The following is a 57,671-nucleotide window of genomic DNA, read 5'->3' on the forward strand; positions in this document are numbered from 1 at the left end:
ACAAGCGCAGTTCTTGTGGTCCATCTTCCGTGACGCATTCCACTACATCGCGATTCACGGTGCAACGATTGCGGACAATGCACGCGATATCGACTTCGCCATGCGTTGGGGCTTTGGCTGGAATGTCGGTCCATTCGAAACATGGCAGGCTTCCGGTTGGCAGCAAGTAGCAACTTGGGTCAAAGAAGATATTGATGCAGGTAAAGCACTGTGCGCAACACCATTGCCAGCGTGGGTATTTGAAGGCCCAGTCGCAGACAAAGGCGGCGTGCATACATCAGAAGGCTCATGGTCTATCAGCCGCAGCACCTTCGTTCCACGTTCGAACTTGGCAGTCTATGACCGTCAAGCGTTCCGCGCTCCTGTCTTGGGCGCTGGTGCCGAAACAGGCGCAACCGCTGGCGTGACTTTCTTCGAAGATGATTCCGTCCGTATCTGGCATCAGAACGATGATGTCTTGATCTTGTCCTTCAAAACCAAGATGCATGTGATTGGCCCAGGTGTAGTCGCTGGTATGGAAAAAGCGATTGCTGAAGCTGAGAAGAACTTCAAAGGCTTGGTGATTTGGCATGCCGACGCAGCTGAAGGCGGTGCTTTCTCTGCTGGTGCAGATTTGCAAGCGATGCTGCCATTGTTTATGTCTGGCGGCGTGAAAGCGATTGAGCCAGCAGTATCACAATTACAAAACGCACACCAAGCATTGAAATACGCAAATATCCCAGTGGTGGCTGCGGTGGCTGGCTTGGCACTCGGTGGTGGTTGCGAGTTGATGATGCACGCTGCAAAACGTGTCGCTGCACTCGAATCGTACATCGGTTTGGTTGAAGTTGGCGTGGGCTTGGTTCCAGGGGGCGGCGGCTTGAAAGAAGCTGCTGTGCGCGCAGCGAAAGATGCAAAAGGCACCGATCTCTTACAATTCTTGAAGAACTACTTCACCAACGCAGCGACAGCGAACGTGTCGAAGTCTGCTTTGGAAGCGCAAAAAATGGGCTACCTCGGTCAAGACGACGTTATCGTCTTCAATGCTTTCGAATTGCTGCACGTCGCAAAAGTCGAAGCCCGTGCCATGTTCGATGCCGGCTATCGTCCGCCAATGCGTAAGCTGGTGCCTGTGACAGGCCGTCACGGCATTGCAACAATCGGCGCGCAATTGATCAATATGCGTGATGGTGGTTTCATCTCTGCACATGACTTCAAACTCGGCAAGATGATTGCTGAAGTGGTGTGCGGTGGCGACATCGACAACGGCAGCATGGTCAGCGAACAATGGTTGCTCGACATGGAGCGAAAAGCGTTTATGGAATTATTGAATCATCCAAAAACGCAAGAGCGCATCATGGGCATGATGCAAACCGGCAAACCAGTACGTAACTAATTCATCGAGGACTCGACAATGACTACTCAATTACAAGACGCTTACATCGTCGCGGCAACTCGTTCCCCTATTGGTAAATCGGGCCGTGGTATGTTCCGCAACACACGCCCAGATGACTTGCTGGTCGGTGTATTGAAATCCGCTTTGGCCCAAGTGCCAAATCTTGATCCTAAACTGATTGAAGACGCGATTGTTGGCTGCTCCTTCCCAGAAGGCGCACAAGGCTTGAACTTGGCACGTATGAGCGTGCTGTTGGCTGGCTTGCCAAACACCATCGGCGGCGTGACCATCAACCGTTACTGCGCTTCTGGTATCACGGCAGTGGCTATGGCGGCTGATCGCATTCGCGTTGGCCAAGCTGACGTCATGATCGCAGCGGGTGTGGAATCCATGTCCATGGTGCCAATGATGGGTAACAATCCATCGATGAACATGGCAATTCTCAAAGACGAAAATGCCGGTATCGCTTACGGTATGGGTTTGACTGCAGAGAAAGTCGCAGCGCAATGGAAAATTAGCCGTGAAGCGCAAGATGCCTTCGCTTTGCAATCCCATCAACGTGCATTGGCTGCGCAAGCGGCTGGTTACTTCGATGCTGAAACTACACCATTCGAAATTATCGACCGCGTGCCAAACTTGGCAACAGGCGAAATCGAACTCAAAACTCGCACCGTCAATCGTGACGAAGGTGCACGTCCAGATACATCACTCGAAGGTTTGGCAAAACTGAAAGCAGTGTTCGCAGCTAAAGGTTCTGTGACTGCAGGTAACAGCTCACAAACTTCTGACGGTGCAGGTGCTTTGATTCTGGTTAGCGAAAAAATCTTGAAGCAATTCAACCTGACACCATTGGCACGCTTTGCGTCCTTCGCAGTACGCGGCGTTCCTCCAGAAATCATGGGTATTGGTCCGAAAGAAGCGATCCCTGCAGCATGTAAAGCTGCGGGTATCACACAAGACCAAATCGACTGGTTCGAATTAAACGAAGCGTTTGCGGCGCAATCTTTGGCAGTGGTACAAGACCTCGGTCTCGATCCAGCGAAAGTGAATCCTATGGGCGGCGCGATTGCTTTGGGTCACCCACTGGGCGCGACAGGTGCGATTCGTTCTGCAACGACTATCCATGCTTTGCATCGTAATAATTTGAAGTACGGTATGGTGACGATGTGTGTGGGTACAGGTATGGGCGCAGCAGGCATTTTTGAACGCATGTAAATCCAATTCTGGGGCGTATGGCGTTGTCGGGGCTGTAAATCCGATGCTCGCAATACTTGTGTATTGCTGTGCTTTGCGCCTAGCCCTGCATCCCCATAATTGAATTTAGCCGACTGTTCGGAAAAAAAATCAGAAACACAAAAACCGCACATCCAAAACTGTGCGGTTTTTTTACGGAGTCTGTATGAGCACGATTGAAACGACGACGCTGATTGCGAAAGATGGTACTGAGCTGGTGGGACGCAGGTATTCCCCTGCCGGTGCTGCGCGTGCGGTGGTGTTGATTCCTGCGGCGATGGGGGTGAAGCAGCAGTTTTATGCGCCTTTTGCAGAATTCTTGTGCGAGAATGGATTTGCTGTGTTGAGCTTCGACTATCGTGGCATGGGTGAGTCTTTGAATGCGCGCTTTGGCAAGTCTTTACGTGGCTTTGAAGCGGATATTAGCGATTGGGCGGAACTCGACTATAACTCGGCTTTGCATGCGGCGAAGGCTTGGCATCCTGAACTTCCTTTATTAGTGATCGGCCATTCGCTCGGCGGTCAACTCGCGGGTCTGCTGCCCGATAATCATTTAATCGATGGTCTGTTGACGATTGGTTCTGGCACTGGCTACTGGCGCCACAATGCGCCGCCGACCAAACGGATGGTGTGGTTGCTGTGGTATGTCCTGGTGCCGCTCTACACCAGCATCTGTGGCTATTTTCCGGGCAAGAAATTGCGCAAAGTGGGCAATCTCCCCAAAGGTGTAATTTATCAATGGTCGCGCTGGTGCAAAGATCCGCGCTATTTCGTCGATGAAGATGGCAAGGCCATGCGCACCTATCACCAACAATTCACTGCGCCGATCCTGAGCCTAAGTTTTACTGATGATGAAATGATGGGGCGTAAAAACATCGATGGCTTGCACGATTATTTCAGTCGCGCGCCGGTCGAACGGCGCTACATACAACCACAAGACGTACAGGCAAAACGCGTTGGACATTTCGGCTTTTTTAGAGCGGAGTTTCGACACAGCTTGTGGCAACAAGCTTTACAATGGTTGATCCAACAAAACAAACAGCATCCCTCCGCACAACCTAACTAAATCAAGAGACATCATGGAAATTCTGACCAGCATCAATGACGGCATTTTGACGATCAACTTCAATCGCCCAGAAAAGAAAAACGCGATCACGTTTGGTATGTATGAAGCGATGGCGAATGCGATCAATGCAGCGAATGACGACAAAAACGTCAGCGTGATTTTGATTACGGGCAAGCCAGAAATTTTCACAGCGGGCAATGACCTGGAAGACTTCATGAAACACGCTAGTAGCTTAGCGTCAGCAGAGATGCCGCCCGTGTATCAATTCATGCACGCCTTAAACGATGCGCAGAAACCGGTGATCGCCGCGGTCTCAGGTGGCGCGGTCGGTATTGGTACCACCTTACTAATGCATTGTGAGTTGGTGTACGCGGCCGACAATGCGAAATTCTCTATGCCGTTCACACAATTGGGCTTATGCCCAGAATTCGCATCTAGCATGGTTTTACCGCAAATCGCTGGTTACCAGCGTGCAGCGGAAATGCTGTTATTGGGTGAAGCGTTCAACGCACAACAAGCGTATGAAATGGGCTTGGTGAATAAAGTATTACCGCTCGAAGAATTATTGCCGTATGCAGAAAAGCAAGCTGCGAAAATCGCCGCCTTGCCAGCCAAATCCATACGCTTGACCAAGAGCTTGATGAAGGCAAATCAACCCCAAGCGATTCGCGACAAAATGAATGAAGAGAACGCGCATTTCGGAGCAATGTTATCGCAACCAGAAGCGCGCGAAGCGATGATGGCTTTTTTCCAAAAACGTAAGCCGGATTTCAAGCAGTTCAATTAATTTGCTACCCATCGTTGTAAATCGATCTTCGTAGCTAGCGGCTACAGTAAAGTAAAAAGAGAAGTCTATTTTTAGACTCCTCTTTTTTGTATTTTGTCCAATGTCGTGCTATCCATATCTTGCCAAGGTACGGCCGCAAACCATTCCACCAAAAAATCCAACAAAGCTCTCACCGCAGGCGATAAATGTTTGCGCGAAGGATAGAGCGCATAGATCGACATTTCAGGTAAATCCCATTCAGGCAAAATTTGTTGCAAACGTCCGTCACGCAAATAAGGATTGGCTAAATAGGTCGGTTGCAGAGCGATGCCACCGCCCGCCAAACAGGCCTGTAACAAGGCGGTTGCCTCATTCGCACTAAAGTAACTACCGACGCTCACTTGTTCTTGCAATTCTCCGCGACGTAATGTCCAAATACTCTTGCCAAAATTGGCATAACTTACGCATCGGTGTACGCTTAAATCAGCGGGAATTTGCGGTTCAGCATGCTTCGCCAGATATGCCGGTGAGGCAACTAAGACTGAACTACACGGTGCCAAAACACGCCCAATAAGTGTGGGATCGGGCGCTCCGCTGATGCGGATTGCCAGATCAACACGTGCTTCGACCAGATTTAAAGCGCCCTCACTCGCGTTTAAATCAATTTTTAATTGCGGATGCATGCGCAAAAACTCGACAATCGCTTTCGCTAGTTGCGCATAACAAAGCGAGATACTACAGGTGACACGAAGTTGTCCACGTAGTTCGCCATCATGATCGCTGGTTTCTTCCTCGACATTTTCCATCAACGCTAACATTTGCTGGCAGCGACGCAAGCAATTCTCGCCCGCATCGGTCAAAGTCACGCTGCGCGTGGTTCGCTGCAATAATCGCGCAGCCAACCATCGTTCCATTTCGCCCACATAGCGCGTCACCATCGCGCGCGACATCTCTAACTTTTCTGCCGTAGCACTAAAGCTGCCGCTGGTGGCGACTTCGACAAAGACTTGCATTGCAGTCAATCTATCCATGATTTGCTCGAATTAAGAAATAGTTATGGTCAATTTATGCGGTTTATCTGCGCGATATTAGCAACTATAGTGTAATCCAACGCATCGCTGCGTACTAATTTCAAATTAAAGGAACTCATCATGATTCGCACTAACTTTATCACCAGCACAATTGCCGCCACCCTCGCTATCAGCTTTGGTACAGCGCAAGCGGCACCAGCCAGCAACAAAGCGCCATTGACAGTCAAAATCTACAACGCCAGTAACACCAGTTTTAACGTCAACTCGACACTGATCTACGGTGAAAAAGAAGCGATGGTAATTGATGCTGGTTTTACCCGCGCAGACGCATTGCGTATCGCCGCCAATGTGCTTGATAGCGGGAAGCAGTTGACCACCATCTATGTTAGCCAAGCCGATCCAGACTACTATTTTGGGGTAGAAACTTTGAAAGAATTTTTCCCACAAGCACAGGTTGTAAGCACACCTGCAGTGCTCGAAAAACTGAGCGCGAAGATGGCGGGCAAAGTGGCGTTTTGGGGTCCCAAAATGGGCTCGAATGCACCAAGCACTCCAGTGACACCACAAGCCTTAACGACGAACAGCATCACACTCGAAGGTCAAACTATTGAGATTCGCGGCACCACAGGTCTGTTGGCACACCGTCCTTATGCATGGATTCCATCGATCAAAACCATCGTTGGTAATATCGCGGTCTTCGGCAATATGCATGTGTGGACTGCCGATACACAAAGCCAGGCTGAACGCGCTGCGTGGATCACACAATTAGATGAAATGGCTGCCTTAAAACCAGAATTAGTCGTGCCAGGTCACATGAGTGCAGGCACAAGCGTTGACACTAGTGCGATCAGCTTTACCAAAAATTACTTACTGACTTTTGAAAAAAATCTCGCGACAAGTAAAGACGGCGCGGCACTCATCAACGCGATGAAACAGTCTTATCCGCAATTAACTGAAGGTGGCATGTCGCTCGATATCGGTGCTAAAGTGAATAAAGGCGAGATGAAATGGTAAGCAAGAAAGTCTAAGCGCTTTGCTGTACCAGATAGCTAAACATATCGCTTAAAGCCCGGAGATTTTCCGGGCTTTTTTATTGTTCCAAATTCACTCCAAATTCTCTCCACAAATTCCATCTATTATCCAAACATACATTTACAACAACTCCGGCGGATAAGACGGTATATATTTATCGCGCCAAAATAACTTTAGAAGGTTTGAACGGCATCGCCGACTTCCCAGATAGTAATCGTCCACAAATGCGAATTCAGCATACATTTAGTGTAAATAAATTCCGTCGCGTATCAACGAAAATCCCTACACCTATCATTATGTTGTGAGGGACCCAAACTTACTAGCATCGGCATGACACAATGGTTGGCAGAAGACAACGGTTTAGTTTGTCCGAGAGCGCGCATGTTCTGGGTAAAGCTATGGAATAACGTGTAGTCAATCTGGCTGGGCATAGTGTCGGGTTAGCTGCAAAACTGGATAAGCGTTTACTAAAAAACATTCGAGCAAGGTTTAAATTGCATAAAAATAAAGTACTAAGGCGAAATTTATCTCTAGAACACCGTACTTAGGTTTAGTATGTTTAGGTAGCAACTAAAGAACCAAATTCTCGCTTTTTGTATGCGTACATCGCCTAGCCTAAGGAGTTTCCAAAATGAACAGAAGAGATTTTATTCAGGCCACTGCACTCGGCAGTTTATTCACGAACACAGTCCTAGCAGCAGACAAACCTAAACCGGGCAAACCTGATTTCACTTTGCAAGGTGTCGATGTTTTTGGAAAAAAACTAGATCTTCGGGACTACGCAGGCAAAACAACATTGGTCAGTTTTTTTACTTTTGATTGCACAGTATGTACCAATGACTTGAAATTAATGCGCGAGTTTTACGTGCGCAATGTGAGTAAAAAATTCGTTCTAATTGGCGTCAATATCGATCAAAACAAAAAAGACTTAGATGAGTATAACGAAGCAAGCACACTCGCCTATCCAAAAAGTCATCGCTTTCCAACCGTGTGGCGCATGGCAGCAGGTCACCAAGATAGCTTTGGCAAAATCACTACCACACCGACGCACTTTTTACTGAACGCCCAACACCAACTGGTGCTAAAACGGGAAGGTCCGTTTCGGTCTGACGACTGGGATAATCTATGGTTGTCGCTGTCCTAAACCACAAATTGAGTAAGCCAAGATAATTGAATTAGAAAGCCTTCAAAATAAAAGTCTGTCTCAGCGCTTAATTTAAGTACCCACTTGCGGTATCCTAAATACTTCTTTCGACTTTATATTTTAAATGTTCAATTATGTTGAGTTCACAGTTTGAGACGTCGCATTCAGGCATGCGACGCCGTTTGCTAGCAAGTTTAGCAACTTTTATTTTTGCTAGCCATTCACTCCCAGTGATTGCAGCCAAGCAGCCAATTTCAACAGAGTATAAAGCCCCTAAACTCATCTTAGTCTTAGTGGTGGATGGCTTACCCAACGAACAAGTACAACGTTATCGCCATCAATTTGGCGAAGGTGGTTTCAAGCGTTTGTTAGAACAAGGCGCATGGTTCGGTAATGCGCATCAAGCACATGGAGTGACGGTCACTGCGGTAGGTCACGCCGCGGTTTTGAGCGGTGCCTATCCCTATCAACATGGGATCATCGGCAATAATTGGTTAGACCCGCAAACATTGACGTCCATTTACTGCACGGAAGATACGCAACACACCTATCTTAACGAAGACACCAAAGCCAGTGATGGCACGTCGCCAGCCAATTTGAAAGTCAGTACGATCGGTGACGAATTACGCTACGCAACAGGCAATCAATCGAAAGTCATTACAGTATCGGGCAAAGATCGCGGTGCGATTTTGTTAGCAGGTAAAACTGGTACCGCTTATATGCTGATGAAAAAATCGGGTAACTTCGCCAGCAGCACTTACTACATGCAAAACTATCCCGAGTGGCGTCAAAAATTTGTCGCCGATAAACCGCAAGACCGATTCTACGGCAAACAATGGACGACCTTGCTAGCCGATGCAGCCTATCAAGGCGATGCATCGGACGACATCGTTGCACCCGCTGACACCTCCAGCAGCAAACGGTTTCCGTATACCTACGACAGCAAGTCAGGCAAACCTGATGCTGAATATTACGAAAAATTATTTACTGGGCCTTACGTCGATGAACTGACCTTAGACTTTGCCAGAGCTGCGATCGATGGCGAAAAACTTGGCCATAATCCTGCCGGTGTCACAGACATTTTAGGCGTGAGTTTATCCAGTCACGATTATGTCAATCATACTTGGGGACCAGAGAGCAAAATGTCGCATGATCATCTGCAACGTTTGGATCGCTTACTCGCGAAATTTTTGAGTGACGTCGATAAGAAAGTCGGACTCGATAATACCTTGGTAGTGCTGACAGCCGATCACGGTTTCGCCAACGTACCTGAGTTTTCACAAAGTATGAAACGTGATGCGTATCGTCTTGACAGCAGCAAAATGCTGCTAGCATTGAATCAGCATTTACAAGAAAAATTGGGCGTAGAAAAATTAGTGCGTAAATGGTCGGCACCGCATTTCTTCTTAAACTACACGGCGGCAGAAGCAAAAGGTATTACCCGTACAGATTTAGAAAATGCAGCCGCTCGTTACTTGTTGAGCTATAAAGGCGTTGCGAATACTTATACTCGCAGCCAATTTGAAAACGGCATGGTGCCCAACGACAGAATCAGTCGCCTAATGCAGCGTGGCTGGAATAAACAATTGTCCGGCGATGTCAGCGTGGTGATTAAACCGTTTTGGTATTTTGGTAGTACGCCAGCGGGCACTTCACATGGTTCTCCGTACGCATATGACACCAATGTGCCTTTAATTTTCATGGGCAAACCGTGGATTAAAGCCGGCGCCTATAGTCAATATGCTGAAGTAGTCGACATCGCATCCACCTTGTCGCATTTACTACGAATAAGAATGCCATCGGGTGCTGAAGGTCGCGTGTTAACCGAAACACTCAAGTAATTTCAGATCATATCGGTTAAAAAAGCCGCAAAACCTAAACGGGTTTTGCGGCTTTTTAATTCATGCAATCTATAAAAACTATGCCTGGCGATAATTATCCAACATACGATAATTCCGCGCATACATCGCGAATAAACCGGCAGCGCACAAACAGAATCCGGCGAAGAAGAACATCTGGAAGGCCGTCACACTCAGCCCCAGCGATTGGATATATGCGGTGACCGCCTCTCCTTTCACGCTTGAATTCGCCAATAGAACCCACAGGTTTCCGACCGTCACCGACAAATACCAAAAGCTTGTGATCACGCCTTTCATAGAAATCGGTGCTTGACTATACGCGAACTCCAGACCCGTCGCAGAGACAAGGACTTCACCAAAAGTCATCAAAGCGTAAGGAATAATTTGCCAGACAATGGTGATAGGATCGCCGCCGTCAATTTCCAATTGCAGGCCGCCCACCACGATCCACGCTAAGCCCGTCGCCGCAATACCAGTACCCATGCGACGTAGAGCCGTCACCTTAACACCACCACGGGCTAACAATGGATAAAGCACGAAATTATTGAAAGGAATAAGTATCATCACTAATGCAGGATTCAAGGCCTGCATCATAGAGGATTGAAACCATTCTGGTTTCGTCATATGATCGGCTTGCAATACCCATGTCGAGGCCTTTTGATCGAATAAAGACCAAAATGGTGTAATCAAGGCGAACAACACTAAAAGACGTAATACATTACGCACGCCATCAATCGCTTCGTCAGGATGTATGCCACGTACACGCTCTAACTGCATCCATGCCCCAACACCGCCAAAACCCATGACCAAAACAAGGGCAGAACACAAAGCGGCGACTACGCCAATTTGTGGGATAAAAAATAAACCAGCGATCGATAATGCAAACCCTAAAAACGTCAACCACAAACCCGGACGGCTTTGGGTGCGGGTAGCGCCTTGCGATAAGATTGCGCTGCGTATCACCACCAAAAACGCGTGTGGATCATTACTAACCGGCTCTACGCGTACGTATTTTTTTCTTCCCAACCAAAAAACAAACGTAGCAATAAACATCAAAATACCAGGAATACCAAAAGCCACGCTGGCACCAAAATGTTTCAAAAATACCGGCATCAGCAAGGATGCGAAGAAGGAACCAAAATTAATGATCCAGTAAAATGCGTCGAACACCTTTTGCGCCAATGAGCGATTAGTTTGATCGAATTGATCGCCGATAAATGAAGCGACCAAAGGCTTAATCCCGCCCGAACCCAAAGCGATTAAAAACAAGCCTGTATAAAAACCCGTCATGTTATGTTCGAACATCGCCAAACAAGCATGGCCTGCGCAATACACCAAGCTCAACCACAAGATGGTATTGTATTTACCAAAAACTCGGTCAGCCAACCAGCCACCCAGCAGGGGGAAAAAATACACACCAATCACAAAAGTGTGAAACACATTTTTTGCTTCGCCTTTACGCAATTCCTCTGGAATCGATAACAGCAGGCTCGTCATTAAAAAGACGGTCAAAATATTGCGCATACCATAAAAACTAAATCGTTCGCATCCTTCATTTGCAATAATGAACGGGATTTGCTTCGGCATACTTGGGGAAGACGGTTCAATATGGGTTGTAGTTCGCATCTTTTTTCTCACTATCAAATTGCTTCGGTGTTGAGCAATTTTGCTTTGCTAACGGCTCGTGCGATCGAATCATGTTGATCTATCATCGACACGCTATTGCAGGTTAACTTGCGCAAATCAGCATAAAACACAAAACCACGGATTCTTACGAAACCGTGGTTTTGAATTTGGCATTTAAAAACTATATGAACGAATTCAAGATTTTTTACCGAGAATTCTCATAACAATTGCGAGGACTAAACGGAAAATCAATCGCACGAAAATCAAGGTCAAGATTGCTTCAATCAACGTTGCCAAGAACGCAAAAAATGGATTCCATTTCTCAGCGCGACGTTGGTATTTAGCGATCATACGATCACGGGCTATTTCAATGCTGTCATAGAAGGTCGGGACGACCAATAAAGTCAGCAACGTGGACGTAATCGTACCGCCGATAATTGCGATCGCCAATGGTCGATAGAACTCCCCCCCCTCACCAACCCCAATGGCAACTGGTAACATCCCTGCAATTAAGGCAAAGGTGGTCATCAAAATTGGCCGCAAACGCATTCGCCCTGCATACATCAAGGCCTCCTCCCGCTCAACGCCCTCAGACTCACGTTTGCGCGCGCAATCGAGCAGCAAAATCGCATTTTTAGCCACCAAGCCCATCAGCATAATAATGCCAATAAAACTCATCAAATTGAGGGTTCCCTTTGTAATCAACAAAGCTAAAACCACACCGATCAAACTCAACGGTAGCGATAACATCACGGCACCAGGAGCCGTAAAGGATCCAAATTGCATCACCAGAATCAAATACATAAGACCGATACCCATGACCAGAGCGATCGTCATTTCGGTGAATAATTCATTCTGATTCTTCGCCGAGCCCGCTAACTCGATCCCGTATCCAGCGGGGAAATTAATCGACTTCGCGATTTTCAAAGCCTCAGAAGTCACTTCACCGGGTGACCGCCCTTGCACGTTGGCAGACACCGCAATCATACGTTTACCATCTGCATGCTCAATCCGTGACGGCCCCTTACCCATCGTAATCGTCGCAATTTGTTCCAATGGAACCATCTTATCGGTGCCCGTTACTGCAATTGGTAATGTCTCGATATTATCGGCACTGACCCTGTCATCGGGATGTAAGCGTACAGAAACATCCCGTGTCTCACCAGTAGGATCAACCCAGTCGCCCACTTCCACACCCGCGAAGGCAACACGCAATGCCTGTGCAGCATCATTCGATGAAATACCCAGAGAATTCGCCAAACCGCGATTCAATTCAATTTGCAATTCGTCCTTCGGATCTTGCTCGGACAGCCCCACGTCAACTGCACCGGGGACCTTACGCAATTTCTCCATAAAATCACTGGTAATTTCCATCAGCTTACGCGAGTCCTCACCAGAGAATCGAATCTGCACTGGCTTACCGCCACCATTATTTAAATCGTCCTGAACAACATATTCCGCACCGACCAAGCTACCCACTTTTTCGCGTAAATTTACAGCGATTTGCGCTGCTGAGCGTTGTCTTTCCGTACTCTTACCTATGTCAACATAGACACGGCCACCCGTAATATTCACACTACTATTGGTCGCAACAGTTTCAGGAAGACTGCGCGCTAACTCGGCTGCTTTTTCGACTTTCAAGCGTGAGTATTCCAAACTCGAACTCGAAGGTGTACGGATGTTGATCATAATCGTGCCGCTATCGGAGGCTGGTAAGAAACTTGTGCCACCAAACTTCCCATGCAAAATAATCGCTACCACAAAACTCGACATCGCAATGACAGCCATCCAACGCCGATGATGTAAAGCCCAAGCGATCACATTACCGTAGCTCTCGGCCTTACGATCAAACCAATGATTGAATTTCTCCAACACAAGGCTAATGCCTTTCTTTGGTTGTAAGTGATGTCCAATCGGATCACCCCAAAATGCCGACAACATAGGATCCAAGGTGAACGAGATAAACAAACTCACCATCACTGAGGATGTGACGGTTAATGCAAATGGACGGAACCACTCACCGGAGACCCCCGGCATAAAGGCAACGGGAATGAACACGGCCATGATCGAAAAGGTTGTCGCAGCGACTGCCAAGCCAATTTCAGCTGTACCATTTAATGCTGCGGTTCGTCGATCCGAACCGTTTTCCATGTGGCGGACAATGTTTTCACGCACGACAATCGCATCATCAATCAACACCCCAATCGCCAAGGACAGGCCCAACAGAGTCATAAAATTGAGGGTGAACCCGCACAACCAAACTGCAATAAATGCGGCTATCACCGAGGTTGGCAAACTCAATGCCGTGATCAAAGTCGAACGCCATGAATTCAAAAAGACATACACGACAAAAATGGTGAGTACCGCGCCGAAAATCAACGACTCAATCACGTTATTCAAATTTTTCTGTGCGTTCTTACCACCATCTTGCGTAATTTCTAACTTTGTTCCCTCAGGTAGCGTCTTATTAATCTCATCCACTTGCTTACGGATTTTATTTGCGACAGAAACGGTACTGGCATCACGTGACTTCATCACCATAATACCGACGTTTGGATTTCCATTTCTCACGCTAAAACCACTAATTTCGGCAAAACCGTCTTTAATTGTCGCCACTTGAGCCAAACGAATCACTTCATTTCCACGACGTTTGACGACAATTTGTTCAAATTCTGCTGGCGACTCAAGGCGTCCCACTAAACGAATACTCTTTTCGTCCATCGTGCCACGCACTTTACCGACAGGCGCAGTCGAATTTTGAGTCCGTAAAGCCGAAACAACTTCGGATACTGAAACATTAAACTCCCGCAAACGTTGTGCGCGCAGCAGGACACTTAACTCACGTTTCAATGCGCCATTGACATTGACAACTGCCACCCCATCGACGGCCCGAAAGCGATCCGACAAATCATCTTCTGCAAGACGAGAAATTTCGGCATGTGTCTTGGTCTTGGATGACAGTGCCAACTGCATAATTGGCTGATCATTCGGGTCTCGCCGCTCGATAATTGGCTCACGCATCTCTGTCGGCAATTTGTAGCGTACTGACGCGATCGCGTTACGGACGTCGTCAGAGGCTTCGATCATATTGCGATCAAAATTGAAGATGAGTGTGAAGTAAGCACTGCCTTCATTCGCCGATGCATTTAACTGGCGTACGCCAGAAATACTCTGCAACGATTTTTCAATACGATTGACAATTTCCCGTTCGACGGTTTCAGGAGACGCACCGGGATACGGAACTGAAACTCCCAGCACTGGCTCCTGCACGTTCGGAATCTCATTGACACGCAATTTCGACAATGCAAGCAAGCCCACGCACATCAGGGCAATGATGATAACAATCGTCGCAACCGGTCTTTTAATACTAAAGTCGGATAGAAACATATTATTTTCCTGTTGAAGATGCGCTAGCACTCGCAACACTAGGTTCAGTTACGCTTGGCGCAGCCGCTGTACCAGCTGAAGCCACTAAATCCACTTTGGTGCCATCCTTAAAGGTCGAAATGGGTTGGCGAATCACTTTATCTCCACTTTTTAGACCAGCTGTCACCGCATAGTCTCCGCGTCGAACGTCACGCTCTCCCAAAACGACAGGTACGCGTTTGAGTAGCCCACCTTGAATCGCCCAAACAAAGGATTTATCACCGTCACGTATCAATGCCGAACTAATAATGGTCAATGCCTCAGTACTGCCTGCTTCAATTCTTCCTTCGGCATACAAACCTGAAACACGCGGCTGATCCTTCCCTGTAAAATCCACCAATACTTCGACTTGACGCGTGGTTGCATTTGCTGCGGGATCGACGCGACGCACCTTGCCTATGAATTGTTGTTCATAGCCATTGATACGAAAACTAACGGATTGCCCAGCCTTGACAGCGGTCACTGCTTCAGCCGACACCAACCCTTGAAAACGCAAGCTCGCTGGATCGATAACTTTCATAATTTCTTTACCGATTTGTGCTGTATCGCCATTTGACACTTTGCGTTCACTGACTATGCCATCAAATGGGGCGCGAATTTCCGTTCGTTGCAATTGCTGACGCGCTGCAACTTGACGAGCTTTCGCCGCCACTAATTCGCTTTGCGCGTTATTTCGGCGGATTTCCGCATCTTCTAATGCCTGCATAGAGGTCATGCCCGACGCGCGCAGTGTCTTGAGTCGCTCAAGCTGACGTTCTGCCTGATCCAAAGTCTGCTGCGCAGCGCGAGCAGCTTGCTCACTCGACGCTAACTGATCACGAAAACTTGTATCATCGAGACGAGCCAACAAATCTCCTTTGCGTACAGCCTCACCATTTTCTTTCAATACTTGTAAAACGATGGCTGACACTTCAGCGCGTAAATCCGCTTTTCGTTCTGGCTGTACCGAGCCAGTGATGACAGGGCCCGACGCGAGAGCATTATTTTGTATGGTGACATAATCCTCTGCCGTCACTTGAAGTGGCCGCTCCGTGTTGGCGCTTGCACTTTTATCAGATGGCTTGCCATCCTTGCCACCCTTACTGCATGCCGCCAAACTTAGGCACATGGCAAGGATCAGCAGACTTGGTCGCAACATAATAAAACCTCCGAAAAATGAATCGTTCTTTGAACCCGCTACCATACGTAAAGTTCCAAGATTTGTCACGAGAAGGTGACGAAATGAGGTTTTCTTTCCCTTAACTTCCTAGTTTTTGACGCGATTTGAGTCAATCCTCTCACCTTTTTTAAAAAGCACTTCAGATAAGGAGGATTATCTGATCATCTAGATTAGCTAAATTAGCAATTCAAGTTGAATTCCACAGTACTTAGCCGTATACTTCGGCGCGCGTGACACAATCACCGATTTTTTGTTCGCTACCCGCGTAACAAAATCAGTAAGACCAAGCATCAAAAGAACGAATTCCCCTTTCATCCAACTATTTTTGCGGTATGGGCGCAAGTGACATATAAGTCATCTTGAACTTGATCCGCGCGGAGCCATAAGCATGACCGCCTTTGTATTCAACGAAGTCAATTTCGACAATCACGAACAAGTCGTTTTCGCATCAGAAGCCAAATCCGGCTTAAAAGCCATCATCGCCGTTCACAACACAAACCTCGGTCCAGCAATGGGTGGTTGCCGCATGTGGAATTACGCCACCGAAGCTGAAGCAGTGCGCGACGTTTTGCGCCTCTCACGTGGCATGACCTACAAAAACGCTGTTGCTGGCCTGCCTATCGGCGGCGGCAAGAGCGTCATCATCGGTAACCCAAAAACAGACAAAACACCTGCTTTGTTTGAAGCACTTGGTGAAGCCTTGGAACGTCTCGGCGGCCGCTACATTACAGCCGAAGACGTCGGCACCAGTCCAGCCGATATGGCCAACGTCGCAGGTAAAACGAAATACGTTGCTGGCTTAGGCGATCGTGGTGATCCATCCCCATTCACAGCATTGGGTTGCTTCGTTGGCGCACAAGCAGCTGTTAAGCACCATTTCAAACGCGATAGCTTCGACGGTTTAACCGTGGCATTGCAAGGCTTGGGTCACGTTGGTTACGACTATGCACGTCGCTTGCATGAAGCGGGCGCGAAATTGGTGGTGGCTGATATCGATCAAAATTCTTTAAAACGCGCGCAAGAAGAGTTCGGTGCGACTGTCGTCGACGTCAATGCAATTTACGATGTGGAAGCCGACATCTACGCACCATGCGCACTCGGTGCGACATTAAATCCAGATACGATGAATCGTTTGAAAGTGAAGATCGTCGCTGGTGGTGCTAACAACCAATTGGCGACACCAGAAATCGGTGAAGTATGCCGCCAAAAAGGCATCTTGTACGCGCCCGACTTCGTTATCAATGCGGGCGGTATCATCAAAGTTTGCTATGAATACATGAACACACCGGAAGATGGTATGGACGCCCATGTGCGCCGTATTGGTGATACCTTGGCTGAAGTGTTTGCAGGTGCCGACGCCGAAGGCGTACCAACTAGTGTGATCGCTGATCGCTTGGCTGAAGAACGTTTCAAAAAATAATTTAGAACGCAACGTAGAGAGCAAGTGGGCCCCCATAGATTGCGCGGAAGTTGGCGTAATCAGTTAGCCCATTTGCGATGTTCAAAATAATTGGGTAAAAAAAATCCCGGTGTCTGATCCGTCCTGAATCAGATCCCGGGATTTTTTTAAGTGGAAAACTCAAAAATATTATGGCGTAAATACCACTTTCACACTCGAGTTTACTGCGCTCTTTTCAATCACACCAATACAGTTGGGATTTGCGGAAATCAACTTGACGGTCTCCGAGGAGTCTGCAACTTCGCGTGGGGCACTTCCTTTTCCGCTAAATACCAAACGTGACCAAATTGCTTTTGCTTGCGCTTCATTTTTCCCTAAGACTTTTTCGAAAAATTCCACCCGAGCACCACCCGAAGATGGCAATAGAGGCAGGGCTTGTCCGCCTCCTGGAAATTCTTTGCTATTGCCTAGATAAATATCCGCGACTTGATCTTTTGTCATACTACCAACCGAACTCTTTGCCGAAACTACGACAACGTTTTGAGCATGAGCGAAGACGGACATTCCCAATAGGCAAAGTCCAGCTATCGTGTTGGTCAAGGTGCGGGAGAAAGTGTTTGAAAATGTTTTCATGTTGGGCCTCATTTAGAATACGAAATCAAGATTCAGCGTGAACATGGAAACACGTCCATCAAATCCATTTGGCTTGCCTAACATGGATGTCTCGTAGCTGTAGTATCCATTCGAAGCACCGACCGCTGGGCTCTTCAATTTTGTTCTCTCGATTTGCGCTTTCAATGCTAGATTTTTTGCAAAATCCCAGCGTACGCCAAGCGCCAATACATCGCGACTGGAATCACCTGTTCCAATAAACGACTGATTTAAGTAATTTAACTGCGCCTTCAACGCAGCAGGTGCAAATGGACCTGGGGTTAAATTCGATTTTGTCCCATCGAGTTCAATACTGCCAAATCCGACATAGGGAGTGAAATCACCAATTCGGCGAGCACCCAACACATTCCAACCAGATACGCCAACAATGACAACCGAATTGGTTTCACGTTTTGCCCACTCAGCTTGCGCTATCCATTCACCATCATCATAGCCAGCTCCTAAGGTTTTGATCGTTGCGGTAATCCCTTTGATCGGCGCAACAGCAGCAATCTCGGTTGCGCAATTAGCGCAAGCTGCGGCGGGCAAAGACATCAAGGTTTTCAAGTTGGCTTCAACACCGACAGATTTTAATGACGCGTCATACCATGAATAACCGCCACGCACACTCCAGGAGTCTTGCGCATACTTTAACGAAAGGCCTTTGACACGACTCAAATCCACATCGCCACCGGCAACGCTCACTTTTGTCTTACCAAAAAACCCTTCCAATTGCACATTGCCCGCGCCTAACTTCTTATCCCAACGTGCTGTTGCGCCGTCTTGATAAGTGATAGGATTGACTTGATAAATTTCCGATTGCGGACGCACGGCCGTTTGCGCGTAATTCAAATTCCGATAATCTGACAACATAAATATGGGCGCGACGGTACGGCCCACTTTTAGATCGATCTCGTTTGTGACTGGATACGCAACATATGCCCATTCGACAGTCGGCTTATTGCTACCTGCCACATCTTTTTTTGAAATCAATTGAACCACTGCTTTCAATTTACCATGCGGATTTAAAGTCGCTTGAATTGAAGCCTGACTGTCACCGTCAAACCGCCAGTCAGTGTAGGACACCACACGTTGGCGTTGTTCTGTGCGAACACCCGCCACATCGCTACTACCTTTGTATGTGCCTAAGGTTCCAAAGCCATCAATTTTTAACCAATCCGACAAATCATCCGCCTGCGCGAATGGAGCCAATGCAATACTCGCCAAGACTAAGGGATAAACGTAACGCGCTTTCATAGTGCTTTCCTTTATTGTTGTGACCAAACGAGATCCGTATTCAAGGTGGTGGGGCGACGAAGTCGAGACATCAGTCTCGTATTTCTAATCAAATGCAGCGAACACAACTTCTATTTTCATGTTTGAAACCGCCCTGTGTTTGCAAACATGCGGTAATTCATATTAGCAACATTAACAAATAGCTTGAAGATATTTCCGTACAAAAACTATTTTGACTTTTTTTCACCACGTTTCGGTTGTTTTACGACAAATAAAGGTGAACTTTTGTAACATTTATCCACAAAACAAATAATTTGCGATAAAGGCAACGAAATCGAATGCCTCAATACGCGAGCTAGGAAAAATACATCCCTCGTACTGGATTTTTGCCAGAATTTTTCTTGCAAGAATGGCTTTCGGCACGGACACCAAGCCGTCAAATTACTTCTTAATTTACCAATCAATTTGATGCATTTTGACGAGGTTAAATTCAAAATCACCATCGATCTGTTTAGTAACACACATAAACAAATTCAAAGTTCTACATCGACAATATACAAATAGCCAAAGCTCGGGCTAACATCGTGAGCCGCACATTCCCTAGGAGACAATGGTAGGAACGGGAATCCGGTAAAGGCTGACGAAAGCCCTTACATCCAAAATCTGACTCGAACAATTCTACGCTTCTCGTCATATGAACAGATGCGAAAGAGTACACGGGCCGATCGGTGAATTTGCCACCGATGTAAGCCATTCATCAGCTCTTTTCATTTAAACAAAACAGGACTCAAAATATGATGAGCACATCTAAGCATTCGCATACGCAATGGGCGCAATTTATTCCCCTCGTCACGGTATTTTTCTTTTGGGGATTTGTCGCAGCCAGTAATGACATACTGATTCCTGTCTTTAAAGAAGCATTCCATCTCTCACAAACTCAGAGCCAGTTCGTATCCCTCTCATTTTACGTCGCCTATACAGTTGGTTCGATTTTGTATCTCATCATTTCCAAATGGATTGGTGATGATGTCACCAACAAAATCGGATACAAAAATAGCTTAGCGATTGGACTTTGTATTTCTGCATTTGGCACTTTGCTTTTTTACCCAGCAGCAAATTCCAATTCATTTCCCCTGATGCTGTCGGGTCTATTCATTGTTGGACTTGGCTTCTCACTACTGCAAACTGCTGCTAATCCCTTGGCAATCTCATTAGGAACTCCTGACACGGCGTCGCAACGCTTAACCCTCGCAGGCGGCGTTAACAATTTTGGTACCACAATCGGCCCCTTGATCGTCAGTTTTGCAATCTTTGGCGCGCCCTCCGCAGGCACCACGACGATGAGTATCGATAGCGTGAAGATTCCCTATTTGGTTCTTGGCGCAGCATTTCTATTGGCGGCAGTTTTCCTCAAATTTTCGAGCATACCCGACCGCCCTGCCACCGCGACATCAGGACAAACCGACAAGCAAGAGAGCCGCCGCTCTGCTCTACATTTTCCACAGCTTGTGATGGGCATGATTGCTATTTTTGTTTATGTAGGAGTCGAAGTATCAACAGCCAGTAACTTGCCAGGCTACATGGAAATGACACAGGGCTATCAAACCAAGGATATTGCACCGTTCATTTCACTCTACTGGGCAAGTTTGATGATTGGACGTTGGACTGGTGGCGTCGAAGCTTTCACCCTCAACGCAGGGGCAGCGAAGCTTGCTAAGTTCCTCGTACCTTACGCTGCGTTTAGCGTGTTCCTGCTGGTAAATGCGATTGCCCAGCATGATCTCAGTCACTTTTATATTTACGGTCTGGTCGTCTTAGTTTTGATCGCTGCAGATATTGCCAGCAAGGGTAACCCCGCGCGTATGCTGCTCATTTTTTCTGTACTCGGTATTGCGGGACTCGTGCTTGGCATGAGCACGAGCGGAATGGTCAGCATTTACGCATTCACAAGTATCGGTTTGTTTTGTAGTACGCTTTGGCCTTGTATTTTTACTTTGGCGATAAGCGGTTTAGGTCGACACACTGGGCAAGGTAGCAATTACCTAATCATGATGATTATGGGAGGCGGCATAGTCAGCTGGTTGCAAGGAGTTGTCTCCGAAAAAATTGGTATCCAATTGAGCTACAGCGTTGGGGTTGCCTGCTTCGCATACATGGCTTTTTATGCGTGGAAAGTGACAGGAATCTTGGCACAGCAAGGGATCAATTTAGATAAAGCATCGAAGCTCTCGCATTGATCTACCCATCTAAGTAGGAAAGGGCCGAACCGCATCAAAGCGGCGGCTCTTTTTTTATTGCGATCAAAATCGCAAACGACTCAAAAAATCGCTGCTTGTTTAGTAATCGCAATAAACTATGAATGCCAAACAAGCTTTGATTGCGGCTTTGGCTAGGCTTCGTTACATTCATCTCAACAAGTTTGAGAAGGATAACCTGCATGAGCAAGCTGCCAGATTTTCGTGACGCCCGTACACTGACCGCGCACATTGCACAGACGATGCATTTTTACCATCCTAGGTGTATCGATCCTAGTGGTGGTTTCTATCATTACTTCAAGAATGATGGCCTGATCTATGATCCCCATCGCCGCCATTTGGTAAGTAGCAGCCGCTTTATTTTTAACTATGCCATGGCATATCGACACTTCAAAAATCCAGAATATCTGGAGCAGGTTCGTCACGGACTCGCGTTCTTGCGTGAGGTACATCGAAATTCAACAACTGGCGCATATGCGTGGCAACTCGACTGGATCAATGGAGAAAAACACCTCATTGATGCAAATAATCACTGTTATGGACTCGCCTTTGTCTTATTAGCCTACGCCCACGCCCTGATGGCTGGCGTCAGCGAAGCACGCGATTACTTGTACGAAACGGTCTATTTGATGGAGGAAAAGTTCTGGCAAGCACAGCATGGGCTGTACGCGGATCAAGCTAGCGATGACTGGCAAACACTTGATCCTTATCGCGGCCAAAATGCCAATATGCATAGCTGTGAGGCCATGATCGCTGCCTTTCAAGCCACCGATGATTTGAAGTTTTTGCATCGCGCTGAACGCATCGCCCAATCGATCACATGCAAACAAGCGAGCCTAGCTGAAGGCCTTATTTGGGAGCATTATCACAGCGATTGGACGATAGACTGGAACTACAATTTACACGATAAGGCGAATTTATTTCGCCCCTGGGGATTTCAACCAGGACATTTCACTGAGTGGGCCAAACTACTCATGCTGCTAGAGGAGCACTCAGTGCTACTACAAAGTGACAGCACCTGGCTTGTACCTACCGCTGAAAATCTATTCAATGTAGCGATGCAGACCGCTTGGGATCCCGTATATGGTGGAATTTGTTACGGCTTTGCGCCAGATCGCACTATTTGCGATGGAGATAAATATTTTTGGGTTCAAGCTGAATCCTTAGCTGCAGCAGCCTACTTAGCCAAGCACACCGGAAAACAAATCTATTGGGAGTGGTATCAAAAAATTTGGGCATATAGTTGGCAGCACCTGATAGACCACAATTTTGGCGCCTGGTACCGTATTCTCAGTCGTGACAATCGACAATTAAGCGATGAAAAAAGCCCTGCTGGGAAGACCGACTATCACACAATGGGCGCTTGCTATGAAGTGCTACGTTTAGTCACTGCATAGAGCCGCGCAACTTTTCATTGCCCATCGTATTCGAGGAGTCATCATGGTATAGGGCAACAGGCGATTTACATTATCGTCGAATGGGAAAGCAACTGTTTGAAGACTGCGTCAAATATTGCCGCACCGACGCTGGCTATGCGGCACTCAAAGATGTGCGGACAAAGACACAGTCCGATTCCATGGAAAGTTTCGTTTTTGCGGAAACTTTTAAGTATTTCTATTTGATATTTGCACCTCAAACCGCACTGGATTTTAATAAAATTACTTTCAATACCGAGGCACACTCGTTCCTCAATTCGATCCCTGAATCGCTCCTTCTTACAGGACCGAACATCAGAGCGAATGCGGCTACCAAGCGAGATTCATTTCGAGACTGAAGATCGAGATGGGAGGTAGCGGCTTAAGCTCGTGGCAACCCCATCTCGATGGGTTAAGACCATCACCGATACCATCGTCGATCGTCGCTACTCACGAGATGCAAAAATACAGCCGCTCGTTGATAATACGCTGAAAAGACGACTTTATCCGAACGCTCAAGGAAACATCTTGCAAGTCACTCCATCACACGACAACACATTGAAACGCTGTTTCGCACCTGTCGTCGACCAGCGTACACGCCTATTAATTCTTGGCAGTCTGCCTGGTGAAGCGTCTCTGGCACAACAACAGTACTATGCCCATCCCCAAAATCAATTTTGGAAGCTCGCCTCTGATTTAATTCAACACGATCTGACCAAACTCAATTACGAAGTCCGCTTACAAACGCTATTAAGACATCAGATTGGCTTATGGGACGTTGTCGCGCAAGCCCATCGACGTGGCAGTCTAGACAGTCAAATTCGCCAGCCCGATCAAAATGATTTATTGCATTTACTCACTAGCTTGCCGCATTTAAGAGCCATCGGCTTCAATGGTGCCACTGCTTCCAAAATTGGCTTAAAAACACTCCAAAATAAGTGTGAAAATTACGAGTTGTATCATCTCCCATCAAGTAGTCCGGCATACACGCTCGGATACGCGCAAAAGCGTTCAGTTTGGATGACCATGCAGTCGGCCTTAGTCGAGAGAAGCTAAAAGAAGCTTGTGATCATTGCATTAAGAAAAGCGGCAAAAGGCTTTATTCTGACATGAGCGCAACTTTCCAATTCGCTTGTGACCTACGATATACATCAAGTTTAAGGAGTGTTCTTTACAACACTTCCTCTGCAGAGATACTGCAATTCACTAGAACAAATCGCAGAACTATGTCTAAATGCCAGAACTAATTCTCGAATGTCGTCTCTAAGTGTTGGGAATTGGCTTATACAAATCCTTGCACTTGAAGAAACTGACAAAAATCAACTTGTTACGGTATAAAATCAACAAGATCATTCCACCTTCCTCAGACTTTTATTGGAGTACAACATGCGTTTTAAACGATTGCTTATGCTGCTTTGCATGAGCGTCCCAGCGATGGCGCAAACACCATCCGAAGACAAATTCAAACAACTTGATGATCTGCTTCCGACACCCACATCAGTCCGAGCTGCGTCTGGCGCCCCAGGTCATGCCTATTGGCAGCAACGCGCTGATTACGTCATTCGCGCAACGCTAGACGAAGAAAAAAGAGCCATCAAAGGCGCGGAAACGATCACTTACCATAATAATTCACCAGACACTTTGAACTATCTGTGGGTGCAACTAGATCAAAACATTTTCAAACCTGACTCAGACGCCAATCTCACCGCAACTTACCCTTCTCGTGACGCTTGGAAAAATCCCAATGCGATGAGTTTCACAGCATTGAATAGTCTAAATGAGCATGCAAAATTCGATGGCGGATTCAAAATCGGTAGCGTCAAAACAGCGGATGGCCAGCCGCTAAAATACGTCATCAACCGCACTATGATGCGGATCGATTTACCCCAGAGTTTAAAACCGGGTGAAAAATTCGTCTTGAATATGGATTGGCAGTACAACATCAACGACGGCATGGTGCTGTGGGCTCGTACAGGCTATGAGCATTTCAAAGAAGATAAAAACGATATCTTCGAGATCGCACAATGGTATCCAAGGATGGCAGCTTACTATGATGTTTATGGCTGGCAGCACAAGCAATTTCTTGGCTCTGGTGAATTCACATTGGAATTTGGCGACTACGATGTACAAATTACCTTGCCAAGCGATCACGTCATTTCAGCGACAGGCGAACTGAACAATCCAGATAGCGTGCTGACAGCAACCCAACGTGAACGATTAAAGCAAGCCCGTACTGCAAGCAAACCCGTTGTCATTGTGACGCAAGAAGAGGCAGAGAAAGCCGAGAAATCACGCGCGACAACGACGAAAACTTGGCATTTCAAAGCCAAAAACGTCCGTGACTTCGCTTGGGCATCATCACGAAAATTTATTTGGGATGCGCAAGGCTTTAAAACCGGCAGCAGCAATGGCCTTGCAATGTCGTTTTACCCCAAAGAAGCCAATCCATTGTGGGGACAGTATTCTACCCAAGCAGTCATCCACACAATCGAACAATACAATAAGTACAGTTTAGAATATCCCTATCCCGTCGCCCAATCTGTCAATGGTCCACAAGGCGGAATGGAGTATCCCATGATCGCCTTCAATGGTGGGCGTCCAACAAAGGATAAAAAAACTGGTGCACTGACTTACTCTAAACAGACTAAGTACTCCATGATTAGCGTGATCATCCATGAAGTGGGACACAATTACTTCCCAATGATCGTCAATTCCGATGAGCGCCAGTGGACCTGGATGGATGAAGGATTAAACTCGTTTCTACAAACCCTGGCAGAGCGAGCATGGGAAGAAAACTACGCCGATTTATTCCCTAGCGAACCGCGCGGTATCGTCGACTATATGCGTAGTAAAAACCAAGTTCCCATCATGACCAATTCAGAATCGGTCTTACAATTTGGGAATAATGCCTATGCAAAACCAACTGCGGGTCTGCATATTTTACGTGAAACAATTTTAGGTCGAGAACTTTTCGACTTTGCGTTTAGAGAATATGCGCGACGTTGGAAATTTAAACGTCCAACTCCTGCTGATTTTTTCCGCACGATGGAAGATGCGTCTGGCACCGATCTCGATTGGTTCTGGCGTGGCTGGTTCTATACGACCGATCCAGTCGACATTAGTATCGATGGCATCACCGAATACACCATGTCGACGAAAGATCCAGAAATAGAGAAAGCGTGGAAACGCGCGCAAAAAGAGCAAGAGCCAGTCTCCCTATCGGTGCAACGCGATAAAGGAACTCTTCCACGTCGCATTGACCGGCAAGCTGGCTTAAAAGATTTCTACAATGAACATGATGATTTCACCGTGACGAATAAAGATCGCAACACCTATAGCGATCTCATGAAGTCTCTCGACGACGATGAAAAAGCTATGCTGAAATCTGGTAAACACTACTACCTAGTCGATTTTTCGAATGTTGGTGGTTTGGTTATGCCCTTAATTTTAGAAATTCAACTACAAAGCGGAAAGAAAATTATCCAAAGAATTCCAGTCGAAGTCTGGCGTTACAACTCGAAAAAATTCACCAAACTCATTGTCACTGATGAGCCCATGGTGAGCCTGACACAAGATCCGTTTTTGGAAACTGCTGATATTGACTTGAATAATAATTCTTGGCCACGCAAGATCACACAATCACGCCTCGAACTATTCAAGATGAATCAACCAAGCGGCAATATGATGATTGACTTCAATACGCCATTAAATAAAGAAGAGAAAAAGGAAGAGAAGAAAGAAGAGAAGAAAGAAGAGAAATAGCCTGAATTTTCACTGAAGCTGAATTTTCAAACACAACGCCCTGCGAACATAGTCTCGCAGGGCGTTTTTATTTGTGTAAAAAGATGCCAGCACACCCAGACGAATCGACATTCATTGACACTTAGTGTTGAAGGGAACGGCTCACTTATGGCTCACAACGCGATACAGAATCAAATTCATTCATGGTGACTTGTGGCCTTCGATTGTGCCGGAGTCAAGATTCTTTGCGCCTCAACTTAGAACAAATGGCACTGACAAAGCCGTCCAAAGATTTTAAATAAAAAAAACCGCGCATTGATCGAATGCACGGTTTTACTTTGTCGAAATCATCCTCAATCAGGTGGTTCAATGATGATGCCAGTGTTCGCCATGGACATGCCCATGCGCTATTTCTTCGGCTGTCGCTGGACGAATTTCCAATACTTGTACACTGACTTTCAAAGAACTACCAGCGAGTGGGTGATTTCCGTCCAACATCACTTGGTCGCCTTTCACTTTCAAGACCGTATAGACCGTTTCTTCTCCGGCATCATTGTAGCCTTGCATCATCCCGCCTACTTTAATCCCCGGGGGGAAATCCTTCTTTGATATCGTCCGCAATAAGCTCTCGTCACGTAGTCCAAAGGCATCTTCAGGAGTCAAGTCCATGCTTGCCTTAAAGCCGATCTCTTGCCCCTGCAATGCTTCCTCAATTTTTGGTAAAAGATTGTCATAGCCATGTAAGTAGGCAACAGGCGTCTTGCCGCTCTCTAGCACTTTACCTTTCCCATCAATCACACTCAGGCGAATAGTGACGGCGCTATCTTTATCGATTTTCATGTCTAATATCTCAATCTGAAAAATAAAAAACCGTATCTTAACCCATCCCGCCAAGTTGGAATACCGTTTCGGTCGGCGCGAGGAGACCGAAGTAGAATGCCCGATTAGCATCCAATGTGACAGTGTTATGAACGTGTTGCGTACATATTGAACAACTAGGAGCGACAAATTCCACTATTTATTTTCAGTATTGACGCCTATATTAAAACCCTTTTTTTTTATCCTTGGATCACCAATCTTTCGACACATACGGCTTCTGAGCACATTGATTAGCACATTGATTAGCGCATTGATTAGCGCATTGATTAGCGCATTGATCCAAGCGAATAGCTGGTATTGCCAATTATCGACATGCACGTTTACACCAAGCTCTCTGCAGTAATTTTCACAGGAAAAACTTGATAACTTCATTTGTTAGGGCATACTGGTAGCCTTAATTGATCTAAGTAATTAAATCGACTAAGTATTGGTCAAGCGTTTGTGATTGCAGAACAAAAAATGTCCTTCAATTTTTATCACCACTTCCACTCATAACGTTCCCCCTAGCCGAATGACTACGACGTTTCCGCAACCAACGATTTCGTCCCCAACATCCAAACAATTGACTCCATCCAGACCGGCAGCAATCGCGACTACGCTTTCTTTTCTAACTTATGGGTTTATCTTCCTCTGGTTCGCTCTTGCCGGCAATCCTATCTTTGCAGCGACGACAAGCGATTTAGCGTCTATTGCTTTTTCTTCCTTTGAGGAGGTATCAGCAACATCACCAAACACTTGTGAAAAGACGGTGCGTTGGAACTATGACCCGCCCTATTCTCTGCGCGATGAGCATGGGAAAATAACTGGTTTCTACATCGACCTAGTCCAAGAAGTGCTGACCAAAATGAACTGCAAAGCAAAATTCGTTGAGCTACCTTGGGCGAGAGCATTGGCGGAATTGGAAGCGGGTCGGCTCGATATTTTACCGGGGACATTGCAAACAGCAGAGCGGCATCGTTTCGCCGAATTTTCGGAGCCGATTAATCACTCACCGAACGTGCTATTTATGAAAAAAACGGCGATAAGCAAATTTAATGTCAAACATCTCAATGACATTTTATCGATGAATTTTCGGCTCGGGATTCAAGTCAATGTTGCATATGGAGCCGAGTTCGATAAACTCATGAAAAAGCCCGCCTTCCTCAAAAAACTAACGCCACTTTATCAACGCAACAGCGGTTGGAAGATGGCAAATATCGATAGAATTGACGGACTCATTGCAGATGAAGCGACTGGACTCATGGAATTAAAGGCTTTAGGTCTTGAGCAAATAATCGTCAAAACAACCATCAGTCTATCTTCTGGTCCTAGTTTAGTCGCTTTCAGCAAACAATCGATCAGCAAGGATTTCGTTCAACAATTTAATCAGCAACTCCAAACACTGATTCGAAATCGTGATTTTGAACGGATTCGAGAACGTCATATCCCCTGTGCAATTTCACAACAAACACTAGGTTGCAAATAAGATTGAAAATCAGGTCGTCATCCTTCGATTAATCTTTCTCAGTCGCGGCTTGCTGGCTCGATTGGCGCAACCATCGTTGGCGCAAAACGTAAATGGGCAAACTCAATAGACCCAAGACAGTCACCCAAATGAGCGACTCCGCGCCAACACCATAAAACACCCAAACACAATACAAGCTCGCCAAAACTGCCCCACTTGGTAAGATGAGCGACCGACTTCCCACCCCATTCAAGCGCCCCTGCTTCCATAGTTTAAACAAGCCTAAGGCCGCAATTAAATACAAGGGCATATTGGCAACCGTCACCATCAAGCTCAACAAAGTGAATCCTTGTGCAAGACTATGACTGTAGTTCATTCCAATCATCAGACTCGCAATGAAGCCAGTCACAACAAGAGCCGAAGTAGGTGCACCACGTGAGTTATGTACTTTCAAGAAGCGAGGAAAAATGCCATGATTTGACATCGAAACAGTCATTTCACCAGCAATCATCGTCCACCCATTGAGTGCTCCCAAGCCACTAACGATAACAAACAAGGCAATCCATGCCCCTGAATCTGCATTCATATAGCGCTGAAAAAGATCGACGATAGGCGCATTTGAATTCGCCAATTCCGTCTGAGGAATCAAGAGCAAAGGTATCGCGGAGACGCCAATGTAAATGACGGCGGTAATCATCGTCCCTGCCATCGTCGCGCGCGGAATCGTTCTCTCCGAGTCCTCAACTTTGCCTGCTGGGATGGTCGCACTCTCGACACCAAGCATCGCGAACAAAGCAATGGTTCCAGCGGCTGCACTTGCCTCCAAGGAGATCGCTGTAGTCGGTAACTGTGCGACAAAAACCCTCGCGTCAGTAACTAGTAAATATCCGCCCAAAATCAACACTGCCACCATCGGCAAAATCTTGAGCAGCGTAGTCGTCATCTGCACCCGACCCGATGTGTGGACGCCACGCAAATTCACACCGACAAAAAACCAAATCAAACCAATCGCACATGCTGGCGCTAACATCAAATTTTCTGCCAATATTGGGAATACACTACTCAGATAGCCAACGATACCAATTGCCAGCGTAGAATTCGTGATGCAGACTGAAACCCAATAGCACCAAAGGATCGCAAACGCGACGACATGTCCAAATGCTGTGCGGGTATATGCATAGGGGCCATCAGCATGGGGAAATGCGCGCGCAAAATAGGCAAAAATCTGCGCGATCAACAAACAACCGAATAAGGTGATTGCCCAACCAATAAACGCATTGAAGCCGTATGGGGCGAGCGATGCCGGCAGCATAAAAATTCCCATGCCGATTACGTTGCCAATAATTAAAGCGGTACACATCCAAAAACCCATCGGTTTGTTCGTCTTCATTATTTCTGATCCTATTTCGACTTCAATTTCATCAAAGAATATAAGAATGCGTATGTCGCACTTCGGTTCGCGTATCACTATTCTGTATCTGGCATGCTACTGTCTGACTGCCGATATCGCCAGCAAAGAAAGCGTTTGTGGGTGATTAACATCGTTTATTTCTCGACTAAGCCAAGCTCCCCAAGTTTGTGGTGGATCAAATCATGAGAGAGGTATCTTGATCGAAACGAGATAATCCCCTGCTATGCTAGAAAATAGTTCGAAAAGTAATGCATGTTCGCATCAGCTTACCGCACCAAGCTGGGCGGAACAAATTGGGGGACGACACCACACTTTCGATGCATCAAGTTCTTCCCTTTTTGGTATTTTGCAAAAATTTACGTTTCCATCGAAACGATGGAAAACGTTTCGCCGCTTGACTCTTGAGACGATTAGCAAAAATTACAAAGCCTGCGAAATGCGCAAAAAAGTTTCCGCAAGTCAATATCTAAAGTATGCTTATCAAAGCTTTCATTGATCTCACATCAACGTTACACTGGATTTTTTGGAAGAATGAGAAAACGCGATCATAGATGGCTGTACCAACCAACTGAATCGAAATGAAACTTAATTTCTTGTACTAAAGGACAAGAATGCTCAGCACGAAAAAATATCCATTTAAACGCACCCTCTTCTTGGCATTCGCCATTGCTTTAGCGGGCATCACAAGCAGCGCCATGTATGCGCGCCATCAAAGGGCGGCGCTCTTTAAAGAAGCGGAAGAAGACTTTGGACGTAGTGCAGAGCGAATTTCGAATGAGATCCAACAAAGGTTCAATTTACCTCTCTATGGCCTCACTAGCGCAAAAACACTGTTTGTCTCACGCGAACACGTAGTCCGTGAGGAATTTCGCAAAGCAATTCACGCCCACAATATTGAAATGGAATTTCCGGGAATACGGGGATTTGGATTCATTCAATTAGTGGAAAAGTCTGCGCTCGAAAAATTTATACAAAAAGAACGTCAAGATGGTGCCCCCCAATTCGCTCTCAAGCAATTGGATGACCACAGCCACTCCGACTTTTTAATCGTCAAATACATCGAACCAGACACGAAGAATATGGGTACGATAGGATTAGACATTGGTTCAGAAAAAATCCGCAGACAGACTGCGCAGCTTGCCATCGACACTGGGCGCACCGCAATGACACCAGCAATCAACTTGGTGCAGGATGCTAAAAAATCTCCTGGCGTACTCATTTTTATGCCAGTTTACCAAGCAGATTTACCAACCTCGACGCCATCGGAACGACGCCAAGCCCTGCTAGGTTTGGTTTACACACCGGTCGTCATTGAAGAACTGATCAATCAAATACCGGATGTGCTGACGCATCGTATCGAATTCGACTTGTATGACAGCCCCACTGATAATTCGTCAAGGTCGATCATTTACGACTCTGACAAGCATGCACAAAACGCCGAGTTCGACACACAGTTTCGCGTCTTTCGACATTCGCGCGTACTCAACATTCACGGTCGTAGCCTATTATTGAATGTGAATAGTTTTCCGGGTGGCGTACGCCCGATTGACTATCACACCCCCATTCTATTTTTTCTTGGAGGATCTCTCCTTAGCATTTTTCTCGCCATTTTTGTTTGGCGTCAATCGACGATGCGGAGGCGCGCAGAAATATTAGCGAACAAGATGACTGATGAAACAGACCGCTTAGCTCAGGTTGTGAAGCACAGTTTAGACGCGATCATTTTCACCGACATGCAATTGGGTATCACTTGGGTCAACCAAGGTTTTACTCACACAACCGGGTATAAACTACATGAGGTCATTGGACGCCCAATCGATGAATTTATAGGGAATGCGTCAAACAAAGAAAAGACTTTTCAACCTCTCGTCGACTTGCTCAGTGCCAATCTTGAATTGCGCCCTGTGACTTGCAATCAAAATAAAGACCGTGAACCAATACACTATGAAACCGAAATTCAAAATCTCTATGATGCACATGGAGTGCAAATCGGTTATCTTTTTATCGCTAGCAATATTACGGCGCAAGAACGAACTCGGGTGCAATTAGAAAGCGCATTACGAGACAGTACAGCGCTCCTATCCACGCTTAATAAACATGCAATCGTCTCGTTCACAGACAGGCGTGGAAGTATCCTTGAGGTCAATGACAACTTTTGTGAGCTTAGCGGCTATACGCGTGAAGAGTTGATCGGCCGCAACCACAACATCATTAACTCAGGTACGCATAGCCTACAATTCTGGCATCAGATGTGGAAGACCGTGCTATCAGGTAAATCGTGGCACCAAGAAGTCTGTAATCGAAATAAGCAGCAGCAGCTATACTGGGTCGATACTATCATCGCCCCTTTCTTTGACCAGCAAGGTCACATCGTCAAATATATTGCGATTCGCACCGATATTACACAAAGAAAATTAGATGAGGCACGCTTGCGTGAAAATACGGCATCGATGGAAGATGCGCAAAAAATTGCACGCATCGGCTCCTATTCATCGGGGATTCACACGGGAAGTTGGCAATGTAACGCAATGCTAAATGAGATTCTAGGTGTCGAAACCGATGCGATTCGCTGCGTTGAAGATTGGAGTCAACTAATTACACCAAGATATCGCCAGATAGCGCTTGATATGTACTATCGATCGATCAACAGCGATGGCAAGTTTTTGTACGATTATGAAATGCGTAGACCCTCCGATGGTCAACATATTTGGGTAACGATCCGCGGTCATTTTGAGTATGATGAAAACCAAACGCCCATCACACTAGTTGGTTCAATCCAAGACATTACCGATGTCAAAAATCGTGAACTAGAACTCACACGGTATCGCGATCACCTAGAAGACTTGGTCGCTACCAAAACCAAGGATTTACAAAACAGTTTCATTGCGAACAAACGCGCGCTGAATGCTCTCAAACAGCAGAAATTTGTTTTGGATCAGCATACCATCGTCACCACCTCAGGTTTGGATGGACTCATCCATTATGGGAATCAAAAATTCATCGAATTGAGTGGTTTTTCACATGAAGAATTCATCGGAAAAGATCATCACATCTTAAATTCAGGATTTCACCCTGCCGAATTCTTCCGAGAGATGTATGAAACGATCGCTCAAGGCAAAGTATGGCACGGTCAAATTTGCAATCGCAAAAAAAATGGTGAACTATTTTGGATCGATTCAACGATAGTCGTGTACACAGATGCCGATACAGATGAAGCGGAGTACATTAGCATCAGTACGGACATCACCGCACGGAAAGTCAGTGAAGAAGCGCTAAGGCATAGCGAGGAACGTTTCGAGTTGGCCATTCAAGCTGCTGATGAAGGCGTCTGGGATCAAAATCTTGTCACCGGCGAGTTATACCACTCGCCGCGTATGGCTAGTATGTTGGGCTACACTGAAGCAGAAATGCCCGCTGTTCAGGAAAAATGGGAAACAATTTATCATCCCGACGATGCCGCAGAATACAAGCGCCAAGTCAAAGAACATTTCACCGATCCGAGCAAAGAAATTCGTATCAGTGGTCGTATGCGGCACAAGGACGGTAGCTGGCGATGGATCTTAGTGCAAGCGCGCAGCACCCGTGATGCAAACGGTAGACCAGTACGTCTGACGGGAACCAATAGCGATATCACCGCTATCAAGCAAGCGGAAGATGCGGCCTTTGCAGCCAATCGTGCGAAATCTGAATTTTTAGCCAACATGAGCCATGAAATTCGTACACCTATGAACGGTGTGATTGGCATGATCGATATTTTGCAACAAACTGATCTGCAAAATTCACAAAGAAAAATGTTGGAGACGGTGCAAAACTCAGCCGTTTCATTGCTGAATATTTTAAATGACATTTTGGATTTTTCGAAAATTGAAGCAGATAAATTGCAGATCGAACATATTCCAACGCAACTATGGGATGTAGTCGAAGATGTCAGCAAATTGATGCTCAATGTAGCGCTCAAAAAGAATTTGGGAGTTTCCGTTTTTATCGACCCAATTCTTCCCAATTGGATATGGTCAGACCCAACCCGCTTACGCCAAATTCTCTTCAATTTGATCGGTAATGCTTTAAAGTTCACACCAGAAAATGGTACTGCAGTCAGCCTACATCTGAGCGCGGCGACAGGCAATGATGGATTGCAGAAATTAAGTATCACAATTACGGATCGCGGTATCGGCATGAGTGAAGAAATGCTTGCGCATCTTTTTACCCCATTTACCCAAGCGGACGCGAGCACGGCGAGAAAATTTGGAGGAACAGGACTTGGGCTATCAATTACACACCGTCTTGTTGGATTGATGCAAGGCCAAATCCGAGTGGAAAGTCAGCCGGGCGAAGGATCGAGTTTTCATATTCAACTTCCTCTACAAATCGCTGAGGCACCACCGGAGATGGCACATCGCCGCATACCAGATATTAGTCAAATTGAAGTACTTGTGGTAACCCAACGCACCCTCGCAATTCACCAGCTTCAAGCCTATCTGCAGCATGCTAAAGTACCGTTCAAATTTTTTGATACCGTCGCGAAAGTATGTAGCGAACTAGCCGCAGAAAAACGAGAAGTTGTGGTTCTACTCGATCATTTTGATCCTGAAATTGTGCAAGAAATTCAGCAATGTCCTATCCTGCCGACATTGAAAACTGCCTATCTCTGTCGACGTTCGGCACAAGAAGTATCAAACCCATGGCAAAGTACAGCGATTGAAGCTGAACCCTTATTTTATCGCGATCTTATCGAAGGTATTGCGATTGCTAGCGGCAAAGTACGCGACGTAAAACAGGGACAAAACCAAATTGCCAAGTCTGTTGAAAAGTCAGCCGTCGTCGAGCAAAAGCGGTCGCAACATCCCATTCTCTTAGCTGAAGACAACGAGACAAATCGAGAAGTGATTCTCGAGCAATTGCGCCTACTTGGCTATTCTGCAGAAGCTGCGGAAGATGGAATCAGGGCTTTCGACATGTGGCAAAAAGGTAGCTTCTCTCTGCTCCTAACCGACTGCCATATGCCGAATATGGATGGCTTTGAATTGACAGCTGCCATCCGAGCGAAAGAACAAACAAGGGGGAATGGTGTTTCTCACCTACCCATCATCGCCGTCACAGCCAATGCGATGCAAGGGGAAGCTGAGCAATGCCGTGAGCGTGGCATGGATGACTATCTCTCTAAACCTTTAAGGTTGCATGAACTTAAAGATATGATGGAAAAATGGCTGCCTGCAATACCAACCGATAAGGATGCGGAATCACAAGCTTCTGGGGTGACGACGAACATGAAAGAGAACACAGTTGCTGCTCACGTCACAATTCTAGAATCGTTTAATTCAACCACACTTATTGATTTAGTTGGGGACAACCCAAGCTTGCATCAACGATTACTCAGAAAATACTTGGAAAAAGGTCATAACGAGATCGCAGCCATCATGCAAGCTTGCAAAGCGCAAGATATTGCCGCGATAGCCAATCTGGCGCATACTTTAAAGTCTGCATCACGTTCGGTCGGCGCGCTTCAGCTAGGAGATTTGTGCCAACGTATTGAGCACTGTAGTCGTCAACAACAAGCTGAAGAGGCCATTCAGCTGTGTGAACAATTAACCGAAATTTATGAACACGCTGTCCATCGCATACAGGCTCACCTCAGCAAGCTATAAAGCTATCATGACAAACAAAATGGATTTCAATAAATCCTTCTACTGATAGCCAATACGGGACTAGCGAAATTTGATAACACTTACTTGATCAATTAAGGAAAAAGAAAAATGACGACTACAAGCAACACGACCAAATCGGTCTTTGTCCTTGACGACGACGATTTTAGTCAGGATGTCATGGCGGGCATGCTGAGCGAACTTGGTATCACCGAAGTGACTACCGCGCTGAATGGCAAAAACGCCCTTCAACAGCTCGCGAATATGAGTACGCCTCCGGATTTACTGATTTGCGATATCTTGATGCCAGATATGGATGGAATGGATTTTCTGATGGAACTCGGGAAACTGCATTACAAAGGAAAAGTGATGCTAGTCAGCGGCATAGCAGAAGATGTCTTAAAAATTGCAGAAGATGTCGTACGCGCAGATGGCATTCAATTACTGGGAGCGTTTATCAAGCCGATTAAGCTCGAAGACCTACGTCGAGCAATCACGCAAGATTCTCCCTAAGTCGTTGTATTGCTAGATGACTTCCCGCTTACGTTAACATAAGGTCCCGCGTTGGGTATTTGACCACGATTTTTAGATTGTGAATCCTGCGATAAAATTCTGCGACAGATGGGGCGAACAGGGAAAGCGCCTCATCTGCAGTGAGTTGACTTGAGCGCACCCTATGACTTTTCGATAAAATAGCGCCCTCTTGATTGCTTTTTTTGGTGCATATTTTGGAATTATTACATATAGATTGTCTAGGACATCCGCTACGTCTCGAAGCTTCTTTGGCTGGATGGCAGCAGTTATTTTGGAACGGCGAATTAGTTTCGCAGCGCGATGCTGCTGCTGAACACGAAGGCAAATTTACCCATGCATTTACCTTGCACCTCCAAAATGCGGTAGCCAAAGAAGAAACGCAGGCGCTTTCCACCGATAAGACCGAGTTGAGCAATGCGCAAATGCAAGCCAATGAGGCAATTATCCAGATCCAACTCGAAACTGATTTGCATTGGCAGCCATTTCAATTTCGCTACACACTAGTCATCAATGGCGAGCAAGTGTGTGCAGGCGAACGAAATAGCAAAGACATCGAGCGTCAAACGCCCACTGTTCAATCTGGAGTGAAGGAAAAGCCCAGCCTATTAGGTTTAGGTTCGCTCGCGTTTAAATTGATCAAGAGTGCGAAGTTCATTAAAGCATTGTTTGCAGCTGCGACCTTGGCTGCTTATTCTTGGCTATTTTCATTTCAATTTGCGATCGCCTTCGTCGCCTGTTTAGTGATTCATGAATATGGTCACATTCGTGCAATGCAATATTTTGGAATGAAAACCAAGGGCATTTATCTGATTCCATTTATGGGTGGTTTGGCACTGTCTGAAGACAAAATTAATACCCGCTGGCAGGACGTCACGATTTCGATCATGGGACCAACTTTCGGCTTACTTTTATCGATAGGCTTGCTTATCGTCTATTGGATTACTGGGAGTCTATTTTTCGCCGCACTGGCAAATTTTAACGCGCTAATCAATCTCATTAATCTATTGCCTATACTGCCGCTCGATGGCGGTCATGTCGTCAAGAGTATCGGATTCTCAGTCAACGGGAAATTTGGCTTGATTGCCATGATTGTCGGCTCTGTTCTAGGGATAGTCGGTAGCTATAGTCTAGGTCTAAGTTTTCTTGCGCTATTTATGTTAATCGGTACGTTTGAAATCGTCGGGGAATGGAAATTACGCCATTTCAGCCATCTCTTACCACTCGATCGCTATGGACAAATATTCTCCACCGTTTGGTATATCCTTACAATCGCCAGCCTCGTTGGCATCATGTGGTACTTCTCGCACAGCGGCGATCCCTTGCTCGCGGCACCGATGGGTATTTTGCGCGGATAATCAATAGTGAAAATATGATTGCAGCAATAAAAAAACCACTGACTATCACAAGCAGTGGTTTTTTTATTGCAATTCCAACTTTCGATCAGTTTATTTTGTCTCTGGCATCTCGACCGATTTTGCTCCAGACTTCTCACCGATTTTTGCGGGAATAAATTGTCCCATCACATCGCGCTTACCGCGCTCCAAATAAGGAATAGGAATATCCATCCAATCTGGTCTAGGCTTGTTCAACAAGTAATGATCAAAGAATTCGCCCATGTGCACCGTGAAATGTTTGATGTTATCGCGGTCACGTAAGCCATGTTTTTCGCCGTTATAGTTGAACCAATAAGCTTCTTTGTTGAGTCGACGCAAAGCCGAAAAGAATTCAATCGCTTGGTACCAAGGTACCGCATCATCATCGTCGTTATGCACCGTCAAGAATGGTGTCTGGACTTTATCGACTGCAAAAATCGGTGAGTTCTCAACATACTTGCTAGTGCTATCCCAAGGCGTGCCTCCAATCCGACTCTGTCCACGTTCATATTGAAATGCGCGACTAATCCCCGCGCCCCAACGGATACCACCATAACCACTGATCATGTTTGCCATGGAAGCGCCTGCCTCCGCGGCTCGGAAAATATTCGTGCGAGTCAATAAATAGTTAATTTGATAGGCACCCCAACTGTGCCCTTGTATTCCTACTCGTTTAGGATCGACATAGCCTTTTGCAATCACTTGTTTAACCGCCGGCACGACAGTATCCAACGCACTTTTCCCTGGATAGCCTGTTTTGTAAACGATGTCGGGACGCAGCACGATATAACCATTACTGACATAACGAGCGACATTGATATTCTGACCCGGTGCAGGCGTCACATATCGATACATATTGTCGGTCATCTTCTCGTAGATGTAGACCATCATAGGATATTTTTTCTTGGGATCGAAATTCTCCGGCTTCGCTATCAATGCCCGCAGTTTTTTACCATCAGCACTTATGTACTCAATCATTTCTTGAGTACCCCATTGGTAATCGGCTTGCTGCGGATTGGCGTTAGAAATCCGTTGCACGTTTTTAAAACTTAAATCGGTTTGCCAGAGATCAGGAAATTCGGTAAAAGTCTGTTGAGTCAATAAGACTGCGTCTCCCTCTTTCGCCTTCATCAGATTACTCAGATGCTTATCAGCGTGCATCAATTTTTGCGGTTCCACGCAAGCCGCAGCGCGTGGATCAATACGATAGTAGCCGGTCGACTGATTGACGTCATGGGTCGCACTTAATATCCACGCTTGGTCTGTATTTAAGGGCTTGGTGATTGGAGATTGTTTACTATCACCTAAATGTAAGTAGCGTAATTCCAATTGATTTTTACGACCAAAACCGGCGCTCAAGTTACGCGCCGATTTACTCGCTAATTTCACTTCCCACAAATCAAACTGATCGTAAAGCACGACACTCTCATCATCGGCAGTCCACCCCGCAACACCAAATGCGTTCTTTGGCTCTGGCGTATCGCGCTGTTCATCTTCAAAATGCGTTTTGATATGAGAAGTCAAATTACTCTTCTTCCCATCGATGGTCGAATAGGCCCACCAAGCGCTCTTTTCTGGCTCAAAATTCAGCAAGTATTTTCCACTGGGGGAAATTTGCGGCATGAAGCGCGCTTTTTCCAACAGCATCTTTGCTTGCCCGCTCTGTAAATCGATTGCATAGGCGTCGTAGTGCAAGCTGTCCCATGATAGAAGTTGGCGATATGGAAGGCTGCTAATACCCATCGCAAATTGCGCATTATCATTCACGATGATTTGCGGGATTAATTTGTTCGCCAATTGAACGAATTTACCGTCTGCCAAGTGCAATACTGCTCGGTAATTTTTTTGCCTATCGCGCTCTGCATTGGCCTTTTGCATGGATTGCAGTTCAGGATCTTTCCAGTGCCATAAATCAACTTTCATTGGTTCGGGCGCGTTTTTGATAGGCGTTTTTGGAATTTCTGCCGTACTAAAAAATAACCTTTGTCCATCTTTGCTAAAGACCAAATCCCCGTGTTCGCTGGGTGCCCAAGCTTTCTGCATACCCAGCGAGTCCGCATTCACGTTCCATTCTTTGCCGCTACTTAGGTTCCAGTAATACAATTGAAAAACATTGGTGTCGAGATTCGCATCAGTTGTCTTTGCATCGGTCGCTTTCTTCTTTTTGGCGACTTGATCACGATTCGACAAAACAGCAAATTGTTCACCTTGTTCATCAAACCGAAGATGCTTATAACTACCAGCACCAATCAGTAAGCTTCGAGTTTGCTGTGTTGACGAAGTCCATAGATAAATTCCTTCGCTCGCCAAAGGATCGGCTTTTTCTACTGGTTCTGTTTTGATCGACGCTGATTCACCAGATGTAGTGCTAGCGACTGTCTTTGTGACCTCTTTTGTCGGCTCTTTGGTCGGCTGATCTTTCAAGGAAATGGAATAGGCAAGAGCACTTCCTGACTTATTCCACACCGCTTCCCAAACGTCTTTGATCGACTGTTTTTTATTCTCAGCTAAATTCCAAATGATGAGTTCTGTACCCACATCCTTCTTCTTCGCAGGAATGTTCGCTGCGGGGTTCGGTGCCGATTGATCCGTATCGTCATCCAACGATCCCCAATCTGAAAATGCCTCATCCAATAGCTCATGATCTTTGCTTCCATCATTTTCTTTAGAAACAGATTTCTTCACTTCCTTTGGCGCTTCCAATAGCACTGCGAGCAAACTCTGACCATCTTCTGGGAAACTAAAACGCTTTACACGTTCGATCATCTCTGTGTGACCTGTTTGCAATTGCATTACACCAACACCTGCTTTGGGTGCGTCTTCAGTTTTGACTTTGTCCTTTTTTGCTTTATCGAGTTCAATACGGCTTGGAGCACGCGCAAAAGCAACATATCTTCCATCGGCGCTAAACACGGGAGAATGTCCACGTGGTGCGCGCCATTCCCGACCGTCGATCAAATTGCGCACAACGATTTCGCCGTCAGACTCTTGTCCAACCAGAGCATAGGCTGCCCATTGTCCATCGCGACTCAATTGCGTATTTTGAATGCTACGCCAATTCGCGTAGACATCATGTGTAATCATTTTTTTTGCATTGAGCTTTTGTTCGCTACCTTGCGTTTCTTGGCTAAGCTTGGTCTGTGCGATCACAGCTTGTGGCACACTCAAAGCCTGCAGACCGAGTACCAAAACGAGGGCGGTAGTCGGTCTAAACAAACGACTCAAATGAACTAACCCACTTATGCTTCTTTTTTTATACATTTTTGTACTCCATCACAATGATTATCGACGATCACGTCTTTGATTTCTAAACTGCGTAATGCATACACATTAGCTGGCATACGATGTCACCAAATGACTACAAGGCTTGTACTTGCAAAGTCTTAATCACTTTGCTTTCGCCCTTTTCTCCCATTCCCGACCCGCTGTTTTTACTTTCCTTTTTTACAGCGACCAAGCGGTCCCCGATCGTTGTATAAATCCACTCTTCTTCGTTTTTCATTTCAAAACTAATCACCACAAACGCACGCCCAGAAACAATTTGTTTAGTCCTACTCGCCAAAGGTGTGCCATCGGCCGCAATCCAAACGTCAATTTGACCGTCAAATTTTTTCATGTATTTACGTTCTTTTTCAGTCAATTTATCGATCGACATTTCAAAATTAAGCACGCGAGCAGGTTTACCAGCAAATAAATCTTCACGTTCGCTCTTAAAATTCGCTTTCTCCAAGATCCTGCTCAAGCCTCCTGCTGCTGAAAGCATGGGGCGTAGAGCGGATGAATTGACTTCACTCAATGCGGCAAGCGTGGGGGTCTTCGCCTTGCTGTCTTTTTCTTTGAGTTTTTCCTCACTGTCCAGCTTGGCTAACATCTCTTTACTGTAAGAGACATGTAAGCCACGCGGATTCTCCTCGACGCTGACACTCGCGCTACCATGCGTTTCTTCCAACTCTTTGCCTTCCCCTTGGCGATTCCACGTTTTTGCTTCGATCTGGGCTTTTAAAGGAGTTTGCCCCTGCAAACGTGTGAGCGCCGATTTCAATTCATTCAGGCCATCAGCACGTACCGGCAGAGTGCTAACACAGAGGCAAAGAGCAAAACTTGGGATTAGCGCTTGGAGAAATTTCATTGGCTTCCTTTTTATAAAAATGAATCGATTATTCGACCTTTGGCTGATTCAAGAGTTCCTACGATTTTCAAATCAAAATGTCTAAGCCGAGAATAAACGAGAACTTGAGGGCATTGATCAACGTTGATCATCACGGACTCGATTTACGCCATAAACTTGGACTTTTGGGCTCTTAATTTGGACCTATTTCGAGTTACCTTTGCGATGCGAGATAAACGAGCAATGCGGATTGTGCATCATCTGCAGCATATTTCAGTTGTCGTTCATTCAGATGCTCGGCTGCCCAATTCGACGTCGAGACACGCTTTGATTTTTGTAAAATTTGTCCGAAATATTTTTCGACTGCTCGCTTTGCACCCATTTGTCTTTTTTTACTCTCACTCAAACTACGTGAAAGATCAATCACCTTTGCGATCCGAATACCGAGTTTACGCATTAGCATTTGATTATCATCCGACAAACCAAATCCGACTTTCAAAATATCTTGTGATTCGAGGACTTGTTTGAGGCAATCCTTCGCATTTTGCTGTTGAAGGAGCGACACGATGGGAAATAGATAAGCATGTGTGCTGGTCGCGAGTTGGACTAAATGGGGACCATCGTTGATTTGCCCCCGGGAGAAAATTGGTTTTGACTCGGTGTCATATCCCAATACAGTTTCCCTACTCAACTCTTGACGAGCCTCAATTGCATCTTCAAGCGTTTGGATGAGCTTAATTTGTTTCAGAGCGATACCGGGATAAGCAGGCAAGTCGATTGGACCACTTGGAACTGCATTATCTGAATCGGAAGACAACAATGCCATAATATTCGATCCCCTAATTGATCAATTTTTGATTGGGAAAAAGCGCATAAAGTGAGAAGTGTAGAGTATCCACAGTCGATCCAAGTGACTATTTAGAGAAACGGCTGCCAAATCAGGCCAATGTTCGATCCTATTCCATCAAAAACAAACGGCACATCATGTGCAAGACATGATGTGCCGTCACTTCCCTCAAATTGAATTACAGCCAATCAACTAAAGTACGAATGACTCACCTTTTTTAGGGTTGTGCGCCTTTACGCGTCACGCTACCCGAGCCACCGATCGACTTAGAGACGCGGGGGTCTCCGTAATAATTCACATTTCCAGAGCCACCGATGCTGACATTTAAATTGTCACTTACCCAAGTCTGAACCGATCCCGATCCACCGATACTGACACGTACATCTTTCGCTGCTAATTTCGCCAAATCTAAACTACCCGAACCACCTATCGAGCCAGATATCTGTGGGACAGTTCCGCGAGCAGAAAAATTTCCACTCCCACCAATCGATACTTTCAAAGTCTCGGCACGTAAATCCGCAACATCCATTTCTCCCGAACCGCCAATTCGCAATTTAAGGTCGGTACTATTAATCTTATCTGCTTTCACATTGCCCGAACCTTCCAATGCAAAGTCGTCGAGGTCTTTGAAATTGACAACGATATGCATTGTGCGGGTCTTGGTTTGAAGGTTCTTTTCTTTCGTACGAATTTTCAATGTTTCTCCCTCAACGACAACGTCTAAGATCGCTTGTATGTTGTCGTCGGTTTCGATCCAAACGCCTTCTGTTCCACCTTGTTTCAGCTCAATCTTGCCGGGGACAGAAATCTGAATCGCACGAAAATTTCTCGCTCCTCTCTCTTGTTTCACAATTTTGCCTGAACCTTGAACACTTTTCCCCCACCAATCTCCCCAATCGGCGGATGCGGGTAATACGACCATCGCTGAAGTGACAAGCAAACCCAATGCTATGACGTAATGGCGGGTGTTCAATTTAGACATGTTTTCCTCACAAAAGTTAGCTTATCGTGCATTTCAATATCTTTAATTTCTTGCATACCGTCCCGTCGATCAAGCATGGTTTCTGCGTGAATTACGTGTGATCAGCGCATACAAACCATACAAAATCAAGAACGGAATCGCGAGTGGTAACAATGCAAGGACGAATGAACCGAGCACAGCACCTAAAACAACCACCAAAATTAAACCAACTCCTGCCAAGACTAACCCGGTCACACTGAGTGCAAAGAAAAGAGCGAAAAATCCGATAACACATGCCAGTAAAAAGCCTGCAAATCCACCGATATCGCCGATCTCTTCACCGTGAATCACCACGTGTGAAGTATCAAATGAAAGATAAGTACCAAATAACAAAGCCAAAACTACAGCAACTGCGATCAGTACATTACGTTGATTGGTTTTCATTTTATTTCTCCTTTGATTGATTATGCTTATTGGACTACCCAAAGTGCTTCTCGAATGATTGCAGTGTAGTGACTCAATTGCTGAACAACCAGCGGATTGCGACAAACTGCAAAAACCGAGGATCAGGGCGTCAATAGCACGGAATGGTGTCATACCGAGCTTCAAATCAATGGATTCACCGCACATCGATTCAGTGATCGCTTATTGACGCTGTTTGGCCATTTGCTTCAAATAAAGGATTAAGTTATCCATATCCCGTTCAGAGATACTCTCTTGATCAAATCCAGGCATCGCAGATTGTTTCCAAGTTCGAACAGAGGAAGGCTGCCGAATTAATTGCCGAAGGTACTTCAATTGAAAGTACTCCGTGGGATTAACAGGTAAATTCAGATCAGGACCTAGTGCCGCGTCCCCACCACCATTGACCGTATGGCAAACCGCGCAATTTTTCAGAAAAACGTCTAGACCTCGGATTGCTTGATTTTGCTGTGAAGCTAGCATTGATTTGGGGAGAATTTGTGGAAAACGTGCCGTTAATGGCAACACGACTTTAATTTGTGCCACTTGATACGGCCATTGTTCGCTTACAATTTCGCCAGCTTTGGGATCGAGCCACACCAAGTAAAACGGCCCTGCGGTAATTGGCTTCGCATTCGCCGTAGTCTGCTCAGGCTTCAATGAAGGCCAAACCTCTGCCGGATCTTCAATCGCCAAATAGGGCTTGCCCTTCCCTGCCAGAACCGCGCCAGAAATATTTGCCACAAAGCCATCTAACGCTACGAACTGCACGGTTTCAACACCTTTAAGTTCAGGCAGCAGTAAAGTAAGCGGCACTGCGCGAAAAACCATCGGCCTTTGGTAAGCAGTATCCTTTTCAAGTTTTATGGAAACTGCTTTTTGCAAGAGTGCGGACCTCGTCCATACTGCGATCTGGCCATTGGCCTGTACTTCTAAACTTGGCTCCTGCACCTGTGCAGTCGCTGGTAACTGGCCCCAAAAAGGCAAAATCAAAACCCAAACGAATAAACGGAAAATTCCCCTGCCTACCCGGTTACACACACGATTTATTTGCATAGACAACTCCCAACTTTGAATGACGAGCTTACTTTTTTCTTCGCACTGACATGTGACAAACTTTCGAAATTCCACAAGTTGATCCTTGGGTCAAACTTCAGCAGCAATAAAAATAACACGTCTCCAAGCTGAGCGCCCCTACCACTCCGAAAAAAGCGGACAATTAGAACGAAAACCTCAGTGAAAGCCAGCGATTTCGAGCAAAAAAAGGTTAAAATCGAAGGTTTATAAAATTCTCAATTCCTTGCAGCAACAGATAAATTTTTAGCATTGAATTGAAACCATCCATTAGCACAAAGGCAGAAGAGCTATGCTCACTTTTCAACAAATCATTTTGACATTGCAAGATTACTGGGACAAACAAGGTTGTGCCTTGTTGCAGCCTATCGATATGGAAGTTGGTGCAGGTACTTCGCACACGGGTACTTTCTTACGTGCGATTGGACCTGAGCCTTGGCGCGCTGCCTATGTACAACCATCACGCCGCCCGAAAGATGGCCGCTATGGAGAAAATCCTAATCGTTTGCAACATTACTATCAATACCAAGTGGTGTTGAAACCGGCGCCTGAAAATATTCTCGATTTGTACTTGGGCTCATTGAAAGCCTTAGGTCTCGATCTACAACAAAATGATATTCGTTTCGTCGAGGATGACTGGGAAAACCCGACCTTGGGCGCATGGGGCTTGGGCTGGGAAGTTTGGTTGAACGGTATGGAAGTGACACAATTCACTTACTTCCAACAAGTCGGCGGCTTAGATTGTAAACCGATTCTAGGCGAAATTACTTACGGTATCGAACGTTTGGCGATGTATTTGCAAGGTGTAGAAAACGTCTATGACTTGGTGTGGACTGAACGCGAAGAAAACGGCAAGACTGTACGCCTCTCTTACGGTGACGTGTTCCATCAAAACGAGGTCGAGCAATCGACTTTCAATTTTGAATATTCCAATACCGATTTCTTATTCTCTCTGTTCACCAATTACGAAGCAGAAGCAAAACGTTTGTTGGAAATTACAGAGAAATCCTTGGCTTTGCCTGCCTACGAAATGATTTTGAAAGCAGCCCATACCTTCAACTTGCTGGATGCACGCGGTGCAATCTCAGTCACCGAGCGTGCGGCTTACATCGGTCGTATTCGTAACTTATCACGCGCTGTCGCGGCAGCGTATTTGTCGGCGCGCTATCAATTGGGCTTCCCTATGTGCGCAGAAGACGACCAACATAAACGTGAAGTTGTCGCTGCGATCGAAGCACAGCTCGCGAAAGCTACAGCACAAGCAACGGCAGCTTAAGCACTTTGCGCAGCCATAGACAAGTACAGAATTGAGATTGAACATGAACCAAACACTTTTAGTTGAATTGTTTACCGAAGAATTGCCACCCAAAGCCCTCGCCAAATTAGGCGAAGCGTTTGCTGCAGGCATCGTCAATGGTTTGAAATCACGTGATTTCTTAGAAGCGGATTCCGTTGTTACTAGCTTTGCGTCACCACGCCGTTTGGCCGTGAGTATCAGCAAAGTACGCGATACTTCTCCTGACAAACAAATGCGTGAAAAAGTATTGCCGGTATCCGTGGCAATCGACGCGAATGGCAATGCAACCGCGCCTTTGGCCAAAAAACTCGCGGCACTGGGTTTCCCGAATTTGCGAGTATCCGACTTAGAACTCGCCGTCGACGGTAAAGCCGAAAGCTTCTTCTATAGCTACACCGCACCTGGCAGCGCATTGGCTAGCAGCTTGCAATCGGCACTCGAAGACTCGATCAGCAAATTGCCAATTCCTAAGGTCATGAGCTATCAACGTCCTGACGGCTCAACCGTGCATTTTGTACGCCCGGTGCACAGCATCATCGCCTTGCATGGCAAAGACATTGTCCCTCTCAGCGCGCTCGGCTTAACCGCTGGACGTATCACACAAGGTCACCGTTTCTTGTCCGCAGGCCAAGTGAATATCGCTGATGCCGAAGACTACAACCGCGCCTTGAAAGAAGAAGGCAAAGTTACGGCTAACGTGGCCGAACGCAAAGAACAAATTCGTCAAGCTTTGCTGTCAAAAGCGAATGGCGATCAAGTGTTGATGCCAGAATCTTTACTCGACGAAGTGGCGGCCTTGGTCGAATGGCCTGTGGTTTACGAATGCCATTTCGAAGAGGAGTTCTTGGCCGTGCCGCAAGAATGCTTGATTTTGACCATGCAAACCAATCAGAAATATTTCGCTGTAACGGATGCGGCTGGCAAATTGCGTTCACGCTTTTTGATCGTCTCAAACTTAGCGACCGACACGCCAGAACACATCATTCAAGGGAATGAACGTGTAGTCCGCCCACGTTTGTCCGATGCGAAATTCTTCTTCGAACAAGATAAGAAAAAATCTTTAGCCGACCGTTTGCCTTTGTTGGCTAACGTCGTGTATCACAATAAATTGGGTAGCCAAGCCGAACGTACACAACGCGTTCAATCGCTGGCTGGCGCGATTGCTAAATTAATCGGTGCCGATGTTGCCCTCGCAGAACGCGGTGCTTTATTGGCAAAGGCTGACTTGTTGACCGACATGGTCGGCGAATTTCCTGAGCTGCAAGGCATTATGGGCACCTACTATGCCAAGCATGACGGCGAACACGATGACGTCGCCGCGGCTGCTTCCGAACACTATCAACCACGTTTCGCGGGTGACGCTTTGCCGGCCACGGCAACGGGTACTGCCGTCGCACTTGCCGACAAGCTCGAAACTCTGGTCGGTATCTGGGGCATCGGTTTGCAGCCAACAGGCGATAAAGATCCATTCGCCTTGCGTCGTCATGCTTTGGGTATTTTGCGTATGTTGGTTGAAAAACGTTTGGCGATTTCACTGCAATCCTTGATTGCTGAGGCCGCCACACTATTTGCTGGCAACGCCAACTTCAAAGATCCGAGCGCTGATGTACTGACGTTCTTGTATGACCGTTTACGCGGTCAATTACGTGAACGCGGTTTCTCACAAAGTGAAGTGGAAGCGGTGGTTGCACAAAACCCAGATAGCTTGGACAACATTGTGGAACGCCTACAAGCAGTGCAAAGCTTCGCAGCCTTGCCAGAATCTGCTTCTTTAGCGGCAGCGAACAAACGTATCACCAACATCTTGAAAAAAGTGGAAGGCACACCAGGCGAGATTAACGCTAGCCTGTTGCAAGAAGCAGCAGAACAAGCATTGTACAAAGCGATGGTCGATGTTAAACCTAACGTTGATGCCGCGTATGCAGCGGGTGACTTCACAGGCGCTTTAAAAACCTTGGCAGCCTTGCGCGAAGGTGTCGATGCGTTCTTTAATGATGTGATGGTCAACGCCGAAGACTTGGCATTGCGTAATAACCGTTTAGCTTTATTGGCTTCTTTGCATGGCATGTTGAACCAAGTGGCGGATATTTCTAAGTTGGCGGCGTAAGAGAAAATAAAATGTAGGGCGGGTGCAACCCACGCGGCTTCGCTCTCAAAGCAATGTCGAGCAATGTAATGGCGGCGCGGGTTGCACCCGCCCTACGAAGAAAGCGCTTAGTCTTGGAAGTCGATTCAATGCAAACAGACAGTAAAGCAAGAAAAGTAATGTATGTGCTTTCTACCCTATTCGCCATTGCCGCCGTGGTCAGTCTCCTATCAGGGGGAATATCGGTGACGAGCTTGCTACTTGTCGCATTCACGTTTCTAGCTCTGTTTCTTGCTGTCACCACACCGAAACAGCTTCAAGATTTTATGGATATTTTGTCGGATTGAAAAATGACACCACCAAAACTCATCATCCTCGACCGCGATGGCGTCATCAATCATGACTCCGACGCCTTCATCAAATCAGCTGATGAATGGCAAGTCATTGCTGGTTCGGCACAAGCGATTGCGCGTTTGAATCAAGCGGGCTATACCGTGGTAGTGGCGACTAACCAATCAGGTGTAGCACGTAAGCTGTTTCCGATGACCACGCTCAATGCGATTCACCAAAAAATGCACGCGACTGTCGAGCAAGTAGGCGGCTTAATTGACGCAGTGTTTTTTTGCCCGCACAGCGCGGATGATAATTGTGACTGCCGCAAACCCAAACCCGGCATGCTGCAAGAGATCGCAAGCCGCTACAATGTCTCGCTCAAAGGTGTGCATTGTGTCGGCGACTCTTTACGTGATTTGCAATCGGGTTTTGTAATGGGCTGCATTCCGAATTTAGTGTTGACTGGCAAAGGTCAAGGAACGATGAACAAAGGCGGCTTACCGCCGGGAACACAAATCCATTCCGACCTCGCGGCGATGGTGGATGCTCTACTCAATGCAGAAGCAGCCGCCGACTAATTTTTTCATTTGATTTCTTTCGCTTCAGGATTATTCATGTATTCAGCATTGTGTTTTATCCGCTCTTTGCTTTTCACGATTGTGATGGTCATCGCCACCGTGATTTGGGCACCTATTTGTTTTTTGTTCGCGCCTCTCCCTTACAATCAACGCTATTGGGCAACCGCACGCTGGAATGTTTTCATCATCTGGGCGGCGAAAGTAATTTGTGGGATTCGTTATCAAACTCGCGGATATGACAATTTCCCTGACGGTCCTGTGATCGTTTTATCCAAGCATCAATCTGCGTGGGAAACCATTTTTTTATTGATGTCGACTCCGCGTCCCTTGGTGTTTGTATTTAAAAAATCGATTACCTACATTCCCTTTTTTGGTTGGGCAATTTCTTTAATGAAAATGATCCCGATTGATCGTAGCAAAGGTAAAGACGCCTTCGCACAAGTTGTAACGATTGGACGCAAGCGTTTGGCAGATGGTCAATGGGTCATCATGTTCCCCGAAGGCACTCGCATTCCCGTTGGACAAAAAGGTAACTACAAAGGTGGTGGCACGCGACTGGCGATCGAAACCAATACACCTGTGATTCCGATTGCCTTAAATTCGGGCGAATGCTGGCCAAAGAATTCATTCATCAAACGTCCTGGCCTGATCACGGTCTCAGTCGGAAAACCTATTGCGCCTGGCGATATGAATGCGACAGATTTAATGGCCAAAGTCGAAGAATGGATAGAAGCAGAAATGCGGGTCATCTCGCCTCAAGCCTACAAATAAGCCTACAAGTAAGTCTACAAGTAAGCCGCTCAATCAAAGCCATGCTAAACTCTTGAGCTAGACCTGATTGCTTGGTTCCAGAGTGACTAAGCAAGCAAGTGCTATAGATTAGATTGAGAGATTTGTGATGTCCTTTGGAAACTCTAAAAAAGCTGCGCCTGCAGCGCAAGCAAGCTTAATCCAAGGATTGCAGCGTGCATTGCAATTAGATTTTTTCAACGATTTATTTGGCGGAAACGAGCAAGTAGTCACGCCTCACCGTCCGCCAGGCACAGTCGATCCCGCCAATGGCACACGCAAGCGCCAAATCCTGATTCAAGACCAAGTCCTTGACTATGAATTGCGTCGCTCAAAACGACGTAGCATCGGCTTTTTGATTGGCGATGACGGCCTACGTATCACGGCACCTCGCTGGGTAACGATTGCCGACATCGAACAAGCGATATGCGAAAAGCAACAATGGATCATCGCGAAACTACGTGAGAAACGAACACAATCGGAACGTCGTCTACAGGCGACTATGCGCTGGGAAGATGGTGCACGCTTGCCGTACTTAGGGCAGCACTTACATCTGCGCATTGTGCATCACGGTCGAACTGCGGTAACGCACGACATCGAGCAAGCCACCCTCAACATCAGCCTGCCACCAGAATTTACTGAACAACAACTCAAAGACCGAGTACAGAGTTGGTTGCAGCAAGAGGCTAAACGTGTTTTCAATCAACGTATGCCCTTATACGCAAGCAAGTTGGGAGTAAGCTACCACTCAATGAGCTTGTCGTCTGCCGGGACGCGTTGGGGGTCTTGCACAGCACAAGGAAAAATCCGCCTCAATTGGCGCTTAATTCATTTTTCGCTAGATATCATTGACTACGTCGTTGCGCATGAACTCTCTCATCTGCGTGAGATGAATCACAGTGCTGATTTTTGGGCCACGGTCGAATCGATTTATCCTAATTACGAAAACGCTAAACAGCAATTGCGCCGTCACGCCAGCGCTGACTTGCCTGTTTTTTAATCACGTCGTACGCGAGTTAGCGTATCAGCGAATTTTTAACTGAACAGGTACAATCGACGCTTTTCTATTTTCGAGGATATTATGCGCTTACTTCACACGATGCTGCGCGTTGGCAATTTACAGCGCTCTATTGATTTCTACACCGAAGTATTGGGTATGAAATTGCTCCGCACTTCTGATAATCCAGAATATCAATACACACTTGCTTTCTTAGGCTTTGGCAGCAATCCCGACCACGCCGAATTAGAATTGACGTACAACTATGGCGTCGAATCCTATGAGATGGGAACCGCCTATGGTCATATCGCTATCTCAGTTCCAGACGCAGCGGCTGCTTGTGCTGCGGTCAAAGCGCGTGGTGGCAACGTCACACGGGAGGCTGGTCCAGTCAAAGGAGGTAAAACCGTGATCGCGTTTGTGCAAGACCCAGATGGCTATAAAGTGGAATTGATTGAACGTGAATTTGATACGCCCGTGACTTTATAAAATTCGTGCAAGCCGCGCCATGCAAATATTCAATGTGCGGCGCGGATTGTGCCCGCCCTATCAAGACAAAAAGTCACGTTTCAATTATTCCCGTACCGCCGGAAATAAGAAATCAAACCGCGGGTAGAATCATCAAGCTGCGCATCGTAAGCTTGGTCACCATTTAAGGCCGGTAATAAGCTGTTCGCTAATTGTTTGCCCAATTCCACCCCCCATTGATCGAAAGAATTCAAACCCCACACTACACCTTGCACGAACACTTTGTGTTCATACAGCGCGAGTAGCATGCCGAGTTGGAATGGATCTAAACTCGTCATCAATATCGTGGTCGATGGTTGATTCCCAGCGAACACTTTATGCGGCAATAATTTGGCAATCTCAGCTTCCTGCAAGCCAGCCGCCGCCAACTCTATACGTGCTTGTTGTTCCGTTTTGCCGAATGCCAGTGCCGAACTTTGTGCTAAACAATTCGCCAACAGTGGCGCTTGATGGCCAGGCAAAGGATAATCGCTACTTGCAGCCACCACAAAGTCGCAAGGGATCAACCAACCGCCTTGATGCAATAATTGGAAGAAAGCGTGTTGACCATTGACGCCAATCTCACCCCATACAATAGGATTGGCGCGACAACTTAAGGGTGCGCCGTCACGTCCAACGGTTTTGCCATTGGATTCCATTTCCAATTGTTGCAAGAAGCCAGGTAAGTGGCGCATCGATTCGTTATAAGGCAATACGGCGGTGGTTTCTGCACCCAAGAAATTAGTATTCCAAATCGACATCAATGCTAAAAGCACCGGCAGATTTTTATCTAATGGCGCATTACGAAAATGGGTATCCATTGTTTCTGCGCCTTCGAGCAAACGCTCAAAGCCGCGCATGCCAATCGCCAAAGCCACAGACAATCCTACCGCTGACCACAGGGAATAGCGCCCGCCGACCCAATCCCAAATCTGCAAAATATTCGCCTCGGGAATACCGAATTCTTGCGCCTTGCTTGGGTTCGAAGTGACCGCGATAAAGTGCTTAGCAATCGCCCATTCTTCCATCGCAGCAGCCATCAACCATGTGCGTGCGGTATGTGCGTTAATGCTAGTTTCTTGGGTCGTAAAAGTTTTGGATGCAACAATAAACAAGGTCGTATGCGGATCGAGCTTTTCTAGCAATGGTGCTAAATGCGCGCTATCTAAATTAGATACGTAATAGAAATTCAATCCTGGATGCTGCAAGGCAGACAAAGCGCGCGTCGCTAACTTAGGACCAAGATCTGAACCACCGATCCCAATGTTCACGATATTCTGGATTGCATCGCCTTTAAAGCCACGCCATAAACCGCTACGTACGCGCTCGACGATATCGCGCATTTGTTTGCGTACTGCGTGGACTTCCGGCATGACATCATGTTCTACACTCGGGAAAGGAGTGAAGTCGGTGTGACGTAAGGCCGTATGCAAGACCGCGCGATTCTCGCTGAAATTGATTTTCTCGCCAGCAAACATGCGATCACGCCAGCTTTCAACTTCAGAATGTCGTGCTAATTGAATCAAATCATTCAGCGCTGCTGTATCAATTCTTTGCTTGGAATAATCGACCAACAGGCCATCTAACTCCAAAGAGAAATGTTGAAACCGCTGCACATCATCCGCAAACAAATCACGCAAATGCTGAGTTTGCAAACGCGCTTTATGTCCCAACAAAGCTTGCCATTCTGGAGTATTGGTCAGATTCATAGCTTTACGTGTATTCGTTTAATTCGATTTTAATTCGATGGATTCAGATCTAACAAATTCGCCAGCGCCACATAGTGTTCCAAGGGAATTGCCTCGGCGCGCAATTGCGGGTCAATGCCGACATCGATTAATTGTTGATCAGTGAACAGCCCCGCAACACAATTGCGGATGGTTTTACGACGTTGTGAAAAAGCCTTGGTGACCACTTGTTCCAACAGGGGCAATTTACAGGGCAATTTTTCTTTTTTGGGAATCATGCGCACAATCGCCGAATCGACGCGCGGTGGTGGATCGAACGCAGTAGGCGGAACAATAAATAGTAATTCCATGTGATAACGCCATTGCAGCATCACTGACAAACGCCCATATTCCTTACCACCTGGCTCAGCCACCATGCGTTCAACCACTTCTTTTTGCAGCATGAAATGTTGGTCTTCAACTTGCTCCGCATATTCGGCAAGATGAAATAACAAGGGACTAGAAATATTGTAAGGAAGATTGCCAACGATACGCAGTTTCTTCCCTTGATTGACTGGAATCGTTGCAAAATCAAATTGCAGCGCATCACCTTCGTGGATAATCAACTTACTTTGATCAAAATTTTTCTTCAAACGCGCAACTAAATCACGATCAAGTTCAACCACATGTAATTGATCCAAGCCTTCTAATAGCAAACGTGTCATCGCTGCTAATCCCGGTCCGATCTCCACCATGCTCTCGCCCGGTTTAGGATTAATCACCTGAATGATGTCACTCAAGACCTGTTGGTCTGTGAGGAAATTTTGACCAAAACGTTTTCGCGCTATGTGTTTCATATTATTTGTGTTGTTGCGTTATGGCGTAGCGAATCATTTCGCACGCGGTAATAACTTAATGATGGCGAGTTGCCGAGTTCGTGGCAGCATGTTGGCGTGCGACCATTTCTGCGGCAATCCGAATCGCCACTTTCATACTTCCTGCGTCTGCTAAGCCTGTACCTAATTTTGCCAGATCCAAGGCGGTACCGTGATCGACTGAAGTTCGTATCAGCGGCAAGCCAAGAGTAATGTTCACACCCAAACCAAAACTCGCATGCTTCAATACCGACAAACCTTGATCGTGATACATCGCCAGCACACAATCTGCGTCTTTCAAATATTTTTGTTGGAACAAAGTGTCAGCTGGAAAAGCACCATGCACATCCATACCCAAACCACGGGCATGCAAAATTACAGGATTAATGACATCAATTTCTTCCTGCCCAAGGTAGCCATTTTCCCCCGCATGCGGATTTAAACCTGCCACATAAATCTTTGGTTTGGCGATACCAAACTTGACCTGCAAATCATCATGGATAATCTGCAAGCTAGTCAGCAAATGATCAAATTGAATTGCGTCTGGAACTGCACGCAATGGCAAATGTGTCGTTGCTAAGGCTACCCGCAATGGTTGCGGCAAATGTGCCGATGCTTCGCATGCCAGCATCATCACCACTTGTGGCGTCTTCGTTTGTTGCGCTAAATATTCCGTGTGTCCGGTAAAGGCGACACCTGCATCGTTGATGGTACTTTTTTGCAGCGGCGCCGTGACCATCGCATCGCACCAGCCTTGTTGTATACACTCAATCGCTGAATCCAACGTGGCTAAGACCGCACGGCCATTCCGTGGATCGAGCTGTCCCGCCACCACATGCGCAGCAAGCGGGCAATCGATCACGGTGATTTGATCTCTGCCACAGCCAGGCAAACCATTGTTGCGCAGGGCTTGTTGCGAGATGGCCATTAAACGGATATTTTTATCCAAATCCTGAGCCAGCATCGCCAAATAGGCCGCGTCACCAATAAGTACTGGACGAATCTGGGAACGTAAATCCCAAGCTGCCAACAGAGAAATTTCTGGACCGATTCCGGCAGGTTCTCCAACCGTGATGGCAATGACAGGTAAACGGGATAGCATTATGTGACACTCCTCAGCCGACTATGTATCGTATTCACACATAAGATCTCTCGGCCTCCTGAATTTAGCGATGCTTTGGCAAATTCAGATGGCTTAGGATCTTCGATCAGCTGGATGATCAATTTATTTTTTTTCGTTACGAAATTCGACATAGGCGCGATCACGCAATTGGCGCAACCAGTCCTGCAAGGCTTCTTCTGATTTACGTGCGCGCACTGCATTTCGCGCTGCTACGCGCTTACGCTCCTTCGAATCATCACTGACTTTACGGTCAAGCACTTGCAAAATATGAAAACCCATTTGTGTTTCCACTGGGTCGCTCACTTCATTCACCGCTAGCTTATTCATTACCGCTTCAAATTCAGGGAAGGTAACGCCAGGTAGGACCCACCCAAGATCACCGCCTTTGCTTGCCGAGGTGTCGATAGAATTGGTTTTTGCAAGTTCTTCAAAGCTTGCTGATTTACTCACGATCTTTTGCTTTAAATCTACCAATGTGCTTTTCACTTGCGCCGCAGTCATGATTTGTGTCGGGCGCATTAAAATATGCCGCACATTGGTCTCTTGCACAGTACTTGCCGCAGCAACAGGAGCCAAGTCTCGCTTGCCTAATAGTTTAAAAATATGGAAACCGTTTGGACTACGAACAATTTCAGAAAAGCCACCGACAAACGTAATTTTATTCACTGCGTCACTAAAAATAGTCGGAATTTTATCTTGTTCACGCCATCCGACTTCGCCACCTTTTAATGCTTCGTTTGAGTCAGAGTAGGTTGCCGCCAATTTTGCGAAATCATCACCAATCCGCAATTTTTTATAGACTTCTTGCACCCGAGCATTACGTTGCGCGATGACTTCCGGTGTCGCATTTTCTGGGATCCGAACCATGATATGTCCGAGATTGATCTCTTGATTCTTATTCGGTGCGGCTTCTTGTGCAGCGATAAAATTATCGACTTCGAGCTCAGAAACTTGTAGTTTGCTATCGACTTCGCGCTCACGAATTCGCTGCGTCATAATGTCATCGCGAATTTCTTCACGGAACGCCCCAAACGAAGTACCTTCACGTTCAATTTGGTTACGCATCTCTTGCAATGAAGTTTTGTTTTGCTCAGCCATTCGTTGCAATGCGCGGTCAAGCATAAGGTCATCCACCCGCATCCCTTGCTCTTTGGCTAATTGGATTTGCAAGCGGTCAATGATCATACGTTCAATAATTTGTTTTTCCAGATCCGCCCTTGCTGGTAACGGCGTTCCTTGGGCTTTCAAACTCCGTTCAATATTATTGATGCGCTCTGCCACTTCCAAATTCGTGATCACTTCATCGTTCACAACCACCGCGATGCCATTGATTGTTTGCGCCTTGGCTACTTTTTTCGGTACAGCTTTATTCCCTGTTGCGGGTTCTTCTAAAGGCGCAACCGGAGAAGTCGTTTGCGCGGCTGTTTGGGCGGCTGCGATGCCAGACAAAGACAAGCCAAATAATGCAGTCAAACAAACTGACAAGCAGATTGCGGTCGGACGTTTCAATTGATTCATGTGCAAATTGTGTCGCATAGTGATCCAAAATTCATAATAAAAATGAGGCGCTTAACAATTAATTCGGAAAGCGTCTGTTTTCGCCATATTTTGACGAAAGCTGCAATATACACGCTAATTGGTAGCCTGATAACCTGAAATACTCTTTTTCAAGGTTTCTACAGGATTTGAGCCAAATCCAATTCTCGCCAAGCCATTTAACTCTAACTGTATTGAAAACCCTGAATTATTTGACAAATTTGTCGTGGCAAAACGATGGCTGACAAACCTTAACGCCCAACAATCGGCACGATATTCAAATCCCGCCAATCCTTCAACCAACTTATTATTTTGCAAAGAATAGTTGCTTTTGCCAACAACGTACCAACGATGGGCCAGTGGCCATTGACCGGATAATTCGAGCTGTTTCAAGACTTCGCGTTGAAATTGGTACTGCAAATTCAAAATCTTTTTCGGTGCTGGCTGCCAGCGGACCGCATAGTTAGAACGGACTGATTGACGATCACTCTGACTTACTTGGAGCGCCGCTTCAACATTGAGCGTATCGGAAATTTGCCCGCTGCCTGCCAATAAGAGATCAGAGCGACTTGGATTGGTTTTTCCGTCCAAACTCACTTTTTGCGTATTGAAATAGAATCGCTGTCCAAGAGCAAACTTAAACCGCTCCACCCCATTGTCTTCAATAAAGCGTGAAACGACGCCCGCGGTGACCTGATTCGAGTCGCCGATTCGATCATGTCCGGTGAACCGAT

At 46.4% G+C, this 57,671-nt stretch carries 43 protein-coding genes (2 of these 43 running past the window's edge); 24 read left to right on the plus strand and 19 right to left on the minus strand.

The features are described 5' to 3' along the window. From KDM90_RS06525 to KDM90_RS06540, 4 genes are all read left to right on the plus strand, one after another. On the plus strand, positions 1 to 1,375 hold the 3' portion of the coding sequence (locus tag KDM90_RS06525) for a 3-hydroxyacyl-CoA dehydrogenase/enoyl-CoA hydratase family protein (RefSeq protein WP_212674782.1). The gene continues 1,025 nt to the left of window position 1, outside the view; only the last 1,375 of its 2,400 coding nucleotides appear in the window; the start codon falls outside the window, past its left edge; its stop codon occupies positions 1,373 to 1,375. 18 nt (positions 1,376 to 1,393) lie between these two features. Further along, complete coding sequence (locus tag KDM90_RS06530; protein WP_212674783.1) at positions 1,394 to 2,590, plus strand: acetyl-CoA C-acyltransferase; 1,197 nt, start codon at positions 1,394 to 1,396, stop codon at positions 2,588 to 2,590. A gap of 184 nt (positions 2,591 to 2,774) precedes the next feature. Then, positions 2,775 to 3,674: an alpha/beta hydrolase family protein gene (locus tag KDM90_RS06535; protein ID WP_230409644.1), complete on the plus strand. Its 900-nt coding sequence runs from the start codon at positions 2,775 to 2,777 to the stop codon at positions 3,672 to 3,674. Positions 3,675 to 3,687: 13 nt separating this feature from the next. After that, positions 3,688 to 4,461 carry an enoyl-CoA hydratase gene (locus KDM90_RS06540; protein ID WP_212674784.1) on the plus strand — a complete coding sequence of 258 codons (774 nt, stop codon included), beginning with the start codon at positions 3,688 to 3,690 and terminating at the stop codon, positions 4,459 to 4,461. 71 nt (positions 4,462 to 4,532) lie between these two features. Here KDM90_RS06540 and KDM90_RS06545 read toward each other — a convergent pair whose 3' ends face one another. Then, positions 4,533 to 5,471, minus strand: a complete 939-nt coding sequence (locus KDM90_RS06545; RefSeq protein ID WP_212674785.1) for a LysR family transcriptional regulator — start codon at positions 5,469 to 5,471, stop codon at positions 4,533 to 4,535. A gap of 120 nt (positions 5,472 to 5,591) precedes the next feature. Between KDM90_RS06545 and KDM90_RS06550 the strand changes: the two genes are divergently transcribed. The 3 genes from KDM90_RS06550 (at position 5,592) to KDM90_RS06560 (ending at position 9,488) form a co-directional block, all read left to right on the plus strand. Further along, a complete protein-coding gene (locus KDM90_RS06550; RefSeq protein ID WP_212674786.1) occupies positions 5,592 to 6,485 on the plus strand; it encodes an MBL fold metallo-hydrolase in 894 nt (297 codons plus the stop codon). Between the two features lie 649 nt (positions 6,486 to 7,134). Beyond that, positions 7,135 to 7,647 carry a TlpA family protein disulfide reductase gene (locus KDM90_RS06555; RefSeq protein ID WP_212674787.1) on the plus strand — a complete coding sequence of 171 codons (513 nt, stop codon included), beginning with the start codon at positions 7,135 to 7,137 and terminating at the stop codon, positions 7,645 to 7,647. A 134-nt stretch (positions 7,648 to 7,781) separates the two neighbouring features. Then, positions 7,782 to 9,488 carry an alkaline phosphatase family protein gene (locus tag KDM90_RS06560; RefSeq protein WP_230409645.1) on the plus strand — a complete coding sequence of 569 codons (1,707 nt, stop codon included), beginning with the start codon at positions 7,782 to 7,784 and terminating at the stop codon, positions 9,486 to 9,488. A gap of 78 nt (positions 9,489 to 9,566) precedes the next feature. Here KDM90_RS06560 and KDM90_RS06565 read toward each other — a convergent pair whose 3' ends face one another. From KDM90_RS06565 to KDM90_RS06575, 3 genes are all read right to left on the minus strand, one after another. Next, entirely contained in the window at positions 9,567 to 11,132 is a 1,566-nt protein-coding gene (locus KDM90_RS06565) for a POT-type proton-dependent oligopeptide transporter (protein ID WP_230409646.1), read from the minus strand. Between the two features lie 195 nt (positions 11,133 to 11,327). Next, entirely contained in the window at positions 11,328 to 14,519 is a 3,192-nt protein-coding gene (locus tag KDM90_RS06570) for an efflux RND transporter permease subunit (protein WP_212674788.1), read from the minus strand. Between the two features lies 1 nt (position 14,520). Then, positions 14,521 to 15,696: an efflux RND transporter periplasmic adaptor subunit gene (locus KDM90_RS06575; RefSeq protein ID WP_212674789.1), complete on the minus strand. Its 1,176-nt coding sequence runs from the start codon at positions 15,694 to 15,696 to the stop codon at positions 14,521 to 14,523. Positions 15,697 to 16,105: 409 nt separating this feature from the next. Between KDM90_RS06575 and KDM90_RS06580 the strand changes: the two genes are divergently transcribed. Then, positions 16,106 to 17,137, plus strand: a complete 1,032-nt coding sequence (locus tag KDM90_RS06580) for a Glu/Leu/Phe/Val family dehydrogenase (RefSeq protein WP_212674790.1) — start codon at positions 16,106 to 16,108, stop codon at positions 17,135 to 17,137. A gap of 168 nt (positions 17,138 to 17,305) precedes the next feature. On the opposite strand, the gene KDM90_RS06585 is transcribed toward KDM90_RS06580, so the two are convergent. Together KDM90_RS06585 and KDM90_RS06590 are read right to left on the minus strand one after the other, a co-directional pair. Continuing rightward, positions 17,306 to 17,749 carry a type 2 periplasmic-binding domain-containing protein gene (locus tag KDM90_RS06585; RefSeq protein WP_230409647.1) on the minus strand — a complete coding sequence of 148 codons (444 nt, stop codon included), beginning with the start codon at positions 17,747 to 17,749 and terminating at the stop codon, positions 17,306 to 17,308. 12 nt (positions 17,750 to 17,761) lie between these two features. Continuing rightward, positions 17,762 to 19,024: a porin gene (locus KDM90_RS06590; RefSeq protein WP_212674791.1), complete on the minus strand. Its 1,263-nt coding sequence runs from the start codon at positions 19,022 to 19,024 to the stop codon at positions 17,762 to 17,764. A 773-nt stretch (positions 19,025 to 19,797) separates the two neighbouring features. On the opposite strand from KDM90_RS06590, the gene KDM90_RS06595 reads away from it, so the two are divergent. The 5 genes from KDM90_RS06595 (at position 19,798) to KDM90_RS06615 (ending at position 26,435) form a co-directional block, all read left to right on the plus strand. Further along, on the plus strand, positions 19,798 to 21,240 hold the full coding sequence (locus tag KDM90_RS06595) for an MFS transporter (protein ID WP_212674792.1): 1,443 nt from the start codon (positions 19,798 to 19,800) through the stop codon (positions 21,238 to 21,240). A gap of 200 nt (positions 21,241 to 21,440) precedes the next feature. Then, positions 21,441 to 22,655: an AGE family epimerase/isomerase gene (locus KDM90_RS06600; protein ID WP_212674793.1), complete on the plus strand. Its 1,215-nt coding sequence runs from the start codon at positions 21,441 to 21,443 to the stop codon at positions 22,653 to 22,655. 17 nt (positions 22,656 to 22,672) lie between these two features. After that, complete coding sequence (locus tag KDM90_RS18445; protein WP_369123428.1) at positions 22,673 to 23,032, plus strand: glycoside hydrolase family 47 protein; 360 nt, start codon at positions 22,673 to 22,675, stop codon at positions 23,030 to 23,032. Between the two features lie 31 nt (positions 23,033 to 23,063). Continuing rightward, complete coding sequence (locus KDM90_RS06610) at positions 23,064 to 23,729, plus strand: DNA-deoxyinosine glycosylase (RefSeq protein WP_329605301.1); 666 nt, start codon at positions 23,064 to 23,066, stop codon at positions 23,727 to 23,729. Between the two features lie 330 nt (positions 23,730 to 24,059). Continuing rightward, positions 24,060 to 26,435 carry a M1 family metallopeptidase gene (locus tag KDM90_RS06615; RefSeq protein WP_212674795.1) on the plus strand — a complete coding sequence of 792 codons (2,376 nt, stop codon included), beginning with the start codon at positions 24,060 to 24,062 and terminating at the stop codon, positions 26,433 to 26,435. 345 nt (positions 26,436 to 26,780) lie between these two features. On the opposite strand, the gene KDM90_RS06620 is transcribed toward KDM90_RS06615, so the two are convergent. Continuing rightward, complete coding sequence (locus KDM90_RS06620) at positions 26,781 to 27,254, minus strand: FKBP-type peptidyl-prolyl cis-trans isomerase (protein WP_212674796.1); 474 nt, start codon at positions 27,252 to 27,254, stop codon at positions 26,781 to 26,783. Between the two features lie 787 nt (positions 27,255 to 28,041). Here KDM90_RS06620 and KDM90_RS06625 point away from each other — a divergent pair. Continuing rightward, complete coding sequence (locus KDM90_RS06625) at positions 28,042 to 28,758, plus strand: substrate-binding periplasmic protein (RefSeq protein ID WP_212674797.1); 717 nt, start codon at positions 28,042 to 28,044, stop codon at positions 28,756 to 28,758. Positions 28,759 to 28,786: 28 nt separating this feature from the next. Here the strand turns inward: KDM90_RS06625 and KDM90_RS06630 are convergent, their stop codons facing one another. After that, entirely contained in the window at positions 28,787 to 30,127 is a 1,341-nt protein-coding gene (locus KDM90_RS06630) for an APC family permease (RefSeq protein WP_212674798.1), read from the minus strand. A 632-nt stretch (positions 30,128 to 30,759) separates the two neighbouring features. On the opposite strand from KDM90_RS06630, the gene KDM90_RS06635 reads away from it, so the two are divergent. The 3 genes from KDM90_RS06635 (at position 30,760) to KDM90_RS06645 (ending at position 37,679) form a co-directional block, all read left to right on the plus strand. Beyond that, a complete protein-coding gene (locus tag KDM90_RS06635; RefSeq protein ID WP_212674799.1) occupies positions 30,760 to 35,793 on the plus strand; it encodes a PAS domain-containing hybrid sensor histidine kinase/response regulator in 5,034 nt (1,677 codons plus the stop codon). A 108-nt stretch (positions 35,794 to 35,901) separates the two neighbouring features. After that, positions 35,902 to 36,303 (plus strand): response regulator, encoded by a 402-nt coding sequence (locus tag KDM90_RS06640; protein ID WP_212674800.1) that lies wholly within the window; start codon positions 35,902 to 35,904, stop codon positions 36,301 to 36,303. A 215-nt stretch (positions 36,304 to 36,518) separates the two neighbouring features. Next, the gene (locus KDM90_RS06645) at positions 36,519 to 37,679 is read left to right on the plus strand and encodes a site-2 protease family protein (protein WP_212674801.1); all 1,161 of its coding nucleotides are present in this window, start codon (positions 36,519 to 36,521) and stop codon (positions 37,677 to 37,679) included. A gap of 90 nt (positions 37,680 to 37,769) precedes the next feature. On the opposite strand, the gene KDM90_RS06650 is transcribed toward KDM90_RS06645, so the two are convergent. The 6 genes from KDM90_RS06650 to KDM90_RS06675 form a co-directional block, all read right to left on the minus strand. Next, positions 37,770 to 40,958 (minus strand): S9 family peptidase, encoded by a 3,189-nt coding sequence (locus KDM90_RS06650; protein WP_212674802.1) that lies wholly within the window; start codon positions 40,956 to 40,958, stop codon positions 37,770 to 37,772. A gap of 97 nt (positions 40,959 to 41,055) precedes the next feature. Continuing rightward, positions 41,056 to 41,826: a hypothetical protein gene (locus tag KDM90_RS06655; protein WP_230409649.1), complete on the minus strand. Its 771-nt coding sequence runs from the start codon at positions 41,824 to 41,826 to the stop codon at positions 41,056 to 41,058. Between the two features lie 193 nt (positions 41,827 to 42,019). Further along, positions 42,020 to 42,631: a 3'-5' exonuclease gene (locus tag KDM90_RS06660; RefSeq protein WP_212674804.1), complete on the minus strand. Its 612-nt coding sequence runs from the start codon at positions 42,629 to 42,631 to the stop codon at positions 42,020 to 42,022. 238 nt (positions 42,632 to 42,869) lie between these two features. Beyond that, on the minus strand, positions 42,870 to 43,634 hold the full coding sequence (locus KDM90_RS06665) for a head GIN domain-containing protein (protein ID WP_212674805.1): 765 nt from the start codon (positions 43,632 to 43,634) through the stop codon (positions 42,870 to 42,872). A gap of 69 nt (positions 43,635 to 43,703) precedes the next feature. Next, complete coding sequence (locus KDM90_RS06670) at positions 43,704 to 44,057, minus strand: hypothetical protein (RefSeq protein ID WP_212674806.1); 354 nt, start codon at positions 44,055 to 44,057, stop codon at positions 43,704 to 43,706. A 201-nt stretch (positions 44,058 to 44,258) separates the two neighbouring features. Next, the gene (locus KDM90_RS06675; RefSeq protein ID WP_212674807.1) at positions 44,259 to 45,131 is read right to left on the minus strand and encodes a c-type cytochrome; all 873 of its coding nucleotides are present in this window, start codon (positions 45,129 to 45,131) and stop codon (positions 44,259 to 44,261) included. A gap of 310 nt (positions 45,132 to 45,441) precedes the next feature. Here KDM90_RS06675 and glyQ point away from each other — a divergent pair, with 310 nt between their 5' ends. The 7 genes from glyQ to gloA all read left to right on the plus strand — a co-directional run bounded on the left by glyQ (position 45,442) and on the right by gloA (position 51,718). Then, positions 45,442 to 46,425, plus strand: a complete 984-nt coding sequence (glyQ, locus tag KDM90_RS06680) for a glycine--tRNA ligase subunit alpha (RefSeq protein WP_230409650.1) — start codon at positions 45,442 to 45,444, stop codon at positions 46,423 to 46,425. 43 nt (positions 46,426 to 46,468) lie between these two features. Further along, a complete protein-coding gene (gene glyS, locus KDM90_RS06685; RefSeq protein ID WP_212674808.1) occupies positions 46,469 to 48,553 on the plus strand; it encodes a glycine--tRNA ligase subunit beta in 2,085 nt (694 codons plus the stop codon). A gap of 53 nt (positions 48,554 to 48,606) precedes the next feature. Continuing rightward, positions 48,607 to 48,879, plus strand: coding sequence for a hypothetical protein (locus KDM90_RS06690; protein ID WP_212674809.1), 273 nt, complete (start codon positions 48,607 to 48,609; stop codon positions 48,877 to 48,879). A 3-nt stretch (positions 48,880 to 48,882) separates the two neighbouring features. Beyond that, the gene (gene gmhB, locus KDM90_RS06695; RefSeq protein ID WP_212674810.1) at positions 48,883 to 49,443 is read left to right on the plus strand and encodes a D-glycero-beta-D-manno-heptose 1,7-bisphosphate 7-phosphatase; all 561 of its coding nucleotides are present in this window, start codon (positions 48,883 to 48,885) and stop codon (positions 49,441 to 49,443) included. Between the two features lie 36 nt (positions 49,444 to 49,479). Next, positions 49,480 to 50,214: a lysophospholipid acyltransferase family protein gene (locus KDM90_RS06700; protein ID WP_212674811.1), complete on the plus strand. Its 735-nt coding sequence runs from the start codon at positions 49,480 to 49,482 to the stop codon at positions 50,212 to 50,214. A 127-nt stretch (positions 50,215 to 50,341) separates the two neighbouring features. Continuing rightward, positions 50,342 to 51,232: a M48 family metallopeptidase gene (locus KDM90_RS06705; RefSeq protein ID WP_212674812.1), complete on the plus strand. Its 891-nt coding sequence runs from the start codon at positions 50,342 to 50,344 to the stop codon at positions 51,230 to 51,232. An 81-nt stretch (positions 51,233 to 51,313) separates the two neighbouring features. Then, positions 51,314 to 51,718, plus strand: coding sequence for a lactoylglutathione lyase (gene gloA, locus KDM90_RS06710; RefSeq protein ID WP_189347167.1), 405 nt, complete (start codon positions 51,314 to 51,316; stop codon positions 51,716 to 51,718). Positions 51,719 to 51,798: 80 nt separating this feature from the next. On the opposite strand, the gene pgi is transcribed toward gloA, so the two are convergent. The 5 genes from pgi to KDM90_RS06735 form a co-directional block, all read right to left on the minus strand. Next, positions 51,799 to 53,445, minus strand: coding sequence for a glucose-6-phosphate isomerase (gene pgi / locus KDM90_RS06715; RefSeq protein WP_212674813.1), 1,647 nt, complete (start codon positions 53,443 to 53,445; stop codon positions 51,799 to 51,801). Between the two features lie 29 nt (positions 53,446 to 53,474). Next, positions 53,475 to 54,260, minus strand: coding sequence for a 16S rRNA (adenine(1518)-N(6)/adenine(1519)-N(6))-dimethyltransferase RsmA (rsmA, locus tag KDM90_RS06720; protein WP_212674814.1), 786 nt, complete (start codon positions 54,258 to 54,260; stop codon positions 53,475 to 53,477). A gap of 55 nt (positions 54,261 to 54,315) precedes the next feature. Further along, positions 54,316 to 55,380, minus strand: coding sequence for a 4-hydroxythreonine-4-phosphate dehydrogenase PdxA (gene pdxA / locus KDM90_RS06725; protein ID WP_212674815.1), 1,065 nt, complete (start codon positions 55,378 to 55,380; stop codon positions 54,316 to 54,318). Positions 55,381 to 55,503: 123 nt separating this feature from the next. Continuing rightward, positions 55,504 to 56,919: a peptidylprolyl isomerase gene (locus KDM90_RS06730; protein ID WP_212674816.1), complete on the minus strand. Its 1,416-nt coding sequence runs from the start codon at positions 56,917 to 56,919 to the stop codon at positions 55,504 to 55,506. A 114-nt stretch (positions 56,920 to 57,033) separates the two neighbouring features. Further along, on the minus strand, positions 57,034 to 57,671 hold the final stretch of the coding sequence (locus tag KDM90_RS06735; RefSeq protein WP_212674817.1) for an LPS-assembly protein LptD. Its footprint extends 1,744 nt past the window's final position; 638 of the gene's 2,382 nt are visible here — the last part of the coding sequence; its start codon lies off the right edge, out of view; it ends in the stop codon at positions 57,034 to 57,036.

Origin of the sequence: Affinundibacterium fentianense (genome assembly GCF_018139545.1) — a bacterium.
Lineage (GTDB): Bacteria > Pseudomonadota > Gammaproteobacteria > Burkholderiales > Burkholderiaceae_D > Undibacterium > Undibacterium fentianense.

Coding starts and splice junctions, on each gene's coding strand:
- KDM90_RS06530 (WP_212674783.1), top strand. CDS start 1,394: ATGACTACTCAATTACAAGACGCTTACATCGTCGCGGCAACTCGTTCC.
- KDM90_RS06535 (WP_230409644.1), top strand. CDS start 2,775: ATGAGCACGATTGAAACGACGACGCTGATTGCGAAAGATGGTACTGAG.
- KDM90_RS06540 (WP_212674784.1), top strand. CDS start 3,688: ATGGAAATTCTGACCAGCATCAATGACGGCATTTTGACGATCAACTTC.
- KDM90_RS06545 (WP_212674785.1), bottom strand. CDS start 5,471: ATGGATAGATTGACTGCAATGCAAGTCTTTGTCGAAGTCGCCACCAGC.
- KDM90_RS06550 (WP_212674786.1), top strand. CDS start 5,592: ATGATTCGCACTAACTTTATCACCAGCACAATTGCCGCCACCCTCGCT.
- KDM90_RS06555 (WP_212674787.1), top strand. CDS start 7,135: ATGAACAGAAGAGATTTTATTCAGGCCACTGCACTCGGCAGTTTATTC.
- KDM90_RS06560 (WP_230409645.1), top strand. CDS start 7,782: ATGTTGAGTTCACAGTTTGAGACGTCGCATTCAGGCATGCGACGCCGT.
- KDM90_RS06565 (WP_230409646.1), bottom strand. CDS start 11,132: ATGCGAACTACAACCCATATTGAACCGTCTTCCCCAAGTATGCCGAAG.
- KDM90_RS06570 (WP_212674788.1), bottom strand. CDS start 14,519: ATGTTTCTATCCGACTTTAGTATTAAAAGACCGGTTGCGACGATTGTT.
- KDM90_RS06575 (WP_212674789.1), bottom strand. CDS start 15,696: ATGTTGCGACCAAGTCTGCTGATCCTTGCCATGTGCCTAAGTTTGGCG.
- KDM90_RS06580 (WP_212674790.1), top strand. CDS start 16,106: ATGACCGCCTTTGTATTCAACGAAGTCAATTTCGACAATCACGAACAA.
- KDM90_RS06585 (WP_230409647.1), bottom strand. CDS start 17,749: ATGAAAACATTTTCAAACACTTTCTCCCGCACCTTGACCAACACGATA.
- KDM90_RS06590 (WP_212674791.1), bottom strand. CDS start 19,024: ATGAAAGCGCGTTACGTTTATCCCTTAGTCTTGGCGAGTATTGCATTG.
- KDM90_RS06595 (WP_212674792.1), top strand. CDS start 19,798: ATGATGAGCACATCTAAGCATTCGCATACGCAATGGGCGCAATTTATT.
- KDM90_RS06600 (WP_212674793.1), top strand. CDS start 21,441: ATGAGCAAGCTGCCAGATTTTCGTGACGCCCGTACACTGACCGCGCAC.
- KDM90_RS06615 (WP_212674795.1), top strand. CDS start 24,060: ATGCGTTTTAAACGATTGCTTATGCTGCTTTGCATGAGCGTCCCAGCG.
- KDM90_RS06620 (WP_212674796.1), bottom strand. CDS start 27,254: ATGAAAATCGATAAAGATAGCGCCGTCACTATTCGCCTGAGTGTGATT.
- KDM90_RS06630 (WP_212674798.1), bottom strand. CDS start 30,127: ATGAAGACGAACAAACCGATGGGTTTTTGGATGTGTACCGCTTTAATT.
- KDM90_RS06635 (WP_212674799.1), top strand. CDS start 30,760: ATGCTCAGCACGAAAAAATATCCATTTAAACGCACCCTCTTCTTGGCA.
- KDM90_RS06640 (WP_212674800.1), top strand. CDS start 35,902: ATGACGACTACAAGCAACACGACCAAATCGGTCTTTGTCCTTGACGAC.
- KDM90_RS06650 (WP_212674802.1), bottom strand. CDS start 40,958: ATGTATAAAAAAAGAAGCATAAGTGGGTTAGTTCATTTGAGTCGTTTG.
- KDM90_RS06655 (WP_230409649.1), bottom strand. CDS start 41,826: ATGAAATTTCTCCAAGCGCTAATCCCAAGTTTTGCTCTTTGCCTCTGT.
- KDM90_RS06660 (WP_212674804.1), bottom strand. CDS start 42,631: ATGGCATTGTTGTCTTCCGATTCAGATAATGCAGTTCCAAGTGGTCCA.
- KDM90_RS06665 (WP_212674805.1), bottom strand. CDS start 43,634: ATGTCTAAATTGAACACCCGCCATTACGTCATAGCATTGGGTTTGCTT.
- KDM90_RS06670 (WP_212674806.1), bottom strand. CDS start 44,057: ATGAAAACCAATCAACGTAATGTACTGATCGCAGTTGCTGTAGTTTTG.
- KDM90_RS06675 (WP_212674807.1), bottom strand. CDS start 45,131: ATGCAAATAAATCGTGTGTGTAACCGGGTAGGCAGGGGAATTTTCCGT.
- glyQ (WP_230409650.1), top strand. CDS start 45,442: ATGCTCACTTTTCAACAAATCATTTTGACATTGCAAGATTACTGGGAC.
- glyS (WP_212674808.1), top strand. CDS start 46,469: ATGAACCAAACACTTTTAGTTGAATTGTTTACCGAAGAATTGCCACCC.
- KDM90_RS06690 (WP_212674809.1), top strand. CDS start 48,607: ATGTCGAGCAATGTAATGGCGGCGCGGGTTGCACCCGCCCTACGAAGA.
- gmhB (WP_212674810.1), top strand. CDS start 48,883: ATGACACCACCAAAACTCATCATCCTCGACCGCGATGGCGTCATCAAT.
- KDM90_RS06700 (WP_212674811.1), top strand. CDS start 49,480: ATGTATTCAGCATTGTGTTTTATCCGCTCTTTGCTTTTCACGATTGTG.
- KDM90_RS06705 (WP_212674812.1), top strand. CDS start 50,342: ATGTCCTTTGGAAACTCTAAAAAAGCTGCGCCTGCAGCGCAAGCAAGC.
- gloA (WP_189347167.1), top strand. CDS start 51,314: ATGCGCTTACTTCACACGATGCTGCGCGTTGGCAATTTACAGCGCTCT.
- pgi (WP_212674813.1), bottom strand. CDS start 53,445: ATGAATCTGACCAATACTCCAGAATGGCAAGCTTTGTTGGGACATAAA.
- rsmA (WP_212674814.1), bottom strand. CDS start 54,260: ATGAAACACATAGCGCGAAAACGTTTTGGTCAAAATTTCCTCACAGAC.
- pdxA (WP_212674815.1), bottom strand. CDS start 55,380: ATGCTATCCCGTTTACCTGTCATTGCCATCACGGTTGGAGAACCTGCC.
- KDM90_RS06730 (WP_212674816.1), bottom strand. CDS start 56,919: ATGAATCAATTGAAACGTCCGACCGCAATCTGCTTGTCAGTTTGTTTG.